The sequence below is a fragment of the Pseudomonas putida genome, from assembly GCF_028682455.1.
GTDB classification, from domain to species: Bacteria; Pseudomonadota; Gammaproteobacteria; order Pseudomonadales; family Pseudomonadaceae; genus Aquipseudomonas; species Aquipseudomonas putida_AA.
The window spans coordinates 734,606-784,851 of sequence record NZ_JANHLD010000004.1; the positions used below are offsets into that span (position 1 = coordinate 734,606).

54 protein-coding genes and 3 tRNA genes (1 of these 57 cut by a window edge) are annotated in these 50,246 nt (G+C 60.4%); 19 read left to right on the top strand and 38 right to left on the bottom strand.

Features of this window, described 5'->3' with window-relative positions; genetic code table 11:
• On the top strand, window positions 1-1,157 hold the end of the coding sequence (locus NPS58_RS26625; RefSeq protein ID WP_274118205.1) for a cytochrome c3 family protein. It extends 1,189 nt beyond the left edge of the window; only the last 1,157 of its 2,346 coding nucleotides appear in the window; the start codon falls outside the window, past its left edge; the stop codon is at window positions 1,155-1,157.
• 2 nt (window positions 1,158-1,159) lie between these two features.
• On the opposite strand, the gene NPS58_RS26630 is transcribed toward NPS58_RS26625, so the two are convergent.
• The 19 genes from NPS58_RS26630 to NPS58_RS26720 all read right to left on the bottom strand — a co-directional run bounded on the left by NPS58_RS26630 (window position 1,160) and on the right by NPS58_RS26720 (window position 15,659).
• Window positions 1,160-1,846, bottom strand: coding sequence for a peptidoglycan DD-metalloendopeptidase family protein (locus NPS58_RS26630; protein ID WP_274118206.1), 687 nt, complete (start codon window positions 1,844-1,846; stop codon window positions 1,160-1,162).
• A 183-nt stretch (window positions 1,847-2,029) separates the two neighbouring features.
• Window positions 2,030-2,105, bottom strand: a tRNA-Lys gene (locus NPS58_RS26635).
• Window positions 2,106-2,166: 61 nt separating this feature from the next.
• On the bottom strand, window positions 2,167-2,841 hold the full coding sequence (queC, locus tag NPS58_RS26640) for a 7-cyano-7-deazaguanine synthase QueC (RefSeq protein ID WP_274118207.1): 675 nt from the start codon (window positions 2,839-2,841) through the stop codon (window positions 2,167-2,169).
• Window positions 2,842-2,855: 14 nt separating this feature from the next.
• A complete protein-coding gene (gene queE, locus NPS58_RS26645; protein WP_274118208.1) occupies window positions 2,856-3,503 on the bottom strand; it encodes a 7-carboxy-7-deazaguanine synthase QueE in 648 nt (215 codons plus the stop codon).
• A 159-nt stretch (window positions 3,504-3,662) separates the two neighbouring features.
• Entirely contained in the window at window positions 3,663-4,478 is an 816-nt protein-coding gene (gene ybgF, locus NPS58_RS26650; RefSeq protein WP_274118209.1) for a tol-pal system protein YbgF, read from the bottom strand.
• A 6-nt stretch (window positions 4,479-4,484) separates the two neighbouring features.
• Window positions 4,485-4,982, bottom strand: coding sequence for a peptidoglycan-associated lipoprotein Pal (gene pal / locus NPS58_RS26655; protein WP_028943075.1), 498 nt, complete (start codon window positions 4,980-4,982; stop codon window positions 4,485-4,487).
• 52 nt (window positions 4,983-5,034) lie between these two features.
• Window positions 5,035-6,279, bottom strand: coding sequence for a Tol-Pal system beta propeller repeat protein TolB (gene tolB, locus NPS58_RS26660; RefSeq protein WP_051270484.1), 1,245 nt, complete (start codon window positions 6,277-6,279; stop codon window positions 5,035-5,037).
• A 53-nt stretch (window positions 6,280-6,332) separates the two neighbouring features.
• Window positions 6,333-7,409 carry a cell envelope integrity protein TolA gene (tolA, locus tag NPS58_RS26665; protein WP_274118210.1) on the bottom strand — a complete coding sequence of 359 codons (1,077 nt, stop codon included), beginning with the start codon at window positions 7,407-7,409 and terminating at the stop codon, window positions 6,333-6,335.
• A complete protein-coding gene (tolR, locus tag NPS58_RS26670) occupies window positions 7,409-7,861 on the bottom strand; it encodes a protein TolR (protein ID WP_065761580.1) in 453 nt (150 codons plus the stop codon). The genes tolA and tolR overlap by 1 nt, the downstream gene beginning before the upstream one ends.
• 14 nt (window positions 7,862-7,875) lie before the next feature.
• Window positions 7,876-8,571, bottom strand: a complete 696-nt coding sequence (gene tolQ, locus NPS58_RS26675; RefSeq protein WP_010223192.1) for a protein TolQ — start codon at window positions 8,569-8,571, stop codon at window positions 7,876-7,878.
• Window positions 8,572-8,573: 2 nt separating this feature from the next.
• Window positions 8,574-9,029, bottom strand: coding sequence for a tol-pal system-associated acyl-CoA thioesterase (gene ybgC / locus NPS58_RS26680; RefSeq protein WP_051270482.1), 456 nt, complete (start codon window positions 9,027-9,029; stop codon window positions 8,574-8,576).
• Between the two features lie 126 nt (window positions 9,030-9,155).
• Window positions 9,156-10,211, bottom strand: a complete 1,056-nt coding sequence (ruvB, locus tag NPS58_RS26685; protein ID WP_274118211.1) for a Holliday junction branch migration DNA helicase RuvB — start codon at window positions 10,209-10,211, stop codon at window positions 9,156-9,158.
• The gene (gene ruvA, locus NPS58_RS26690) at window positions 10,212-10,820 is read right to left on the bottom strand and encodes a Holliday junction branch migration protein RuvA (protein ID WP_028943070.1); all 609 of its coding nucleotides are present in this window, start codon (window positions 10,818-10,820) and stop codon (window positions 10,212-10,214) included. It abuts the gene before it with no gap.
• Between the two features lie 108 nt (window positions 10,821-10,928).
• Window positions 10,929-11,453 carry a crossover junction endodeoxyribonuclease RuvC gene (ruvC, locus tag NPS58_RS26695; protein ID WP_274118212.1) on the bottom strand — a complete coding sequence of 175 codons (525 nt, stop codon included), beginning with the start codon at window positions 11,451-11,453 and terminating at the stop codon, window positions 10,929-10,931.
• Between the two features lie 117 nt (window positions 11,454-11,570).
• Window positions 11,571-12,317 carry a YebC/PmpR family DNA-binding transcriptional regulator gene (locus NPS58_RS26700; RefSeq protein WP_274118213.1) on the bottom strand — a complete coding sequence of 249 codons (747 nt, stop codon included), beginning with the start codon at window positions 12,315-12,317 and terminating at the stop codon, window positions 11,571-11,573.
• A gap of 122 nt (window positions 12,318-12,439) precedes the next feature.
• Complete coding sequence (gene aspS, locus NPS58_RS26705) at window positions 12,440-14,215, bottom strand: aspartate--tRNA ligase (RefSeq protein WP_028943067.1); 1,776 nt, start codon at window positions 14,213-14,215, stop codon at window positions 12,440-12,442.
• A gap of 94 nt (window positions 14,216-14,309) precedes the next feature.
• Window positions 14,310-14,531 (bottom strand): FmdB family zinc ribbon protein, encoded by a 222-nt coding sequence (locus NPS58_RS26710; protein ID WP_274118214.1) that lies wholly within the window; start codon window positions 14,529-14,531, stop codon window positions 14,310-14,312.
• 92 nt (window positions 14,532-14,623) lie between these two features.
• Complete coding sequence (locus NPS58_RS26715) at window positions 14,624-14,950, bottom strand: ribbon-helix-helix domain-containing protein (protein WP_274118215.1); 327 nt, start codon at window positions 14,948-14,950, stop codon at window positions 14,624-14,626.
• Between the two features lie 235 nt (window positions 14,951-15,185).
• Window positions 15,186-15,659: a Dps family protein gene (locus tag NPS58_RS26720; protein WP_274118216.1), complete on the bottom strand. Its 474-nt coding sequence runs from the start codon at window positions 15,657-15,659 to the stop codon at window positions 15,186-15,188.
• Between the two features lie 312 nt (window positions 15,660-15,971).
• Between NPS58_RS26720 and NPS58_RS26725 the strand changes: the two genes are divergently transcribed.
• The gene (locus NPS58_RS26725) at window positions 15,972-16,559 is read left to right on the top strand and encodes a cold-shock protein (protein WP_274118217.1); all 588 of its coding nucleotides are present in this window, start codon (window positions 15,972-15,974) and stop codon (window positions 16,557-16,559) included.
• A gap of 81 nt (window positions 16,560-16,640) precedes the next feature.
• On the opposite strand, the gene NPS58_RS26730 is transcribed toward NPS58_RS26725, so the two are convergent.
• Complete coding sequence (locus NPS58_RS26730; RefSeq protein ID WP_028943062.1) at window positions 16,641-16,847, bottom strand: SlyX family protein; 207 nt, start codon at window positions 16,845-16,847, stop codon at window positions 16,641-16,643.
• 3 nt (window positions 16,848-16,850) lie between these two features.
• On the bottom strand, window positions 16,851-17,276 hold the full coding sequence (locus NPS58_RS26735; RefSeq protein ID WP_274118218.1) for an HIT family protein: 426 nt from the start codon (window positions 17,274-17,276) through the stop codon (window positions 16,851-16,853).
• An 818-nt stretch (window positions 17,277-18,094) separates the two neighbouring features.
• On the opposite strand from NPS58_RS26735, the gene NPS58_RS26740 reads away from it, so the two are divergent.
• The 3 genes from NPS58_RS26740 to NPS58_RS26750 all read left to right on the top strand — a co-directional run bounded on the left by NPS58_RS26740 (window position 18,095) and on the right by NPS58_RS26750 (window position 22,222).
• Window positions 18,095-19,366, top strand: coding sequence for an OprD family porin (locus NPS58_RS26740; RefSeq protein ID WP_274118219.1), 1,272 nt, complete (start codon window positions 18,095-18,097; stop codon window positions 19,364-19,366).
• 168 nt (window positions 19,367-19,534) lie between these two features.
• A complete protein-coding gene (locus NPS58_RS26745; protein WP_274118220.1) occupies window positions 19,535-21,250 on the top strand; it encodes a proline--tRNA ligase in 1,716 nt (571 codons plus the stop codon).
• 18 nt (window positions 21,251-21,268) lie between these two features.
• Complete coding sequence (locus tag NPS58_RS26750; RefSeq protein WP_274118221.1) at window positions 21,269-22,222, top strand: hypothetical protein; 954 nt, start codon at window positions 21,269-21,271, stop codon at window positions 22,220-22,222.
• A gap of 45 nt (window positions 22,223-22,267) precedes the next feature.
• Here NPS58_RS26750 and dinB read toward each other — a convergent pair whose 3' ends face one another.
• Window positions 22,268-23,332 (bottom strand): DNA polymerase IV, encoded by a 1,065-nt coding sequence (dinB, locus tag NPS58_RS26755; protein ID WP_274118222.1) that lies wholly within the window; start codon window positions 23,330-23,332, stop codon window positions 22,268-22,270.
• A 222-nt stretch (window positions 23,333-23,554) separates the two neighbouring features.
• Between dinB and NPS58_RS26760 the strand changes: the two genes are divergently transcribed.
• The 4 genes from NPS58_RS26760 (at window position 23,555) to NPS58_RS26775 (ending at window position 27,982) form a co-directional block, all read left to right on the top strand.
• Window positions 23,555-23,631: transfer RNA gene (locus tag NPS58_RS26760), tRNA-Met, on the top strand.
• Between the two features lie 133 nt (window positions 23,632-23,764).
• Window positions 23,765-23,841 (top strand) — tRNA-Met (locus NPS58_RS26765).
• Between the two features lie 203 nt (window positions 23,842-24,044).
• Window positions 24,045-26,687 carry a bifunctional lysylphosphatidylglycerol flippase/synthetase MprF gene (mprF, locus tag NPS58_RS26770; RefSeq protein WP_274118223.1) on the top strand — a complete coding sequence of 881 codons (2,643 nt, stop codon included), beginning with the start codon at window positions 24,045-24,047 and terminating at the stop codon, window positions 26,685-26,687.
• Window positions 26,687-27,982: a virulence factor family protein gene (locus NPS58_RS26775; RefSeq protein WP_274118224.1), complete on the top strand. Its 1,296-nt coding sequence runs from the start codon at window positions 26,687-26,689 to the stop codon at window positions 27,980-27,982. The genes mprF and NPS58_RS26775 overlap by 1 nt, the downstream gene beginning before the upstream one ends.
• Before the next feature lie 85 nt (window positions 27,983-28,067).
• On the opposite strand, the gene NPS58_RS26780 is transcribed toward NPS58_RS26775, so the two are convergent.
• Entirely contained in the window at window positions 28,068-29,966 is a 1,899-nt protein-coding gene (locus tag NPS58_RS26780; RefSeq protein ID WP_274118225.1) for a potassium transporter Kup, read from the bottom strand.
• Window positions 29,967-30,168: 202 nt separating this feature from the next.
• On the opposite strand from NPS58_RS26780, the gene rimO reads away from it, so the two are divergent.
• The 5 genes from rimO (at window position 30,169) to tsaA (ending at window position 34,113) form a co-directional block, all read left to right on the top strand.
• Entirely contained in the window at window positions 30,169-31,506 is a 1,338-nt protein-coding gene (gene rimO / locus NPS58_RS26785) for a 30S ribosomal protein S12 methylthiotransferase RimO (RefSeq protein ID WP_274118226.1), read from the top strand.
• A gap of 89 nt (window positions 31,507-31,595) precedes the next feature.
• Window positions 31,596-32,066: a GNAT family N-acetyltransferase gene (locus NPS58_RS26790; RefSeq protein WP_274118227.1), complete on the top strand. Its 471-nt coding sequence runs from the start codon at window positions 31,596-31,598 to the stop codon at window positions 32,064-32,066.
• 130 nt (window positions 32,067-32,196) lie between these two features.
• On the top strand, window positions 32,197-32,907 hold the full coding sequence (locus NPS58_RS26795; RefSeq protein ID WP_274118228.1) for an rRNA pseudouridine synthase: 711 nt from the start codon (window positions 32,197-32,199) through the stop codon (window positions 32,905-32,907).
• Between the two features lie 47 nt (window positions 32,908-32,954).
• The gene (locus NPS58_RS26800) at window positions 32,955-33,416 is read left to right on the top strand and encodes a DUF1456 family protein (RefSeq protein ID WP_274118229.1); all 462 of its coding nucleotides are present in this window, start codon (window positions 32,955-32,957) and stop codon (window positions 33,414-33,416) included.
• A 7-nt stretch (window positions 33,417-33,423) separates the two neighbouring features.
• Window positions 33,424-34,113 (top strand): tRNA (N6-threonylcarbamoyladenosine(37)-N6)-methyltransferase TrmO, encoded by a 690-nt coding sequence (tsaA, locus tag NPS58_RS26805; RefSeq protein ID WP_274118230.1) that lies wholly within the window; start codon window positions 33,424-33,426, stop codon window positions 34,111-34,113.
• 55 nt (window positions 34,114-34,168) lie between these two features.
• Here tsaA and fpr read toward each other — a convergent pair whose 3' ends face one another.
• On the bottom strand, window positions 34,169-34,948 hold the full coding sequence (fpr, locus tag NPS58_RS26810; RefSeq protein WP_028943048.1) for a ferredoxin-NADP reductase: 780 nt from the start codon (window positions 34,946-34,948) through the stop codon (window positions 34,169-34,171).
• Between the two features lie 119 nt (window positions 34,949-35,067).
• On the opposite strand from fpr, the gene NPS58_RS26815 reads away from it, so the two are divergent.
• Entirely contained in the window at window positions 35,068-35,994 is a 927-nt protein-coding gene (locus NPS58_RS26815) for a LysR family transcriptional regulator (protein WP_028943047.1), read from the top strand.
• Here the strand turns inward: NPS58_RS26815 and NPS58_RS26820 are convergent.
• The 4 genes from NPS58_RS26820 to NPS58_RS26835 all read right to left on the bottom strand — a co-directional run bounded on the left by NPS58_RS26820 (window position 35,991) and on the right by NPS58_RS26835 (window position 38,297).
• Complete coding sequence (locus NPS58_RS26820) at window positions 35,991-36,356, bottom strand: diacylglycerol kinase (RefSeq protein ID WP_274118231.1); 366 nt, start codon at window positions 36,354-36,356, stop codon at window positions 35,991-35,993. The two genes, NPS58_RS26815 and NPS58_RS26820, sit on opposite strands and share 4 nt — an antisense overlap.
• Window positions 36,357-36,432: 76 nt before the next feature.
• On the bottom strand, window positions 36,433-37,083 hold the full coding sequence (gene erdR / locus NPS58_RS26825; RefSeq protein WP_028943045.1) for a response regulator transcription factor ErdR: 651 nt from the start codon (window positions 37,081-37,083) through the stop codon (window positions 36,433-36,435).
• A 264-nt stretch (window positions 37,084-37,347) separates the two neighbouring features.
• Window positions 37,348-38,058: a tRNA-uridine aminocarboxypropyltransferase gene (locus tag NPS58_RS26830; protein WP_274118232.1), complete on the bottom strand. Its 711-nt coding sequence runs from the start codon at window positions 38,056-38,058 to the stop codon at window positions 37,348-37,350.
• 74 nt (window positions 38,059-38,132) lie between these two features.
• Complete coding sequence (locus NPS58_RS26835) at window positions 38,133-38,297, bottom strand: hypothetical protein (protein WP_274118233.1); 165 nt, start codon at window positions 38,295-38,297, stop codon at window positions 38,133-38,135.
• On the opposite strand from NPS58_RS26835, the gene NPS58_RS26840 reads away from it, so the two are divergent.
• On the top strand, window positions 38,296-38,712 hold the full coding sequence (locus tag NPS58_RS26840) for a quorum-sensing-regulated virulence factor family protein (protein WP_028943043.1): 417 nt from the start codon (window positions 38,296-38,298) through the stop codon (window positions 38,710-38,712). The two genes, NPS58_RS26835 and NPS58_RS26840, sit on opposite strands and share 2 nt — an antisense overlap.
• A gap of 2 nt (window positions 38,713-38,714) precedes the next feature.
• Here NPS58_RS26840 and NPS58_RS26845 read toward each other — a convergent pair whose 3' ends face one another.
• Complete coding sequence (locus NPS58_RS26845; RefSeq protein ID WP_274118234.1) at window positions 38,715-38,915, bottom strand: hypothetical protein; 201 nt, start codon at window positions 38,913-38,915, stop codon at window positions 38,715-38,717.
• Window positions 38,916-39,313: 398 nt separating this feature from the next.
• Here NPS58_RS26845 and NPS58_RS26850 point away from each other — a divergent pair, with 398 nt between their 5' ends.
• Entirely contained in the window at window positions 39,314-40,432 is a 1,119-nt protein-coding gene (locus NPS58_RS26850) for an LOG family protein (RefSeq protein ID WP_274118235.1), read from the top strand.
• Window positions 40,433-40,445: 13 nt separating this feature from the next.
• Here the strand turns inward: NPS58_RS26850 and recX are convergent, their stop codons facing one another.
• From recX to NPS58_RS26890, 8 genes are all read right to left on the bottom strand, one after another.
• Window positions 40,446-40,913 (bottom strand): recombination regulator RecX, encoded by a 468-nt coding sequence (gene recX / locus NPS58_RS26855; protein WP_274118236.1) that lies wholly within the window; start codon window positions 40,911-40,913, stop codon window positions 40,446-40,448.
• A gap of 9 nt (window positions 40,914-40,922) precedes the next feature.
• A complete protein-coding gene (gene recA / locus NPS58_RS26860; protein ID WP_274118237.1) occupies window positions 40,923-41,993 on the bottom strand; it encodes a recombinase RecA in 1,071 nt (356 codons plus the stop codon).
• A 103-nt stretch (window positions 41,994-42,096) separates the two neighbouring features.
• Window positions 42,097-42,579 carry a CinA family protein gene (locus NPS58_RS26865; protein ID WP_274118238.1) on the bottom strand — a complete coding sequence of 161 codons (483 nt, stop codon included), beginning with the start codon at window positions 42,577-42,579 and terminating at the stop codon, window positions 42,097-42,099.
• A 59-nt stretch (window positions 42,580-42,638) separates the two neighbouring features.
• The gene (locus tag NPS58_RS26870) at window positions 42,639-43,139 is read right to left on the bottom strand and encodes a lysis system i-spanin subunit Rz (RefSeq protein WP_274118239.1); all 501 of its coding nucleotides are present in this window, start codon (window positions 43,137-43,139) and stop codon (window positions 42,639-42,641) included.
• Window positions 43,136-43,681 carry a glycoside hydrolase family 19 protein gene (locus tag NPS58_RS26875; protein ID WP_425313136.1) on the bottom strand — a complete coding sequence of 182 codons (546 nt, stop codon included), beginning with the start codon at window positions 43,679-43,681 and terminating at the stop codon, window positions 43,136-43,138. Before NPS58_RS26875 ends, NPS58_RS26870 begins: the two co-directional genes overlap by 4 nt.
• A complete protein-coding gene (locus tag NPS58_RS26880; protein ID WP_274118241.1) occupies window positions 43,678-44,067 on the bottom strand; it encodes a hypothetical protein in 390 nt (129 codons plus the stop codon). Before NPS58_RS26880 ends, NPS58_RS26875 begins: the two co-directional genes overlap by 4 nt.
• 2 nt (window positions 44,068-44,069) lie before the next feature.
• Window positions 44,070-44,429, bottom strand: a complete 360-nt coding sequence (locus NPS58_RS26885; RefSeq protein ID WP_274118242.1) for a phage holin family protein — start codon at window positions 44,427-44,429, stop codon at window positions 44,070-44,072.
• 469 nt (window positions 44,430-44,898) lie between these two features.
• Window positions 44,899-45,642 (bottom strand): LexA family transcriptional regulator, encoded by a 744-nt coding sequence (locus tag NPS58_RS26890; RefSeq protein ID WP_274118243.1) that lies wholly within the window; start codon window positions 45,640-45,642, stop codon window positions 44,899-44,901.
• A 159-nt stretch (window positions 45,643-45,801) separates the two neighbouring features.
• Between NPS58_RS26890 and mutS the strand changes: the two genes are divergently transcribed.
• Together mutS and fdxA are read left to right on the top strand one after the other, a co-directional pair.
• Window positions 45,802-48,369, top strand: a complete 2,568-nt coding sequence (gene mutS, locus NPS58_RS26895; RefSeq protein ID WP_274118244.1) for a DNA mismatch repair protein MutS — start codon at window positions 45,802-45,804, stop codon at window positions 48,367-48,369.
• 140 nt (window positions 48,370-48,509) lie between these two features.
• Complete coding sequence (fdxA, locus tag NPS58_RS26900; RefSeq protein WP_003252355.1) at window positions 48,510-48,833, top strand: ferredoxin FdxA; 324 nt, start codon at window positions 48,510-48,512, stop codon at window positions 48,831-48,833.
• Window positions 48,834-49,385: 552 nt separating this feature from the next.
• Here fdxA and NPS58_RS26905 read toward each other — a convergent pair.
• On the bottom strand, window positions 49,386-50,246 hold an 861-nt coding region (locus tag NPS58_RS26905), incomplete at its 5' end, for a reverse transcriptase domain-containing protein (RefSeq protein WP_274118245.1).

A 50,246-nucleotide genomic window follows, 5' to 3' on the forward strand; every position in this document is an offset into this window, starting at 1 on the left:
GATCGCAGTGTGTGGATTGCCACATGCCGGGCAAGTTCTACATGGTCAATGACTTTCGCCATGACCACGGCTTCAGCATTCCGGCACCGGCACAGGCCTTGAAGCTGGGTACCCCCGACGCGTGCCTGAGCTGCCACCAGTCCACCAAGGGGCAACAAGTCGCCGATCAGTTCCGCCTTTGGTATGGCAAGGACGGTGGCAGCACCTATGCCTCCAGCCTGGACCAGGTGCGCGCAGGCAAGCCAGGCGCGGTACAAGCCCTGCTCGAACAACTGCAAGGCAACGCACTGCCAGCCATTCGCCGCGCCACCTTGCTGGCGGAGCTTGCCAACTACCCCAGCGTACAAACCTTCAACGCCGCCACCCGCGACCTCAAGCACAAGGACGCGCAAGTGCGCCTGAGCGCACTTGAAGCCGTTGCCGCACTCCTGCCGCCGGAACAGCGCCAGGGCGTGCTGGCGCCCCTGCTGCGCGACCCGGTGCTGGCCGTGCGCATCGCTGCCGCCTATGCCCTGTTACCGGCCCGCGCCGCGGGCCTGGGCAGCGACCAGGCGGCCTTCGACAAGGCGATCGACGAATACGAGCAGGTGCAGTTGAACCTGCTCGAGCGCGCCGAAGCCAATCTCAACCTGGCGCTGTTGTACCAGGCCAATGGCCGTGACGCCGAGGTGGAAAAATACTTGCGGATATCAATGCAGCGCGATGGTGATTTCTTGCCAGCGCGCGTAGCGCTGGTGCAGTGGCTGGACAGCCATGGTCGCAGCAGTGAAGCCCGCACCGTGCTGGATGAGGCGCTGGCACAGCATCCTGAAGCAGCCCTGCTGCACCAGGCCAATGGCCTGGCGCTGATTCGCCAGGGCCAACGCGAAGCCGCGCTCAAGTCATTGCACAAAGCCGTACAGCTGGAGCCGGACAACGCCGGCTACGCCTATGTGCTGGCCATTGCCCTGCATGACCAGGGGCAAGCAGCAAAAGCCCGCGAACAGCTCTGGCACAGCCTGCAACAACAACCCTACAACCGCGACCTGCGCCTGGCCCTGATCCACTACCTGCAGGAAAACCAGCAACCCGCCGAGGCCAACAAGCTGCTCGAAGCATTGCGTGAGATCAACCCGCACGACCCGTTGCTGCAACCAAGGCCGGCCAACCGTGGCTGACCTCAGCCCGCGGCGGGCAACACGCTCAGCGGGTCGAGGGGCTTGCCGTTCTGGCGGATCTCGAAGTACAGCTGCACGCGGTCAGTGTCCAGGGAGCCTGCCTCGGCAATCTTCTGGCCCTTGCTGACCGTCTGCCCTTCCTTGACCAGCAACTTGCTGTTGTGGCCATAGACGCTGGCATGGGAGGGGCCGTGCTGAAGGATGATCAGGTTGCCGTAGCCGCGGATGTTCACCGCGAACGCCACCTTGCCGCCCAGGCTGGCATACACCGGCTGGCCCTGGGTGGCAGCGATGCGGATGCCCTTGTTGAGTTTGTCTGCCGAGGAATATCGACCGATCACCGCCCCCTCCAACGGCCATGCCCAGCCACGCAGGGTAACCTTGGTGGCCGGGGCCGCTGGCTTGCCCTTGCTGGCGGTAGAGGTGGCTGTGCGGTTGGTGGTTTTCGAGCCGCCAAAGCGAATGGTCTGACCGACGTTTACCGCATAAGGCGAACTGATGCCGTTGTAACGCGCCAGCTCCTTGAAATTCCAGCCATGGCGCGTGGCAATCGAATACAAGGTGTCGCCACGCTTGACCTTGTATGCGCCGCTTACCACTTTATTGGCCGATGAGGCCGGGCCGGGAGAATTGGAACTGCACGCCGATATCGCCAGCACAAAGGCGATCAGAATTAACCTGAAAAACACACCACTTCCTTTCCCGCAGGCGCCATGTTGAAGGCCGCTACTATAAAGCAGTCCGGTGCTTCGCACGGCATTGCCGGTAACGGAGTACCAAGCCTTCCAATATGCGATCAGGCTGTTCGATTTTCGTCTGGAAACGAAAAAGCCCGCGTCCTTTTCAGGACGCGGGCTTTTTCTTACAGCGTATGGTGGGTCGTGTAGGATTCGAACCTACGACCAATTGGTTAAAAGCCAACTGCTCTACCAACTGAGCTAACGACCCGTTGGATGGCGCGTATAATACTGATTTCTAACAGGAAATCAACACCCCATCGCAAAATAATTTAAAAATATCGTGTTGGATCTTCTACACCCGCCGCCTTGAAGCCGTCGGCACGCAGGCGGCAGCTGTCACATTTGCCACATGCACGGCCTTCATCGTCGGCCTGATAGCAGGAAACGGTAAGACTGTAGTCCACACCACGGGCGATGCCAGCCTGGACGATCTGCGCCTTGCTCAGGTTCTGCAGTGGCGCCTGGATACGGAAGCCCTGCCCTTCGACACCGGCCTTGGTGGCCAGGTTGGCCATGCGTTCGAAAGCTTCGACGAACTCGGGACGGCAGTCGGGGTAGCCGGAATAGTCCACGGCGTTGACGCCGATGAAGATATCCCGTGCTTCCAGCACTTCAGCCCAGCCCAATGCCAGGGACAGGAACACGGTATTGCGTGCAGGCACGTAAGTGACCGGGATGCCTTCACTCGGCGACTCAGGTACATCGATGCTGCTGTCGGTCAAGGCCGAACCACCGATACCGTCCAGGTTCAGGCCGATGACCTTGTGCTCGACAACACCCAGGTCGCGGGCAACCCGCGCAGCGGCATCGAGTTCGGCACGATGGCGCTGGCCATAGTCGAAGCTCATGGTGTAACAGCTGTATCCCTCGGCCTTGGCCATGGCGACGACGGTGGCCGAATCCAGGCCACCGGACAACAGGATTACCGCACGTTTCTCAGTCATTGCATTCACTCCTTTCAGCGTCCGGGCTCGTCATTCCAGAGCAGTTTGTGCAACTGCATCTGCAAACGAACCGGCAAGTTGTCTGCCACGATCCAGTCGGCAAGGTCGGTGGCCCGCAGTTCGTGATGGCTTGGCGAAAACAGCACCTCACCCGCGCGCTTGTCCAACCCGTACTGGATCAGCTTCGACACCGCCCAGTCATAGTCTTCCCTCGAGCAGAGGACGAACTTGACCTGATCGTTGGCGGTCAGCAGTTCGATGTTCTCGTAGCGATTGCGGGCAACTTCCTTGGAGCCTGGGGTCTTGAGGTCGAGCACACGGCTTACCCGCGGGTCGACCTTGGAAATATCCAGGGCGCCGCTGGTCTCCAGCGACACTTCGTACCCGGCGTCGCAGAGCTGTTGCAGCAAAGGAATGGCATTGGGCTGGGCCAACGGTTCACCACCGGTGACACAGACGTAGCGCGGCTTGAAGCCGGCGACTTGCTCGATGATCGAGTCAAGCGTGCGCACAGTGCCGCCACTGAAAGCGTATTCGCTGTCGCAATACTGGCAGCGCAGCGGGCAGCCGGTGAGGCGGACAAATACCGTGGGCAGGCCAGCGGTACGCGTTTCACCCTGCAAAGAGTAAAAAACTTCGGTAATACGTAATGTGTCTTGCATAGTCGCCACGGGCGTAACAGCTAAACAGGCTGTCCGCCTCCGTCAGGCACCGCTGAAAACCCGTCATCGCGTAGTTCACAGCAGCGTAGATCAATAAAAGGGCAGAGATTCTAACGAAAAAACCCGCGACTAGCGCGGGTTTCTTTGTAAACGACCGGTTTAGAGCTTTTGCAGGTCGCGCTGGGCCAGTTGTGCGGCAGAGGTACCCGGGTATTGGGTAACCACCTGCTGCAAGATGCCCTTGACGCGGTCAGTATGACCCAGGCGGCGCTCTACGTCGGCCAGCTTGTACAGTGAATCCGGCACCTTGTTGTGCTTGGGATACAGCTGGCTGACCTTGGCGAAGGCTTGCCCGGCGGCTTGCAGGTCGCCCTTGGCCAGGTTGACTTCACCGAGCCAGTACTGGGCATTGCCGGCGTACTGGCTGTTCGGGTACTTGCGCAGGAAGGCGTTGAACGCCTGGCTGGCCTTGTCGAAGTCCTTGGCTTTGATCAGGTCGAAAGCAGCGTCGTAATAGAGCTTCTCTTTGGCCGGATCACCAGGTTCGCTACTGGCTGCAGGTTGTTGCGCGGCGGCAGCACCTGCAGCGGCACCGGCGGCTGCGCCACCGGTTGCGGAGTTCTCGGGAGCTGCGGCAGGAGCACCGCCAGTTCCAATACGCCGATCCAGGTCCTGGTATCGCTCCAGGCTTTCCTGTTTCATGCGCGCAACATCGTTTTGCAGCTCTTCGATGATGCCTTGTTGACGCGACAGCTGATCCTGCATCTGCTGCAGTTGCATGAACAGCTGACCCTGCGCCGAGGCAGGGGCCGTAACCCCTCCCCCGGCGTAGGCGCCGTTCGTACCATAACCCGCAGGTGGATAGCTGCTTGCGCCGCTATAGCCTGCGTTGTCATCAACAACAGGAACCTCAGCCAATGCCACGAGTGGCAGGCTGAGCGCCAGGACGGTTACAGCACGACGGCACATTCGCATATCGAATTACTTACGCAGTTCGACGCGACGGTTCTGAGCCCAGGACTGCTCGTCGTTGCCGGTGGCAACTGGACGCTCTTCGCCGTAGGAAACCAGTTCCAGTTGGGCAGGAGAAACGCCTTGCAGTACCAGGTAGCGCTGAACGGCTTTCGCACGACGCTCGCCCAGAGCCATGTTGTATTCGCGAGTACCACGCTCGTCGGTGTTACCTTCCAGCACGACGCGAGCGCCGTTGCCTTTCAGGTCCTTGGCATGAACGTCCAGAGCGCGCATGGCTTCTGGCTTCAGGTCCGAGCTGTCGTATTCGAAGTAGAAGGTGGTGATTGCGCGCAGAGCAGCTTCTTCGCTCAGGCTGCCGTCGACAGCGCCAGTGTTGGCACCGTAGCCAGCGTTAGGATCAACAGCGCCTTGACCAGCGTCGTCGCCGCCTTTGGAAGAGCAACCTACGGCCACGGCCATGGCCAGAGCCAGCGCAGCAAACTTACCAAACTTCAGCATTTCCATCGTGAAACTCCTAATGAACCCCAATGTGTTAAGTAAAACGTAAAGCGCCGCGTCAGTTCAGGTAAGGGGACCAGGACGGTTCTCTGACTTCGCCTTGAGCGGTAGGAAGCGGGAGCCTCACGCGTCCGTTGAGAGAGACGAGCATCAAGACTCCCCGGCCCTGCTGGCGGGTGGCGTAGATTAGCATGGTGCCGTTAGGCGCAACAGTGGGGGACTCATCAAGACTTGTTTCAGAGAGAATCTTTACACTGCCACGTTGCAAATCTTGCGCAGCCACTTTGAAGTTGGTGAAACCTTGTTGGCGATGAATCATCACCAAGGTCTTTTCATCCGCCGACAGTTTAGGGTTGGCGTTGTAGTTACCAACGAAAGTTACACGTTCAGCACCGCCACCCGAAACATTGGTTTTATAGATCTGCGGCTTGCCGCCACGGTCGGAGGTGAAGTAGATGGTCGAACCATCCTTGCCCCAGAACGGTTCGGTGTTGATGCCAGGACCTGCAGTGACGCGCGACAGCTGACGCGAGCCCATGTTCATCACGTAGATGTCCGGGTTGCCGTCCTTGGACAGTACGAACGCCAGGCGCGAACCATCCGGCGACCAGGCCGGTGCACCGTTGAGGCCTTCGAAGTTGGTGATCTGCTCGCGACGACCCGTATCGATGTGCTGAACGAAGATGCGTGGACGCTTCTGCTCGAACGACACATAGGCAATGCGCTTGCCATCGGGTGCAAAGCGGGGCGACAGGATCGGCTCACGCGATTGCAGCAGGGTCACTGCGCGCGCACCATCGTAGTCCGAACGCTGCAGGGTGTAGCGGGTGTTGTTGGTGGAGAATCGCTCGGCGGTCACGTACAGCATGCGGGTAGAGAACGCACCCTTGATGCCGGTGAGTTTCTCGAACGACTGGTCGGCGATGTAGTGCGACATGTCGCGCAGCTGATCGACGCTGCCCGAGACGCTGCCGGTCAGCACTTGCTGCTCGGTTGCTACGTTGAACAGGGCGTACTGCACCTGCAGGCGACCGCCCGCTGGCACGATGCTGCCGACCATCACGTACTGGGCACCCAGGGCTTTCCAGTCGCGGAAGATCACTTCGCTGGCCTGGCTTGGCTGGCTGATCATGTTCTGGCGCGGGATGGGCGAGTAATAACCGGAGTTGCGCAGGTCATTACCGATGATGTCAGCCATGTCTTCCGGCAGTACGCTACCGCCCTGCAGACCGAACGGCACGACCGCGATAGGCGTTGCCCGGTCACTGCCACTGGTGACCAGAATGTTCTTTTCCTCTGCCATGGCGATCCCTGCTGCGCAGCAGAGAACGACCAGCAGTCCTCGAAGAAGTTTAATCACAAGGCTAGATCCTCAGGTGTGAATGTCATCTTGAATGAACGATAGGGATTGAATTCGCTCGGTTTCAAACCCTGCATTTCGGTCAGACGGCCAATGTTCTTGACCGCGGCAACAGCCGAGCTGTCAAACGGACCATCGCCACTGGAGCGGGCTACGCTCACCGAGGTAATGGTGCCATCGGGCAACATGCCGATCTGCAGAACCACCGTCATGTTCTTGCGCGCAGAAGGTGGACGTGCCCAGCCCTCGGCCGCACGTGCACGGATCAGGTCGTCGAAATCGCCGGCTACCTGGTCGCCCTGCTCGTCAGCCAGGGCCTGCTGCCGTTCGGTGGTGTCCGACAGAAGCTCGGCCAGGGCCTGGGCTTTCTTGTCTTCCGCCGCCTTGCGGGCTGCATCCTGTGCCTTCTTCTTGGCCGCATCAGCTGCGGCTTTCTTCTTGGCGTCCTCGGCGGCTTTTTTCTTCGCCTCTTCAGCCGCTGTTTTTTTCTTCGCATCCTCGGCCGCCTTCTTCTTGGCGTCCTCGGCAGCTTTCTTCTTGGCTTCTTCAGCCGCTTGTTTCTTGGCCTCTTCGTCAGCCTTTTTCTTGGCTTCTTCCTCGGCCTTCTTCTTGGCGATATCGGCCTGTTGCTTTTCAGCGGCCTTCTTCGCTTCTTCGGCTTTCTTGGCCTCGGCGGTTTTCTTCGCCTCGTCGGCCTTCTTCGCTTCCTCGGCTTTCTTCGCTTCGGCAGCCTCACGGGCCTCTTCGGCCTTTTGAGCAGCCTCTTCCTTCTTTTGTTCCGCAGCCTTCACAGCCTGCTGCTCGACCTTCTTTTGCTCCATCTGCTCTTCTTCGGTTTGACGCGAAGCAGTCTTCTTGGCTTCCCCGGCAATCTTCTGATTGGTCTGGGTGGTGGCCTGACTCTTGGACTTGAGCTGGTACAGGGTTGCCTGGACGATAGGCTTGGCCGGCGGCAGTTCAGGGGTCATGGCAAAGCTGACGAACAGCATGCCGAACACCAGGACGTGCAGCGCAATGGCCCAGACACTGGGCCAGAAATAGCTTTCCGAGGCGGATGGCTCTCGCTGTTGCATCAGGGCGCCTCGGTAATCAGGCCAACGTTACCGACACCTGCCTTCTGCAACCCGCCCATGGCACCCATGACCGCGCCGTAGTCAACCGACTTGTCGCCACGGATGAATACCTGGGTCTGCTTACCCTGGTCACGTCCGGCGGCAATGATCTTGGTCACGGCGTCGGTCATTTGCGGCAAGGTCATGGCCTTGTCCATCTGCTTGTCGGTGTCGACTTCACTGCCAAGGTTCCAGTAGTAGGTCTTGTCAGCCTTGATCGAAATGGTCAGGACCTGGACGTTGTTGTCCTGCGGCAAGGCTTCGCTGGAAACCTTGGGCAGGTCGACCTTCACGCCCTGGTTGAGCATCGGTGCGGTCACCATGAAAATGACCAGCAGTACCAACATCACGTCGATGTATGGCACCACGTTCATCTCGGCGACCGGCTTGCGTTTGTGGCGAACTCGGGCCATGGGCTTTTACCTGATCACTCTTCGCTGGTGTGCACTTTACGGTGCAGGATGGCCTGGAACTCGTCGGCGAACGTGTAGTAACGGCCGATCAAGACTTCACTGCGGGCAGCGAAACGGTTGTAGGCGATAACCGCTGGAATCGCGGCGAACAGGCCGATGGCGGTGGCGATCAGCGCCTCGGCGATGCCCGGGGCTACAGTGGCCAGGGTGGCCTGCTGAGCGCTGGCCAGGCCGCGGAAGGAGTTCATGATACCCCACACGGTACCGAACAGACCGATGTACGGGCTGGTGGAACCCACAGTGGCCAGGAACGGCAGACTTTGCTCAAGCTTTTCTTCTTCGCGGGAGATGGCAACGCGCATGGCGCGGCCGACACCTTCCATCACCGCATCAGGATCGACGCCGGGCTGCTGACGCAGGCGGGAAAATTCCTTGAAGCCGGCACGGAAGACCTGCTCGACGCCCGAATCAGGGTCCGGATTGCTGCCGGCCTGACGGTACAGCTTGGACAGGTCGATACCCGACCAGAAGCGCTCTTCGAAGCTGTCCAGGGCTCGACGACCGGCGCGCAGCATGGTGCTGCGCTGGAAAATCATGATCCATGACGTTACCGATGCGGCAACCAGAATCAGCATGACCAGCTGTACCACGATGCTGGCATTGCTGACCAGGCTCCACATGGAGGTATGGTCGACGACGTTAGCTTCCACGCTTAATCTCCTGCATTTGAATGAGTACCCGGATCGCCCGCCTCGGCAAATGCCGTACGTAGCGCGGGGGGAATGGCCCGGGGTTTGAAAGTATCGGCGCGCACACAGGCCACCAGGAACTGCCCTTCGCAGAGCAGCGTTGCATCTTTTTCACGCCAGACCTGCTGTACGAAACGCAGACTGGCCCGGTTCAACTCAAGCACTTGCGCGGTAACCCGCAATTCATCGTCCAGCCGCGCAGGCGCGTGATAGCGCGCCTCGCTGGAGTGGACCACGAACAGCAGGTTCTCCTGCGCCAGTGCCGACTGGGCAAAACCCAGTGCGCGTAACCGCTCGGTGCGGGCACGCTCCATGAATTTCAGGTAGTTGACGTAATACACCACGCCGCCCGCATCGGTATCTTCGTAGTAGACCCGACAACGGTGTGCGAACGGCTCAAGCCCATTTTGCGCGCGCATACTCTAGTGCTAACTCCTCAGCTTGCCAATCCGCCCCGGCAACTGTTTTTTAATCGATTATGTCGTATTGCCAGCGTGGTCCTTCCATGCCAGCCGATAGGACCACAAAATCACTGGATAAATCTGTCATTCATCGGTCTGGGCAGAAAAACCTTCGCTGCTGCTCGGCTCGCCCAGTCGATTGGGGATGTTCAAACCGAAATGCAGGTAGGCGTGGCGGGTAACCACTCGCCCTCGTGGCGTGCGCATGATGTAGCCCTGCTGGATCAGGTAGGGCTCGAGCACGTCCTCGATGGTGTGGCGCTCCTCGCTGATCGCAGCTGCCAGGCTGTCGACGCCTACCGGACCACCGTCGAACTTCTCGATCATGGTAAGCAGCAGGCGCCTGTCCTGGTGGTCGAAGCCGCGCTCGTCGACATCCAGCAGGTTGAGCGCCATGTCGGCGATAGGCTTGGTGATATGACCCTTGCCGCGTACTTCGGCAAAGTCACGTACCCGGCGCAGCAGGCGGTTGGCGATTCGCGGCGTACCCCGTGCACGCCGGGCGATCTCAAAGGCCCCATCATCCTCGATCGGCAAGCCGAGAATGCCGCCGGAGCGACTGACGATGGTGGCCAGGTCTTCGGTGTTGTAGAACTCGAGGCGCTGGACGATACCGAAACGGTCGCGCAACGGGTTGGTCAGCATGCCCGCCCGGGTGGTGGCGCCGACCAGGGTAAAGGGCGGCAGGTCGAGCTTGATCGAGCGGGCTGCGGGGCCTTCGCCGATCATGATGTCGAGCTGGAAGTCTTCCATGGCTGGGTACAATACTTCCTCGACGATCGGCGACAGCCGATGGATTTCGTCGATGAACAACACATCGTGGGGCTCAAGGTTGGTCAACAAGGCGGCCAGGTCGCCAGGACGCTCGAGAATCGGCCCGGATGTACTCTTGATCGAGACGCCCATTTCCTGGGCAATGATGTTGGCCAGGGTGGTCTTGCCAAGCCCCGGAGGGCCGAAGATCAAGGTGTGATCCAGCGATTCGCTGCGCCCACGGGCGGCCTGGATGAACAAGGCCATCTGCTCGCGCACCACCGGCTGGCCGATGTACTCGGCCAGACGCAGGGGACGGATCGCCCGGTCCTGGACCTCTTCGCGGTCACGCCCGGTGGCGGCTATCAGTCGGTCGGCTTCAATCACTTAGATCATTCCCTTCAGGCTGCGACGGATCAGCTCTTCGCTGCTCAAGCCCTTGGCGTCGACGGCGGCAACCGCCTTGCTGGCCTCCTGGGGCTTGTAGCCCAGCGAGATCAGGGCGCTCACGGCATCGGCCTCGGCACTGGATACGGTGGCAATCGGCGAGGGACCGTTCGGTACCAGGGCGAACATAGCCGGCGAGGTTTCCCAGGCCTTGAATCGGTCCTTGAGCTCGACCAGCAGGCGTTCTGCGGTTTTCTTGCCGACACCAGGCACCTTGACCAGGGCCGAGGCGTCCTGCGCCTGGACACAGCGCACCAGCTCATCGACATCCAGACCCGACATCAGCGCCAGGGCCAGCTTGGGGCCGACGCCGTTGAGCCGGATAAGCTCGCGGAACAGCTCTCGCTCGCGCTTTTCATGGAAGCCGTAGAGTAGGTGAGCATCCTCGCGCACCACCAGATGGGTATGCAAGGTCACGGCCTCACCTACCTTGGGCAGACGGTACAGGGTAGTCATGGGCACTTCGAGTTCATAGCCCAGGCCGTTGACATCGACAATCAGGTGCGGCGGCTGCTTTTCAGCCAGTGTGCCGCGCAAACGTCCAATCACGTTGCGATCCTTCCTCATGGGCGCCGGCAAACAACCGGTCAACCCTAACAGCAAATGCAATGGCCGAAGGCATTGCCCGGTCAAAATTTGTTTCAACTCATGATGCTATCAGAGCCGCAAGCGTCCGCTACGGCTGCGAGCGGTGCCCAGGCCGTGGGGCAACAGGCTGGAACGCGTGTGCGCATGGCACAGGGCGATGGCCAGGGCATCGGAGGCATCTATTTGCGGCTTCTGGGTCAACTTGAGCAGGTGCATGACCATCATCTGCACCTGTTCCTTGTTGGCCCCGCCGGTACCGGCAACCGCCTGCTTGACCTGGGTCGCACTGTATTCGGCAATCTCCAGACCTTCTTCGATGGCCGCAACGATAGCCGCGCCGCGGGCCTGGCCCAGCTTGAGCGCCGAATCGGCGTTGCGTGCCATGAACACCCGCTCAATGCCCATGGTCACCGGCCCATACTGCCGAATGATTTCACGCACACCGCGAAACACAATCTGCAAGCGCTCCGGCAACTCGCCGCTGCCGGTTCGAATACACCCGGATGCCACATATTCGCAGCCCCGCGCCCCCTGGCGCACCACACCGTAGCCGGTGATGCGCGAGCCGGGGTCGATGCCAAGAATCAGAGTCATATCGCCTGCGTATTCATTGACGCCCGTGGGCGTCGTTCCAAAGACAGAAGCCGGACCCGCTTGCAGTCGCATCGCAACTGCAGGCGGGTCCGGCTTCCAACCAGCCAGGTCTGTACCTTAGCTGAGTTTTTCCATCACTTCGTCCGGAATCTCGGCGTTGGAGTAGACGTTCTGCACGTCGTCCAGGTCCTCGAGCATGTCGATCAGCTTGAGCACCTTCTGTGCGCCGTCCAGGTCCAGTTCGGCGCTGGTGGTCGGCTGCATCACGATCTCCGCGTCCGCCGCCTTGAAGCCGGCCTCTTCCAGCGCGTTGCGCACGGCATAGAAGCTGGCGAACGAGGTGAAGACATCGAACGAGCCGTCATCATTGCTGACCACATCATCGGCATCGGCTTCCATGGCCGCTTCCATCAGCGCGTCTTCATCGGTGCCGGCGGCAAAGGAGATCTGCCCCTTGCGCTCGAACAGGTAAGCCACCGAGCCATCCGTTCCCAGGTTGCCACCGCACTTGCTGAATGCATGACGCACCGCAGCAGCCGTACGGTTCCGGTTATCGGTCATGGCCTCGACCATGATCGCTACACCGCCTGGGCCGTAGCCCTCGTAGCTGAGCTCTTCGACGTTGTCGGCTTCGGTAGCGCCAGCACCACGGGCAACGGCCCGATCGATGATGTCGCGACTCATGTTGGCACCCAGGGCCTTGTCCAGGGCCAGGCGCAGCCGCGGGTTGGAGTTCGGATCGCCACCGCCCTGCTTGGCGGCGACGGTCAACTCACGAATCCACTTGGTGAAGATCTTGCCCCGCTTGGCGTCCTGACGCTCCTTGCGGTGCTTGATGTTTGCCCATTTGGAATGACCAGCCATAACGCACTCCGAATCCTTTGAAACAATACTACGCACCTGCCCGGCATGACACCGGGCAGGAACCATGAAATCTGTACCGCTGAACGCAAAGGCGCATCCATGTGGATGCGCCCGGGGTCTGCTTACTCAGCCTTGGGCTGTTCGCGCAGACGGATGTGCAACTCGCGCAGGGCCTTGGCATCGACCAGGCCTGGGGCCTGGGTCATGACACAGGCAGCACTCTGGGTTTTCGGGAAGGCGATGACTTCACGAATCGACTGCGCGCCGGTCATCAGCATGACCAGGCGATCCAGGCCAAAGGCCAGACCACCGTGAGGCGGCGCACCGAACTTCAGAGCGTCGAGCAGGAAGCCGAACTTCTCTTCCTGTTCAGCCGCTTCGATACCCAGCAGACGGAACACCGCCTGTTGCATTTCCTTGCGGTGGATACGGATCGAACCGCCACCGAGCTCGGTACCGTTGAGGACCATGTCGTAGGCGCGCGACAGGGCGGTGGCCGGGTTGGCCTCCAGCTCTTCGGGGCTGCACTTGGGCGCGGTGAACGGGTGGTGCAGCGCGGTGAAGCTGCCGTCGTCGTTCTCTTCGAACATCGGGAAGTCGACAACCCACATCGGCGCCCACTCGCAGGTGTGCAGGTTGAAGTCGTTGCCGACCTTGATCCGCAGGGCGCCCAGCGCCTCGCTGACGATCTTGGCCTTGTCGGCGCCGAAGAAAACGATGTCACCATCGACCGCACCAACGCGATCGAGGATCACATTGAGGTTGGCTTCAGGGATGTTCTTGACGATCGGCGACTGCAGGCCTTCGACGCCCTTGGCGCGCTCGTTGACCTTGATGTAGGCAAGGCCCTTGGCACCGTAGATTCCGACGAACTTGGTGTACTCGTCGATGCGGCTACGCGGCATGCTGGCGGCGCCAGGTACACGCAGGGCGGCTACGCGGCACTTCGGATCGTTGGCCGGACCACTGAAGACCTTGAATTCGACGTCCTTGAGCTGATCGGCAACATCGACCAGTTCCAGCGGAATGCGCAGGTCTGGCTTGTCGGAACCGTAGCGGCGCATGGCTTCTTCGAAAGTCATGTGCGGGAATTCGCCGAACTCCAGGTCCAAGACTTCCTTGAACAGCTTGCGGATCATGTTTTCGGTCAGGCCCATGATCTCGGATTCATCGAGGAAGCTGGTCTCGATGTCGATCTGGGTGAATTCCGGCTGGCGGTCGGCACGCAGGTCTTCGTCACGGAAGCACTTGGCGATCTGGTAGTAGCGGTCGAAACCGGCGACCATCAGCAGCTGCTTGAACAGCTGTGGCGACTGCGGCAAGGCAAAGAAGCTGCCGGCGTGGGTACGGCTTGGCACCAGGTAGTCACGCGCACCTTCAGGAGTGGCACGGGTGAGGATCGGCGTCTCGACGTCCAGGAAGCCGTTTTCATCGAGGTAGCGACGGATGCTGGAAGTGATCCGCGAGCGCAGGCGCAGCTTCTCGGCCATTTCTGGACGACGCAGGTCGATGAACCGATAGCGCAGGCGGGTTTCTTCGCCGACGTCGGAGTACTCGTTGAGCGGGAACGGCGGGGTTTCCGCTTCGTTCAGCACGGTCAGCTCGTAGCCAAGTACTTCGATGGCGCCGGAAGCCATGTTGGCGTTGACAGCGCCAGCCGGACGCGGACGCACCTTACCGGTGATCTGCACCACGTACTCGCTGCGCACGCGGTCGGCAGCGGCAAAGCTGTCTGCGCGATCCGGGTCGAAGACGACCTGGGCCATGCCTTCGCGATCACGGATATCGAGGAAAATCACCCCGCCGTGGTCGCGGCGACGATGGACCCATCCGCAAAGGGTAATTTCCTGACCTTCCAGGCTCTCGTTCAGTTGGCCGCAATAATGGCTGCGCATCATGATGGTGGTTTCGCTTCTCGTCATTCGTATGTTCAGTGGAGGCCTTGGCGCCACAAAGGGCTAATAGTGCAAGACCCTGCCGGTGCAATTCAACTCAGTCGGCCTTGTCGCCGCCTGCGAGGTTCTTCTTGGCACCGGTCTTGAAGTCGGTTTCGTACCAACCTGTACCGCCCAGGCGAAAACCTGGCGCAGAAATCAGCTTCTTGAGCTCGGGCTTCTGGCACGCCGGGCAATCGGTCAACGGCGCGGCGCTGAGCTTCTGGAGGACTTCCATCTGGTGGTCACAGGAAGCACATTGATAGTCGTACATGGGCATAGGCGTGTCTCGTTAACCACAGCGCAGGCTGGTTCAGGCAGTAAAGCGCGGGATTATATATGGTTAAGGAGTGCTGTGCAGCCCGGCACTGACTAGCGTGTCACTTGCGTCCCCAGCAGATAGGCCACGCAGACCACCCGGATCAGGCCACTGAAGTTTTTCACCCCACCGTGGCGCAGGTGTACCTCTCGGTCCACGTACGACAGCACGGCGTTGACCGAGCATCGATTGGCTGTGGCGATACGTTCGAGGATCCGCCAATAGACCTGCTCGAGGCGCAGGCACGTGGAAAACCCGTTCAGGCGCACCGAACGGGAGAGCGGCTGCGCCAGGCTCATGTTGAAATCGGCCTCGAACGGATCGACACCTTCCTCGCCAATCCCACCCACACACTTCCTGTCATCCATCCATCCAGGCATCGCCAGCACCACGCGCGTTTATCGAACAGGGAAACAATCCCGGGCCACTCGTCCGCTCGGGAACATGCCTTAATAAAGCGCCGCCGTACTGTTTGATTCCAGCAGACCAACTCACTCTCGCCGTAGGATTACTCGGCAAAACGCCGGGAATAATGAAACGAAAGAAACGCTTCCCCCTCAATGAAAAACGCCCGGGCCTGTTTCCAGGCACGAGCGCTTTAAAGTGATGCGGCCATTACTTTTCTTCGAGCAACGAGCGCAACATCCAGGCAGTTTTCTCGTGTACTTGCATGCGCTGGGTGAGCAAGTCGGCAGTGGGCTCGTCGCTGACCTTGTCCAGCAGCGGGAAGATGCTGCGAGCCGTACGGGTCACGGCCTCCTGCCCTTCCACCAGTTGCTTGATCATTTCATTGGCAGCCGGTACTCCTTCTTCTTCCTTGATGGACGACAGGCGCGCGTAGATCGAATAAGCGCCGGGCGCCGGGAACCCCAGGGCGCGAATGCGCTCGGCAATGGAGTCCACAGCCAGGGCCAACTCGTTGTATTGCTCCTCGAACATCAAATGCAATGTACGAAAGGCAGGCCCGGTCACGTTCCAGTGGAAGTTATGGGTCTTCAGATAAAGTACATAAGTATCCGACAACAGTCGCGACAAGCCGTCGACGATAGACTTGCGATCTTCTTCGCTTATACCAATATCAATTGCCATATCATTCCCCTTTCCATGATGCTTGATCATCAAGCAGGTACACCCCACTGTATCAAGAGTTGCCACCCCCTGCAGCCTCCGACCTGCGACACAGTGCAGCAGGCTGCCGCAAGGCCAAGCGACACGCGGCTTGCCGATCATTTGAGAAGCCTGGGGCTTTGCTGTTAAATAGGCAGCGTGCCGTCCCTGAGGATTGTTAGTGCAGGGGCGCATAGGCTGGCCTTCTTCTCACGTTTTTGCGCTTCTTAACCCAATGCGCGCCGTGACGTCAGCTCTTCCTGTGATCTGCCTTATCAATGTGAGCCAACCAACATGTTCAAGATCGTCCACTTGTTGACGGGCGCTGCAGCCTTGCTGCTGTCCTTCATACCCAGCCTCAGGGCCGATGCCGTTTCACTCGTGCAGCAACCGGAGGCCGTCTACCTGGCACTTTTCGGCCTGCTCAACCTGCTGCTTGCCCCCGTGGTACCGCAGCACTACAAAGGTGCTCGCCTGCACTTGCAACGCCTGGCCAGCGGCCTGCTGGTCGCTGCCGTGGTCCTGCAGACCCTCACCCTGCTGGCCCGCCCGGAACTGGGCAACCTGCCAGCACTTGGCTGCACCCTGCTTGCGGTAATGCTGCACCTGGCTGCCGCCTTCATCAGGACTGGCTCTACCCGCACCTCTCATACCCAGTACGACATGAGCAACCGCGATACCGGCACGGTGAAGTGGTTCAACACGTCCAAGGGCTTCGGTTTCATCTCCCGCGACTCGGGCGACGACATCTTCGTCCACTTTCGCGCCATTCGTGGCGAAGGCCACCGCGTCCTGGTCGAAGGCCAGCGCGTCGAGTTCTCGGTCATGAACCGCGACAAGGGCCTGCAAGCTGAAGATGTAATCGCCGCCCCACGGCGCTGATCCACCGCAAACAAAAAACCGCGGCGCCTGAGCGACCGCGGTTTTTTTGTACCTGCCTCCACCATCAAGGGGGGTTGCCTCTTAATAATGAGGCGGGGGCGCTTCTTCCTCACTGCTCTGGTACTGCCCGACCATTTCCTCGTATCGCTTGAGCAACGCCGCCATCTGCAATTGCAGGCGCTCCACCACTCGCTGCTGATCGACCAGCACATCATTGAGGGCCTGCAGCGTGTCGTCCTGAAATGCCAGGCGGCTTTCCAATTCGGTAATCCGCGTTTCAAGCGTCATGATTCACTCCTCGGCAAATGTGAAGTCATCATCCAGAACCGTTTTGAGACGCTGGCGAATGTCCGCGACCTGCTCGGCAGTGTAGGCAACCGCCGGTTTGTTTCCCCAGACCGGGGCAGGCCAGGCCGGATCATTGCGTCGACGCACAATAACGTGCATGTGCAATTGACTGACGACATTGCCCAGTGTGGCGACATTCATCTTGTCGGCGGCAAAACTGTCCTTGAGGGTTTCAGCCAGGGCCGTGGTTTCGCCCCAGAGTTGCTGCTGGTCTTTGTCATCAAGTTGAAACAATTCACTGATATCGGCGCGACGCGGCACCAGAATAAACCAGGGATAGTTGGCGTCTTTGCTCAACAAGAGCCGACTAAGAGGGAAGTCGCCCAGAACGAAGGTGTCTTCCTGCAGACGCGGATCCATAACAAACACTGAAAATCTCCTACAACTGTTTAATACCTCGCCCACGCGCACCTGACCTGTGCTGCAGACCGCTTGCTGCAGGATACCTCCGATCGCTCGCCAGAGCATTGCCGACCTGCTATTGAATAGCGGATTGCACTGCTTTGGTTCACATGCCCCGGTCGACTTTCCTGCCCCCAAGGGAGGTGGTAACGAGCACCCGGGTTACGAAACGCTACTTTTCGCACCAAAATAGAGCCTATCGACACCATCGAGCCCACAAAGCATCCGCAAACTACTCAGCACACCTCAATGCCCGGTAACGCTTTGACTCTCAGGGCAACTTTCTCGCTTATTCCCAGCTGGCCAACCCAAGCTAACCAAAGGTTCTTAGCCCCCGGTTTTACGGGGGTTCGCTCGCTTCAGCCCCGGTCCAAGTGAAAATTTCGTGAACTGCCCCACGTTTTGAGCACGGTTATTGCTTTCTCATCCGCCACAGTCGGCACGACACCTGCATTGCTGCGGTGGAGCGCGACAAATAACAACAGCTGCATGGGTGAACCAGGGAGTTCGGGGAATCGGGGATAGCGTGTACTGACCTACCTCCTCTACCGTCTTGAACAGCGCTGGAGTTGTACGCCCCGTAAATTCGGGACGTGATTTGCGACAGGGACATAACAGTTAGCGACATGACCGTAAAGTTACCGAAAGTATCTTTTCCCCCATATCGCAAACAACAGTCTGCGTGATATACATTTCCGCCGACACAAAAAGAAAGAGCCGCGCCGCATAAAAAAACCAATCGGCGACGGCAGTACTCTTCCTAAAAACCAAAGGAGCAAATCACGATGCGCGTGATGAAGTGGAGCATTATCGCCCTGGCTGTTGCAGCCGGCACCTCGCAGATGGCTGTGGCCTCTTCTCAGGATGAGTCCAAAGGTTTTATCGAAGACAGCAAGCTCAATGTCAAAACCCGCATGCTGTATTTCAGCCGTGACTTTCGCAACGTACCTAACGGCTCGCAAAGCCGCGTAGAAGAAACCGGCCTGGGCTTCCTCGGCACCTACGAGTCAGGCTTCACCCAGGGCGTCGTCGGCTTTGGTGTCGATGCCATCGGCATGCTGGGCCTGAAGCTGGACAGCGGCAAGGGTCGCGCGGGTACCGGCCTGTTCCCTGAGGGTTCCGACGGTCGTTCGCAAGATGACTACTCCGAGGGTGGCGGCGCGGTCAAACTGCGCATCTCCGACACCGTGCTGAAAGTCGGCAACCAATTCACCGCCCTGCCGGTTCTGGCCACTGACGACAGCCGCTTGCTGCCAGAAGTTGCCGAAGGCGCGCTCATCACCATGGATGAGATCAAAGGCCTGACCCTGCACGCGGGTCACTTCACCGGCCTGAACGCTCAAGCCCAGACCTTCCGCGACAGCCTGCACCTGACCAAGGCTGACGTGTTCGGCGGCACCTACGCCTTCACCGACAACCTGAGCACCAGCCTCTACTACTCGAAAGTTGAAGACTACTGGCGCAAGTACTACGCCAACATCAACTGGGCCCTGCCTATCAGCGATGATTCCGGCCTGGTCTTCGACGTCAACTTCTACGACACCAAGAGCGACGGCGCTGGCCTGGTTCGCACCTTCGACGGTGAAACCGAACTGGACAACCAGGCGTACAGCCTCTCGGCCGCCTACAACATCGGCGCTCACACCTTCACCATCGCCCACCAGCAAATTACCGGTGACGGTGACTACGCCTACGGCGTGGACGGTGGCGGCACCATCTTCCTGGCCAACTCCGTGGCCCGTTCCGACTTCAACGCCGAAGACGAAAAATCCTGGCAGGCTCGCTACGACCTGAACATGGCCAGCTATGGCGTACCAGGCCTGAGCTTCATGGCTCGCTACGTCACCGGTGAAGGCGCCAACGTCGAAGGCACCACCAACGGCAAGGAATGGGAACGCGACATCGAAGCCAAGTATGTCCTGCAAGATGGCCCAGCCAAGGACCTGAGCTTCCGCGTCCGCCAGGCCACCTACCGCTCCGCCGACGGCGTCTACTACGGTTCGCCGTCCATCGACGAGCTGCGCCTGATCGTCGAGTACCCACTGAGCATCCTGTAAGCCCTGGGCTTTCGGTAATCTCGGTACAAAAAGCCCGGCACTGCCGGGCTTTTTCTTGTGTCGATTCGGGCTGACAACACCTTCGTGCTCCGGCATCCTGTACGCCACCGAATCGCCCCCGTACAATGCGGGGTCATTTAAAGTTCAAGCAACCGACAACGGCCTACCATGCGTACCAGTCAATATTTGCTCGCTACCCAGAAAGAAACCCCGTCCGATGCAGTGGTCATCAGCCACCAGCTGATGCTGCGCGCCGGCATGATCCGCAAACTCGCCTCCGGCCTTTATACCTGGCTGCCGATGGGCCTTCGGGTAATGCGCAAGGTCGAAACGGTGGTGCGCGAGGAAATGAACGCCGCCGGTGCCCTGGAAGTGTTGATGCCCAGCATCCAGCCTGCCGAGCTGTGGCAGGAATCCGGTCGCTGGGAGCAGTACGGCCCTGAGCTGCTGCGCCTCAAGGACCGTCATGGTCGCGATTTCTGCGTGGGCCCTACCCACGAAGAGGTGATCACCGACCTGGCCCGTAATGAGCTCAACAGCTATAAACAGCTGCCGCTGAACATGTACCAGATCCAGACCAAATTCCGTGACGAGATCCGCCCACGCTTCGGCTTGATGCGTGGCCGCGAATTCATCATGAAGGACGCCTACTCCTTCCATGCCGACCAGGCTTCCCTGCAGGAAACCTATGACCGCATGCACCAGGCCTACAGCAACGTCTTTACCCGCCTGGGCCTGGACTTCCGCCCAGTGCAGGCTGATACCGGCTCCATCGGTGGCAGCTACTCCCACGAATTCCACGTATTGGCCGAGTCCGGTGAAGACGATGTGATCTTCAGCGACAGCTCCGACTACGCCGCCAACATCGAGAAAGCCGAAGCCATTCCTCGGGAAACCGTGCGCCCTGCGCCGACCGAAGAACTGCGCCTGGTCGATACCCCGGACGCCAAGACCATCGCACAACTGGTGGAAAACTACCGCCTGCCGGTCGAAAAAACCGTTAAGACCCTGATCGTGCGTGCCGCCGAAGAAGGCAAGCTGATTGCCCTGATCGTTCGCGGCGACCACGAACTGAACGAAATCAAGGCCGCCAACCTGCCACAGGTTGCCAGCCCGCTGGTCATGGCCACCGACGAAGAACTGCGCGTGGCCATTGGCGCAGGCGCTGGCTCCCTCGGCCCGCTGAACCTGCCGTTGCCTTGCATCATCGACCGCTCGGTAGCACTGATGAGCGACTTCGGCATCGGCGCCAACATCGACGACAAGCACTACTTTGGCGTGAACTGGGAGCGTGACCTCCCCGTCCCTGAAGTGGCCGACCTGCGCAATGTCGTCGAAGGCGATCCGAGCCCGGACGGCAAGGGCACCCTGGTGATCAAGCGCGGCATCGAGGTGGGGCATATCTTCCAGCTGGGCACCAAGTACAGCGAAGCGCTCAAGTGCCAGGTACTGGGCGAGAACGGCAAGCCGGTAACCCTGAGCATGGGTTGCTACGGTATTGGCGTATCCCGCGTGGTGGCTGCCGCCATCGAGCAGAACTACGACGAGAACGGCATAATCTGGAGCGACACCCTGGCCCCGTTCCAGATCGCCCTGGTACCGCTGCGCTACGAGACCGAACAGGTTCGCGAAGCCACCGACAAGCTCTATGCCGAGCTGACCGCCGCAGGTTTCGAAGTACTGCTGGACGATCGCGACAAGAAAACCAGCCCTGGGATCAAGTTCGCCGACATGGAACTGATCGGCATTCCACACCGGATCGTGATCAGCGATCGCGGCCTGGCCGAAGGCAACCTGGAATACAAGCACCGCAAGGAGCGTGACGCGCAACCGCTGCCACTGGCCGAGGTGCTGTCCTTCCTGCAAGCCCGCATCCGCCGCTAAGCTAACGCAAGAGTAATCATGTTCAAGCGAAGTACCTTTACCCTGGGAGGCGCCGCACTGTGCGGCGCCCTGTTGCTCAGCGGCTGCGCCAACCAGATGTCCCAGCGCAGCGAGCATGAGGAACGCATCGAGCGCAAGCTGCTCGAACACAGCCTGCAGATCGATGTCGGGGACCCCAAGGTACTCGAGCTACCGCAACGGCGTGTGCGCATCAACGAACAGAAGAACTTCGAAGTTACCGAGTTCGAAGTGACGCGTCGCTATGATCGCTACACGCCTTACCAGCCCTGGCGGGAAGTCTACGAAATCCCCCTGGGCGCGGTAGCCGTGGTCGCTGGCGTCGGCGCCAACGTGGTCAACATTTTCGCCCTGGGCAACCTGCCCGAAAGCGTGACGCATGACTGGCTGAGCTATGGCGTCGATGGGCTCAACCCGCTCATGAACACTCAGTCCAACGGCCGCGCCCAGCAGAACCTTGCCGGGATCACCGAGGTGCAGAAGGACAAACGCCAGGAATACACCAGCCTGCCGTGGAGCGATCGTCCGGTCGAGGTCAAGGCCGGCAAGGTCGGCCACACGCTGGCCACAGACCGCAACGGCGTACTGCACCTGAACCTGCTCGACAGCCCGTTCACCGAGCAGAATTTGACCCATATCGGCACCTTGCACCTGCAAGTTGCCGACGAAGACAACAACGTGCGCGGTGACGCCAGCCTGCTGATCAGCAGCGCCTTGCGCGGCAAACTGGTTGAAGCTCACGACCTGATCTTCGACGACCTGGAAGACGACGAAGTCAGCCAGTGGGTGCACCGGGTCAAGCGACTGTCGGAGCTGGGTCTGGAAGAGGAAGCCAGCGAACTGGAGCAGAGCCTGATCGAGCTGACTCGCAACGATCCTGAGCTGCAACAGGAGTTTCTGCAGTCCCTGACCAAGGATGCCGGCCGCCTGGTCGCCGACCCTGGCGTACACTGAGCAACCTCACCCTTGAAAAACGCCAGCTTGCTGGCGTTTTTTCATTCAGTCGCGCGCAAACAGTTCCAATTGCTCATGGCCCCCACGCAAATCCTGCAAGCGCACACCGATCCCCAACAGCCGCACCGGCTTGCTGCCCCGGGCAAACGCCTGGCTCAGCAGTAGCTGGTAACTGCCAAGATCCCGCCCTGCTCCGGCTTGCTCAAGGGTGGTCTGGGTAAAATCGTGAAACTTCACTTTAACGAAGGGCTTGCCCGGCCGGTAACTGTCGTCGATACGCGCCATGCGTCCCGCCAGGGTTTCCAGCAGCTCAGGCAGCTTCTCCAGGCAACTGGCCAGGTCCGGCAAGTCGGTGTCATAGGTGTTTTCAACGCTCACCGACTGCCGGCGACTGTCGTTGTGCACTGGACGATCGTCGACTCCTCGCGCCAGCCCCCACAGACGCTCACCAAAACTGCCAAATTCTCGGGCCAGGGCCAAGCGCGTCCAACCGCGCAGGTCGAGGCAACTGATGATGCCCAGGCGGCCGAGCTTGTCTGCCGTCACCTTGCCCACGCCATGCAACTTGCCGACCGGCAACGCTGCGACGAAATCTTCCACTTGATCAGGTGTAACGACAAACAAGCCGTTGGGCTTTCGCCAGTCGCTGGCGATCTTGGCCAGGAACTTGTTTGGAGCCACACCGGCCGACACCGTGATGTGCAGTTGCTGGGCCACCCGTCGACGGATATCGGCAGCAATGCGCGTTGCACTGCCCGCGAACCAGGAGCTGTCCGACACATCCAAGTAGGCTTCATCCAGCGACAGCGGCTCGATCAAGTCGGTGTAGTCGCGAAAAATCGATTGGATCTCGCGGGATGCTTCTTTATAGGCATCCATGCGTGGCTTGACGATCAACAGGTCGGGGCACAGGTTGAGGGCATGTCGGGACGACATCGCGGACCGCACGCCGTAGGCACGCGCCTCATAATTGCAGGTAGCAATCACCCCGCGCCGTTCCACCGAGCCGCCCACGGCCAGCGGACGCCCCGCCAGGCGCGGGTCGTCACGCATCTCGATGGCGGCATAAAAGCAATCGCAATCAATGTGGATGATCTTGCGCTGGGACATCGTCAACCGTAGGCAAAGGTAGTTGGGCGGGTAGGCAGTATCTCATTGCGCCACGCCCCGCGCATCACAGGCACTGGATAAACATACACATTTTTACCCTGCAAGCCACGGTACAACTGCCCTGCGGCACCAATAGAGAGCGCTAAGCATTTGAAGAAAAAAGGATTTCTTAAAATGAGCGCTTGACACCCCAGCGCATAACTGTAGAATTCATCTCACAGGCGCGGGATGGAGCAGCCTGGTAGCTCGTCGGGCTCATAACCCGAAGGTCGTCGGTTCAAATCCGGCTCCCGCAACCAGATTCAAAGAAAGGCCACTCTAACGAGTGGCCTTTTTCTTTGCCTGAAGAAAGTGCCCAGGCATAAAATTATTGTAAATCAATAATTAAGCGTTGACAGCTTTGCCAAACGCTGTAGAATCCGCCACATCAGACGCGGGATGGAGCAGTCTGGTAGCTCGTCGGGCTCATAACCCGAAGGTCGTCGGTTCAAATCCGGCTCCCGCAACCAAACAACAGAAAAGGCCACTTTGCAAAAAGTGGCCTTTTTTGCATCTGCGATTCAGCCCCTCGCCTGCGCCTGCGCAACATAAATATTCTTTAACTATCCTCAATGCAGGCAGCGGCCCGATCATAGCGGCCACTACTTTCCATAGGGATTGGTACCTTGGCTGGATACGTTCATCCTGGCGCTCACCACCCACGAGGTGATTGATGCGCACCCAGACGCCTGAAACAGAAGCCCCCATCACCACTGCATTACCCAATGCCGTCCAGCACCTGCGCTGGCTTGACCGCTTGAGTCGCTATCGGCAACCCATCGGCCTGGCCGTCACCTTGCTGCTGTTCACCATTGCCCTGATCGCCTGCCGCCACTTGCTCAGCGAACTGGACATCTACGCCCTGCATGATTCGCTGCTCAGCGTGCCACCCTCTGCCCTGGCCGGAGCGGTGCTGGCGACGGTAGTCGGCTTCATTATCCTGCTGGGTTACGAGTGGTCGGCCAGCCGCTACGCCGCTGTCGAGCTGCCCGCTCGTACGTTGATCATGGGAGGCTTCAGCGCCTTTGCCATTGGTAACGCCATTGGCCTGTCGCTGCTCTCCGGCGGCTCGGTGCGATACCGGCTGTACGCCCGCCAAGGTGTTGGTGCTGCCGAAGTGGCGCGCATGACCCTGTTCGCCAGCTTGTCACTGGGCTGTGCGCTGCCGCCGCTGGCAGCCCTGGCGACACTGAGCAACCTGCCCGCCGCAGCCGCTGCGCTGCACTTGCCGCAAGCCTTGCTGGCCAGCATTGCACTGGCCGTATTGGGCCTGGCCGCGTTGCTGATTTATGGCCTGTACCGTCGACGCCTGCCGGAACAACCACGGGTAGACAGCCTGCTGGTAAGGATCGGTCGGCGCACCTTGACCCTGCCGGGCGCCCGCCTGACCTTGTTGCAACTGCTGATCACCGCCCTGGATGTTGCCGCTGCGGCGACCGTGCTGTACCTGCTGCTTCCGCAAGCGCCGCCCTTCGGCGCCTTCTTGCTGGTGTACCTGCTGGCCCTGGCTGCGGGCGTGCTTAGCCATGTTCCCGGTGGCGTCGGGGTGTTCGAGGCGATTCTTCTGGCCGCCTTTGCCGATCAGCTTGGTGCTGCACCGCTGGCTGCGGCCTTGCTTTTGTACCGCTTGATCTACGTGGTCATGCCATTGCTGCTGGCCTGCGTGATACTGCTGGTCAACGAAGCTCAGCGTTTCATCGTTACTCGCCAGGCCATCAAGGCCGCTTCCGGGCTTGCCGCCCCTGTGCTGGCGGTACTGGTGTTCCTTTCCGGCGTGGTCTTGCTGTTTTCTGGCGCCACACCGGAAATCGACGGCCGCCTAGAGCATCTGGGCTTTCTTATCCCCCACCGCCTCATTGATGCCTCGCACTTTGGCGCCAGCCTGATTGGCGTACTGTGCCTGCTGCTGGCACAGGGCCTGCGTCGACGCCTGTCTGCCGCCTGGATACTGACCACCATCCTGCTTCTGGTAGGCGCCCTGCTCTCGCTGCTCAAGGGTTTCGACTGGGAAGAAGCTACCATCCTTACCTTCACGGCCTGCCTGCTGGCCTTGTTTCGCCGTTCGTTCTATCGCCCCAGCCGCCTGCTGGAACTGCCCTTCTCGCCGGTCTACCTGGCAGCCAGCGCATGCGTCATTGGCGCCTCGATCTGGCTGCTGTTGTTCGCTTACCAGGACGTGCCCTACAGCCATCAGCTGTGGTGGCAGTTCACCCTGGATGCCGACGCGCCCCGCGGGCTACGCTCGGCATTGGGTAGCGCGGTGCTGCTGGTGGTGGTTGCGCTGACCTGGCTGCTGCGCACCGCACGCCCGGTGATCCACTTGCCCAATGCTGATGAACTGCAACGGGCCAGCCGCATTCTCCAGGCCTCGGATCAGCCCGATGGTGGCCTGGCCCTGACCGGCGACAAGGCGCTGCTGTTCCACCCCGATGACGATGCCTTCCTGATGTATGCCCGTCGCGGCCGCAGCCTGGTCGCCCTGTACGACCCGATCGGCCCGCCCCACAAGCGCGCCGAAATGATCTGGCAGTTTCGCGACCTGTGCGACGTGCACCATGCCCGCCCGGTGTTCTACCAGGTGCGCGCCGAGAACCTGCCGTTCTATATGGACATCGGCCTGACCGCGATCAAGCTGGGGGAAGAAGCCCGGGTCGACCTCAACCGCTTCGACCTGGAAGCCAAGGGCAAGGAGATGAAAGACTTGCGCTATACCTGGAATCGCGGCGGGCGCGACGGTCTGAGCCTGGAAGTGCATGAGCCGGGGCAGGCGCCGCTCGAAGCGCTCAAGGCCATCTCCGATGCCTGGCTAACCGGCAAGAACGTGCGCGAGAAAGGCTTCTCCCTCGGTCGCTTCAGCCCCGAGTACCTGCAGCACTTTCGCATCGCCCTGATCCGCTTCGAAGGCCAGCCCGTGGCCTTTGCCAACCTTTTGGAAACCCACAGCCGGGAACTGGCCAGCCTCGACCTGATGCGCGCTCACCACCAGGCACCGAAGCTGACCATGGAATTCATGATGATCGGCCTGATCCAACACTATAAGACCCAGGGCTATGCCCGTTTCAGCCTGGGCATGGTGCCTCTGTCGGGCCTGCAACCGCGCCGCGGCGCCCCACTCACCCAACGCCTGGGCTCGATGGTGTTCCAGCGTGGCGAACAGCTCTACAACTTCCAGGGCCTGCGCCGCTTCAAGGACAAATTCCAGCCCGACTGGGAACCCCGCTACATGGCCGTGCCTGCCGGACTCGATCCACTGGTGGCACTGGCTGACACTGCCGCGCTGATCGCAGGCGGCCTGACCGGATTGGTGAAACGCTGATGATTCGACGCTACTGGCTGTACCTTCTGGCACTCCTGGCCCTGGGCCTGCTCGCCGCCGCCCTGGTGTTCTGGCTGTGGACACGCCCGGCGCCCGAGCCCAGCCTTGAGCACCTGACCCTCGGTGATGGCAGCAGCCTGACCCGGGTCAACCCCGGCTCACGGGCCAAGGCCCGTGTCGCCATTGCCGTCCCCCAGGACTTGGCCCTGACCGACAAACAATTGCTGAACCTGAGCCAGAGTGGCGAGGCGCAGATGGTCCAGGTCATCCTGCCGCCCGCCGATTGCGCCTTGCAGCAAACTGCCCTGCAGCAAGCCTTGCAACAGCTGCAAGGCCCGGCCACCCTGGTGGCGGGTATCGGCCCGGGTGCTGCACAGGCCTGGAGCTGGCTGGCAAACCAGAATGACGACAAAGCCCAGGCCATTTCGGTGGATTTCAACGTCGAGCGTCCCGGTTGTGCCACCCCCCTGCCCAAGTCGGCCGCCCATGGCCATTGGAGCGTGGCCTGGAACGACAACCCGGATGACGCCAGCGCCGCGTTTGTGCGCGACCAGCCCAACGCCGAAACCAGTATCAGCGACTACGACATTCATCTGCCCCAGGTTCTCAAGGCACAGCTGACCCAGGCGCTGGTGGGTGAAGACGGCAACGCGATGAGCATCCCTGTGGTGGAAGTCCCGGCCGGCCAGACCACCGACACGGTTACCCTGTTTTTGTCGGGCGACGGCGGCTGGCGTGACCTGGACCGCGACGTAGCAGGCGAAATGGCCAAGCTGGGTTACCCGGTGGTGGGCATCGACACCCTGCGCTATTACTGGCAACACAAGACCCCCGAACAGAGTGCAATCGACCTGTCGGAGTTGATGCAGCACTACCGCCAGAAGTGGGGCACCAAGCGCTTTGTGCTGACCGGCTACTCCTTCGGCGCCGATGTGTTGCCAGCCATCTACAACCGCTTGCCGGCCGAAGACCAGAAGCGCATCGACGCGGTAATCCTGCTGGCCTTTGCCCGCAGTGGCAGCTTCGAGATTGAAGTCGAGGGCTGGCTGGGCAATGCCGGCAAAGAGGCGCCAACCGGGCCGGAGATGGCCAAGCTGCCGGCTTCGAAAGTGGTGTGTATCTACGGCGAGGAAGAGGCCGATGAAAGCGGCTGCACCGATCACACGGCGGTGGGCGAGCGCCTGAAACTGCCGGGCGGGCATCACTTCGACGAAAACTACCCCGCCCTGGCCAAGCGCTTGATCGGCGACATCGAGAATCGCCAGGGCAAGACCAGCGTCGCCACACAGAACTGACCCAATGCAGCAACGGGCTTGCCCGGCGATGAGGCCCTTGTGGCCAGCACATCATCGCAGGACAAGCCCGCCTTCACAGCGACCGTCAAATCTCGACCTGGGTCCCCAACTCGATCACCCGGTTCAATGGCAGGTTGAAGAAACGCAGGTTGCCGTTGGCATTCTTCAACAGGAACGCAAACAGCATCGCCCGCCAATGTGCCATGCCCACCAGGCGCGAGGGGATGACCGTCTCGCGACTCAGGAAGAAGGTGGTTCGCATCGGACTGAAGTCCAGCCCCTCCAGATGACAAAGCTTCAACGCCGCCGGCACGTCCGGCTCGTCCATGAAGCCAAAGTGCAACAGCACCCGGTAGAACCCTTCGCCATACGTCTCCACCTCGAACCGCTGCTGCGCCGGTACCCGCGGCATGTCTTCGCTGACCACCGTCAGCAGCACCACCTGGTTGTGCAGGACCTGGTTGTGCAGCATGTTATGCAGCAAGGCATGAGGGACGGCGTCTGGCCGCGCTGTGAGAAATACGGCAGTGCCCTCGACCCGATGCGGCGGCTGCACACGAATACTGCCGATGAACAGCGGCAGGGGCAGGCTGCCTTCATCCAAGCGTTCGACAAGGATCTGCTTGCCGCGCTTCCAGGTGGTCATCAGTATGAAGAGCACCAGCCCCGCCAACACCGGAAACGCCCCGCCCTGCACAATTTTCGGAACGTTCGCCGCAAAGAACAGGCCATCGACGAACAGGAAGCCGAGCAGCACGGGCACCGCCAGTACCGGTGGCCACTTCCACAGCAAGAGCATTACCGTGGAGACCAGAATCGTCGTCATCAGCATGGTGCCGGTCACGGCCACCCCGTAGGCCGAGGCGAGCGCCCCGGACGATTCGAAGCCCAGCACGAGCAAGACCACGCCGACCATCAACGCCCAGTTCACCGCCCCGATGTAGATCTGCCCTTGCTCGTCGCTGGAGGTGTGCTGGATCTGCATGCGCGGCACGTAGCCGAGCTGGATTGCCTGGCGCGTCAGGGAGAAGGCACCGGAAATTACCGCCTGGGAAGCGATTACCGTGGCCAGGGTGGAGAGACCGACCAGCGGTATCAACGCCCAGCCCGGAGCCAATAGATAGAAGGGATTGCGCGCCGCTTCGGCGTTCTGCAGCAGCAAGGCACCCTGACCGAAGTAGTTGAGCACCAGCGCAGGCAGTACCAGGAGAAACCAGGCGCGGGCAATCGGCTTGCGGCCAAAGTGGCCCATGTCGGCGTACAGCGCCTCGGCACCGGTCAAGGCCAGAACGACAGCCCCGAGGATCGTCACGCCCATGCCCGGATGGACAATAAAGAAGCGTACAGCCCACATCGGGTTAAGCGCCTTGAGCACTTCGGGGCTCTGGGCAATGCCGTGCACCCCCAGCGCCCCCAGGACCACGAACCAGGTGACCATCACCGGCCCGAAAAAAATACCGATGCGGGCGGTACCGTGCTTCTGGATGAGGAACAAGCCCACCAGCACCACCAATGCCACCGGTACCACCCAGTGATCGATCCCCTCGAACGCCAGCTCCATCCCCTCCACTGCCGACAGCACCGAAATGGCCGGCGTGATCATACTGTCGCCATAGAACAGCGCCGCGCCGATCAGGCCGCACACCACCATGACCGCGCGCAGCTTGGGATAAGGCGCCGAAGCACGCCTGGCCAGGGCAGTGAGCGCCATGGTGCCGCCCTCGCCCTGGTTGTCGGCGCGCAGGATGAAGACCATGTACTTGATCGAGACCACCCAGACCAGCGACCAGAAGATCAGGGCCAGAATGCCCAGTACCCCGTCGTGGTTGACCGGAACGCCATAGTCACCGGAGAACACTTCCTTGAGGGTGTACAACGGGCTGGTCCCGATATCGCCGTAAACCACCCCCACCGCGGCCACCAACAGACTGATCGGCTTTGCCGCCGACTGTCCGGATTCGGCCTGACTGCTTGTCTGAACCATCCACCACTCCCGCAATCTAGTCTGTTGAGACAAACACAGGCGTATCGCCGCGAAGCATAGCTGAGCGTTCGTCGTATTTCTGCTGGTCAAGTGACTTTGCGCTCGCTAGAATTGCGCACTTTTTGATCAGAGGCGCCTCAAACGCCCGCCAAAGGTTGCCCGGCTCACCTGCCCGGCAAGCCCTTCAACACCGAGGTTAGTCATGTCCACCACCCCTACGCCCACCACGCCCAAGGTCGGCTTCGTTTCCCTGGGTTGCCCCAAGGCCCTGGTCGATTCCGAGCGCATCCTGACCCAGCTGCGCATGGAAGGCTATGAAGTCGTGCCCACCTATCAGGATGCCGATGTGGTGGTGGTCAACACCTGTGGCTTCATCGACAGCGCCAAGGCTGAGTCCCTGGAAGTGATCGGCGAAGCCATCAAGGAGAACGGCAAGGTCATCGTCACCGGCTGCATGGGTGTCGAAGAAGGCAACATCCGCGACGTACACCCAAGCGTGCTGGCCGTTACCGGCCCGCAGCAGTACGAGCAAGTGGTCACTGCCGTCCATGAAGTGGTACCGCCACGCAAGGACCACAACCCACTGATCGACCTGGTGCCGCCACAGGGCGTCAAGCTGACCCCGCGCCACTACGCGTACCTGAAGATTTCCGAAGGCTGCAACCACAGCTGCAGCTTCTGCATCATCCCGTCGATGCGCGGCAAGCTGGTCAGCCGTCCGGTTGGCGAAGTGCTCAGCGAAGCCGAGCGCCTGGTCAAGGCCGGGGTCAAGGAAATCCTGGTGATCTCCCAGGACACCAGCGCCTACGGTGTGGACGTCAAGTACAAGACCGACTTCTGGAACGGTCGCCCGGTCAAGACCCGCATGCTCGAGCTGTGCGAAGCCTTGAGCAGCCTAGGCGCCTGGGTGCGCCTGCACTATGTCTACCCGTACCCGAACGTCGACGACGTGATCCCGCTGATGGCGGCCGGCAAGATCCTGCCGTACCTGGACATCCCGTTCCAGCATGCCAGCCCCAAGGTTCTCAAATCGATGAAGCGCCCAGCCTTCGAAGACCGCACCTTGGCGCGCATCAAGAAATGGCGCGAACAGTGCCCGGACCTGATCATTCGCTCCACCTTCATTGTCGGTTTCCCGGGCGAGACCGAAGAAGACTTCCAATACCTGCTCGACTGGCTGACCGAAGCCCAGCTCGACCGCGTCGGCTGCTTCCAGTACTCGCCTGTGGAAGGCGCCCCGGCCAACGACCTGGGCCTGGACGAAGTACCGGATGACATCAAGCAGGACCGCTGGGACCGCTTCATGGCCCACCAGCAGGCCATCAGCAGCGCCCGCCTGCAACTGCGCATCGGCCGGGAAATCGAAGTGCTGATCGACGAAGTCGAAGAGCAGGGTTCGGTAGGCCGCAGCTTCTTCGATGCACCGGAAATCGACGGCAACGTGTTCATCGACGGTGACCACGGCTTCAAGCCAGGCGACAAGGTGCGCTGCAAAGTCGTCGATGCCGACGAGTACGACCTGTGGGCCGAACCTGTCTGAGGCCGCGCCGCTGAAAAATAGCCCCGCCGTCCCTGGCGGGGCTTTTTTTTGCAACTATCGTTCTGTCTGTTGCCCAAGGAGAGCGCGCGATGTACAGGCACAATGGCATCCATACCCCCAGGTTTGACGACTACCCGGAGCTGGCGCGGGTCTGGGAGGCGTCCGTGCGCGCTACCCATGACTTCATTCCCGACAGTTACATCTGCCTGTTGCGAGAACTGCTGCTGACCCAGTACCTGGACGCAGTGATGCTGATCTGTTGCCGCGATGCCCGCCAACGGATCACCGGCTTTGCCGGGGTTGCTGCGGGGCGTGTCGAAATGCTATTCGTCGACCCTGCGATGCGCGGTCAGGGCCTGGGCAAGCGCTTGCTGCGCTATGCCATCGACGAACTGAACGCCGTGCAACTCGATGTCAATGAACAAAATGTCCAGGCGGTAGGCTTCTACCTGCATCAGGGATTCGAGATTGTCGGACGCTCGGAAACGGACGGCATGGGTCAGCCCTACCCCTTGCTGCATCTGAGGCTAATTCAGACAAAGACTGCTCAGATTGGCTGACAGAAGGTGTCGTACTTTTCTGAATTGCCGCGAAATCGCAGATTAATGGCCCGATGGGCAAATGTAGCCGGCCCAGGCCTTGCCCAGGCGGTTACAATAGCCACCTTTCCCTGTGCCTACGGCTGTCGTCATGTCTGAACCCATTCGCCTTTCCAAACGCCTTATTGAACTGGTCGGCTGCTCCCGACGGGAGGCCGAGCTGTACATCGAAGGCGGCTGGGTCACCGTGGACGGCGCGGTGGTCGACGAGCCGCAATTCAAGGTGGCCGGGCAAAAGGTCGAACTACAGGCCGGCGCACGCGCCGAAGCCCTGGAGCCGGTCACCCTGCTGCTGCACCAGCCCGCCGAACTCGACATCGACAGCGCCTGCGAGAGCATCGACGCCGACAGCCTGTCTGAGGCCCACCGCGATGGCCGCCGCCCGCTCAAGGGCCACTTCGCCCGCCTGAGCTGCGCTGCGCCGTTGCAACAAGGCGCCAGCGGCCTGCAGGTGTTCACCCAGGATTGGCGCGTCACCCGCAAGCTCAACGCCGACCTGGCCAAGCTTGAACAGGAGTACGTCGTCGAGGTCAGCGGCCAGATGATCGCCCACGGCCTGGAGCGACTCAATCGCGGCTTCAACTGGAAAGGCAATGAACTGCCGAAGATCAAGGCCAGCTGGCAGAACGAGACGCGCCTGCGCATGGTGCTGAAAAACCCGCAACCCGGCCTGATCGCCCTGCTGTGCAGCAGTGTCGGCGTCACTCCGGTGAGCATGCGCCGGATTCGCCTGGGCGGCGTTTCCATGAGCAAGCTGCCCCTGGGCCAATGGCGCTACCTTGCAAGTAGCGAAAGATTCTAGCAACAAGGCGCCGCCACCCTGGCGGCGCCCCGAACAGGATTGTCACCATGATTCACAATGATGTACTGCGCAGCCTGCGCTACCTGCTCGACGTCAATGACGCCAAGCTGACCGATATCATCAAGCTGAGCGGCTACGAAGTCGCCATCGATGACATCGTTTCCTACCTCAAGAAAGAAGACGAAGAAGGCTTCGAGCGCTGCCCCGACGAAGTCATCGCGCATTTTCTCGATGGCCTGGTGATCTTCAAGCGCGGCAAGGACGACAGCCGCCCGGCGCTGCCGGTCGAGTTGCCGGTGACCAACAACATCATCATGAAAAAGCTGCGCGTGGCCTTCGAGCTGAAGGAAGACGACCTGCATGCGATCCTCAAGGCGGCCGACTTCCCGGTGTCCAAGCCGGAGCTGAGCGCCCTGTTCCGCAAGGTCGGCCACAACAACTACCGCCCCTGCGGCGACCAGTTGCTGCGCAACTTCCTCAAGGGCCTGACCCTGCGGGTTCGTGGCTAAGCCAACGATGAACTACAGCGTCGCACCGATCGGTTTCGTCCGCTCCTGCTTCAAGGAAAAATTCGCGATCCCGCGCCAGCCCCAACTGGCACCTGCGGCCCGCGGTGTATTGGAACTTCTGCCGCCTTTCAACAGCGGTGATGCGGTGGCCGGCCTCGAGCAGGTCAGTCATGTCTGGCTGTTGTTCCTGTTCCACCAGGCCCTGGAGGACAAGCCCCGGCTCAAGGTCCGCCCACCGCGCCTGGGCGGCAATACCTCCATGGGAGTGTTCGCCACCCGCGCGACGCACCGGCCCAACGGCATTGGCCAGTCGGTCGTGCGCCTTGAGCAGGTCGAAGCCGGGCGCCTGCTGCTGTCGGGCATTGACCTGCTCGACGGCACACCGGTCATCGACATCAAGCCTTATGTGCCTTATGCCGACGCGGTAAGCACTGCGACCAACCAGATGGCCAGTGCACCTCCCGCACCGATAGCGGTGACCTGGAGCGACAGCGCCCTGCCCCAGGCCCATGAGCATGCCCTTCGCCTTGGCGAGCCGCTGGTGGAACTGATCGAGCAATGCCTGGCCCAAGACCCGCGCCCGGCCTACCAGACCCCGCCGCCCGAGCGCGTATATGGCGTGAAGTTCTGGGATGTGCAGGTGCGCTGGCACTACCCGCAGCCCGACCAGATCACCGTCCTGGAAGTGGTCCTGTAGAAGCGGGCACAAAAAAAGCAGGCCTTGGCCTGCTTTTTTTGTGTTTCAGCGTCGGCTACTTCTCAACGAACGCACGTTCGATCAGGTAGTCACCCGGCTCACGCATACGTGCCGAAATTTTCAAACCGAAGCTGTCGAGCACTTCGCTGGTCTCATCGAGCATGCTCGGGCTACCGCAGATCATCGCACGGTCGTCCTGCGGGTTGATCGGCGGCAGGCCGATGTCGCTGAACAGCTTGCCGCTGCGCATCAGGTCGGTCAGGCGTCCCTGATTCTCGAAAGGCTCGCGGGTCACGGTTGGGTAATAGATCAGTTTTTCACGCAGCGCCTCGCCGAAGAACTCGTTCTGCGGTAGGTGCTCGGTGATGAACTCGCGGTAAGCGACTTCGTTGACGTAACGAACACCGTGAACCAAGATCACTTTTTCAAAGCGCTCGTAGGTTTCCGGATCCTGGATGACGCTCATGAAGGGCGCCAGGCCAGTGCCGGTGCTCAGCAGGTACAGGTGCTTGCCCGGGTTCAGGTCATCCAGTACCAGGGTACCGGTAGGCTTCTTGGAGATGATGATCTCATCGCCTTCCTTCAGGTGCTGCAGCTGCGAGGTCAGCGGGCCGTCCGGCACCTTGATGCTGAAGAACTCCAGATGCTCTTCCCAGTTCGGGCTCGCGATCGAGTAGGCACGCATGAGCGGGCGACCGTTGTCCTGCTGCAGCCCGATCATCACGAACTGACCGTTCTCGAAGCGCAGGCCCGGATCGCGGGTGCACTTGAAGCTGAACAGGGTGTCATTCCAGTGGTGAACACTGAGGACACGTTCGTGGTTCATGTTGCTCATGTACGGGCTCCTGAAATAAAACGCAGCGCTAACCTAGAGCGCGATTGCGCGATAGTTTAGTGCGAGCGACAATATCTGTTAAATGAATTATCAAGATATGTCTTATCGGTTATATAGATATGCGATTTACCCTTCGTCAGCTCCAGGTGTTCGTCGCCGTAGCCCAGTACCAGAGCGTCTCGCGCGCCGCGGGTATTCTGGCGCTATCGCAGTCGGCTGCCAGTACATCGATCACCGAACTTGAACGCCAGTCCAGTTGCCAGCTGTTCGACCGCGCCGGCAAACGCCTGAGCCTCAACGCTTTGGGGCACCAATTGCTGCCCCAGGCCGTGGCCTTGCTCGACCAGGCCAAGGAAATCGAAGACCTGCTCAACGGCAAGTCCGGCTTTGGCTCATTGGCGGTAGGCGCGACCCTGACTATCGGCAACTACCTGGCGACTTTGCTGATCGGCAGTTTCATGCAGGTCCACCCGGAAAGTCAGGTCAAGCTCCATGTGCAGAACACTGCGCATATCGTGCAACAGGTTGCCCACTACGAAATTGATCTGGGTCTAATCGAAGGCGACTGCAACCACCCGGACCTGGAAGTCCAACCCTGGGTCGAAGATGAACTGGTAGTGTTTTGCGCGCCGCAGCACCCGCTGGCCAGCCGTGGCCAAGCGAGCATGGAGGAGCTGACCCGCGAAGCCTGGATCCTGCGCGAGCAAGGCTCCGGTACCCGCCTGACCTTTGACCAGGCCATGCGTCATCACCGCTCCAACCTGAACATCCGCCTGGAGCTGGAACACACCGAAGCGATCAAGCGCGCGGTGGAGTCCGGGCTTGGCATTGGCTGCATCTCTCGACTGGCCCTGCGCGATGCCTTTCGGCGCGGCAGCCTGGTGGCGGTTGAAACACCGGACCTGGACCTGGCCCGGCAGTTCTATTTCATCTGGCATAAACAGAAGTACCAGACCTCTGCAATGCGCGAATTCCTCGAACTGTGCCGAAGCTTCACCGCCGGGGTACAGCGCAGCGACGAAATCGTCCTGCCGACCATTGCCTAGAGCAGGATCACCGCCCAGACCAGCCCCACCATGGTCAGGGCGACGAACTGCGCGGCGCTGCCCATGTCCTTGGCATTCTTGGACAAGGGGTGACGGTCGAGAGAAATCCGATCGATCGCCGCCTCCACTGCCGAGTTCAACAGTTCGACGATCAGCCCCAGCAGGCACACGGCGATCAGGATCGCGCGCTCAGCACGGCTGACATCCAGCCAGAAGGCCACTGGAATCAATACGACGTTGAGCAGTACCAACTGGCGGAACGCAGCTTCGCCGGTAAACGCTGCGCGCAAACCGTCAAACGAATAGCCGGCAGCGTTGAAGATACGTTTGAGGCCGGTCTGGCCCTTGAAAGGCGATGACATAGAGAGTTGGTTCGTCCACTGAAAAGCGCTGAAGCCTATGGGAAACAGAGTCAAAAAAACGTGAAGGCCATTGGCCTCAACTGGAGGAAACCGATTCCAATTGTTGCAACAACAAGGCCGCCTGGGTCCGGGTTCGCACACCCAGTTTGCGGAAGATCGCCGTAACGTGCGCCTTGATGGTGGCTTCCGAGACGCTCAGCTCATAGGCGATCTGTTTGTTCAACAGGCCTTCGCAGACCATGGTCAGCACCCGGAACTGCTGGGGCGTCAGGCTGGCCAGGCCTTCACTGGCGGCCTTGGCTTCGGCGGAGACATCCACTTTTTCAAATGCCTGCGGCGGCCACCAGACCTCGCCGTCGAGCACCTTGCGCACTGCATCCTGTATATCTTCCAGCGGGCTGGACTTGGGGATGAAGCCACTGGCGCCAAACTCGCGGGACTTGACCACGACCGAAGCTTCTTCCTGAGCCGAGACCATCACCACCGGGATCTGCGGGTACTGACCGCGCAACAGTACCAGCCCAGAAAAACCGTAGGCTCCCGGCATGTTGAGGTCCAGCAGCACCAGGTCCCAGTCGGACTTCTCGGTGAGGCGCGTTTCCAGTTCGGCGATGCTCGCCACCTCTACCAGGCGCACATCAGGCCCCAGGCCGAGGGTTACGGCCTGGCGCAGTGCGCTGCGAAACAGTGGGTGGTCATCGGCAATCAGGATTTCGTACGTGGCCATCGATCTAATGATCCTGTTCTGTGCAGGCGCAGGGAGGAAGAATAGGCGCCTGGCTGGCAACTCAAGGTGCTGACGGCACAACCGCGCACCCAAAAGGCCTATCAAGGTCGGAAAAACAGTGTTTCAAACCTTGTACAAGCCTGAATCGGCGCCAAGAATGCCCAGCCACGACCAGGTGGTCAAGTTGATTGCCCGGTCGTTGCAGACATGCCTTGGATGTCAGCCTGCCTATTATGACCCAATGCGCAACACCTGCCCCTTGTACTATAGGAAGGTATGCAAGCGCTGATGCACCGCATCTCCTTCATCGATAGCCCATTGGTACTTGGCACTGAGGTAATGGGTGCTGAACACATCCAGATAGGCATCCAGTGCGTCGGCGGCGCGCTGGTCACCGGCCAGCTCGAGGCACATGGCGGCCACCTCGGCGGTGCAGAAATGATCGTCACGCTTGGAGCGACGCAAACGGTAGCGCGAGATCTGCTCGGGCTGCAGGCTCAATACCGGGAATCGCTCCAGGTACGGGCTTTTTCGGAACATCTTGCGCGCTTCGGTCCAGGTTGCATCCAGCAAGATGAACAAGGGCCGCTTGCCAGGCTCGCGCACCACTTCATTGACCACCCGCTGCGGTGCAACAAATTCCCCGGGGAAGACGATATACGGCTGCCAATGCGGTTGATCGAGCAGCGCCAATAGTGCCTCGTCCACCGCAGTTCGCTGCCAGCCGAATGCCGAGGTATCGGCAATCAGGTCAGCGATCAACCAGCCTGTGTTGCTCGGCTTCAATGGCTCGGTGTCATGCATCAGCAGGCACATTGCCGAGTCGGACGGCACCCGCGGCCGCCAGGCACACAAACAATGGCTGAACACCACCCGACACTGCGGGCAGCGTGGCGCTCGTGAACCGCGCGCAACAAAGGGTTTGACACTGCGCGCCAGGCGTTCGGCACGCAGCCGCGATACGGCATGGCTCATGACAGCAGACTACATAGGCAGGAAAGAGATGGCACTGCACAGACTCAGCAAGACAGAAAAACCGGGCTAGTTTATCAGAGCCTGCCTACTGGCAGACGGTAATTGCCGTGCAGCCACAGTGCGGTCTCCCCTATAATCCACGTCCTGTCGCTACCCGCTGGCACCGCCACTACGCCGTGACGGAACACCGAGCGCAGTTGCCGGTCCAAACGCCAGTTACCGAACCAGGAGAAATTCATGCTGCGTTTCATCGCCCCGTCCTTGAGCCTGTTGCTCGCCCTGCCCCTGGCGGCCAATGCTGCCTCCAAGCAGGAGTACGAACTGAGCAAGATGCTGCAAAAAGTAGCTACGGAAAGCAGCGTGGGCACGCCGCGAGCGATCAATGAAGACATCCTCGACCAGGGTTATACCGTCGAGGGCAAGCAACTGATCAATCACCTGAGCGTACTTCCCAGCCACGCCGAGAAAATGAAGGCCGACCCGAACCGGGTACGCAGCCAACTGGGTGACAGCGTGTGCAAGAACACAGGTTTTCGCCAGTTGCTTGCCAAAGGTGCGGTGTTGACCTATCGCTTCACCGAATACAAGACCAATCGCCCGGTCAGCGAGCAGGCCTTCAATGCCGCCAGCTGCGGTATCAAGACCACCAAGTAGGCCTACGCCAACTGTTCACTGTCGCGCCGCTGTTTTTCATCGGCGCGCAGTTCTGCCACCAGGGCCTGGATGTAGCGTGAGTGCCGATCCCCTCCCCCCAGGCGACGCAGGCACTCCTCTTCAACACTCAGGTTGTTGGCCTGGGCCGCACGTTCGAGCAATTCGAACAGATGCGCATCCAGCTCCAGATTCAGCCGTTGCATGTGCCAGACCTCCCGCACCGCTACAGTCGCTGTGAACTCCAGTTAACCAGACCCTCGCCCGGGTTGGATCCCGGCTGACGAATGGTGCTGCGCGGCTTGTCATCCTTGCCTGCGTTCCTGGAGAACCTTCGGGCACAAACATCCCGCAGGGTCTAGATTGATAGCAAGTGCCCGCTACTTTCCAGGCACGCAAAAAGGGGGGGCGACTGCCGACGGGCCGCATTTGCTATATCGAATAAAAACGACTGAACACTCATCATTACTGCATTGAGACCTTGCAGGTCTACTGCAATGCTCGAGGCGCACACTCGAGCCACGGCAGCCAGCGACACACGCAGTGTCGCGGCCGGACACCCCATCCGTCCGGTCAGAGGTTTTGCTGCAGAAGGAGACGTTGAATGCCTTATCAACCGAACGAATTGCTATCGAGTCACTTCAAGAACAACGGGATTGACCTGAGCAAACTGGAAGAACAACTGACACTGGTTGCCTCCAATAGCGCCAACCTTCCGCTGTACCGCGACATGATGCTGACCGTCTTGCGCATGGCCCACGACGACAGCAACCGCTGGAACGCCAAGATCACATTGCAAGCCCTGCGCGAACTGGACCATGCGTTTCGTACCCTGGAACAGTACAAGGGGCGGCGCAAGGTCACGGTCTTCGGCTCAGCCCGTACCCCGGTCGAACACCCCATGTATGCATTGGCCAGGGAACTGGGCGCGACACTGGCCCGCTCCAACCTGATGGTCATCACCGGCGCCGGCGGCGGCATCATGGCTGCAGCCCACGAAGGCGCAGGTGTCGATCACAGCCTGGGGTTCAATATCACCCTGCCGTTCGAGCAGCATGCCAATGCCACGGTAGACGGTACGGACAAGCTGCTGCCCTTCCACTTCTTCTTCATTCGCAAGCTGTTCTTCGTCAAGGAAGCCGATGCGCTGGTGCTCTGCCCTGGTGGTTTCGGCACGCTGGATGAAGCATTGGAAGTGCTCACACTGATCCAGACCGGCAAGAGCCCGCTGGTACCTGTAGTGCTGCTGGACTCCCCAGGCGGCAACTTCTGGCAGGACGCCCTGAACTTCATTACCCGGCAACTGGAAGAGAATCGCTACATCCTGCCTAGCGACATGAAGCTGCTGCGCCTGGTGTACAGCGCCGAAGAGGCGGTGGAGGAAATAAACCAGTTCTACAGCAACTATCACTCAAGCCGCTGGTTGAAGAATCAGTTCGTGATCCGCATGCATCACCCATTGAGCGAAGCGGCGTTGTTCGATCTCCAGGAAGGATTTGCCGACCTGCGCCTCAGCGGCCACTATCACCAGCACGCCTATGCTGGCGAGCACCACGACGAACCCAGGTTCAGTCACCTGACCCGCCTGGCCTTTGCCTTCAACGGTCGTGATCAGGGGCGTCTGCGCGAACTGGTGGACTTCATCAACCTGCCGGAAAACTGGGCGAAGCCCCAGCCGATGCACACCACGCAACGCGCCCGCGAAGCCTTGAAGGTTACTTGAGCACCATCCGAAACTAGTCGTCCAACCCACGGCCGCTCAACAGGCGGCCGATCATGTCCATGGAGAAGCCACGGTAGACCAGAAAACGGGTTTGCTGTGCGCGGGCGCGCGGATCGGCGGGGCGTTGACCCGAAAACTTGCGCTGCCAGACATCCTGCAACTGCGCTGCCCAATCCACCCCGCACTCGCGCAGGGCCTGATCGATATCACCACGTTGCAAGCCACGCTGGCCCAGCTCTTCGCGTATGCGCGCCGGACCGTAGCCAGAGCGCGAACGGTAGCTGATGAAGCTTTCCAGGTAACGGGCTTCACTGAGCAGGCCTTCTTCCGTCAGACGGTCGAGTTCCTGGTCAATTAATTCGGGGGGAGCGCCGCGCTGACGCAATTTGCGCGTCAGCTCGACTCGACCATGCTCGCGGCGTGCGAGCAGGTCCATGGCTGTCCGCCTTACGGCGACGGGAGTGTCGAGTACGACGGACATGAGGGCAAATCAATAGCCGGCTTCGGCGTCAGCCAGATCGTCTTCAGGCTCGGCGCTTACCGCTGCTGCCTTGCCCGCGGCCTCGACAGCACCTGCATTGAGCAGTTTGTCGCGAATCTGCTTCTCGAGGGTGGCGGCGATTTCCGGGTTTTCCTGAAGGAACTTGGCCGAGTTGGCCTTGCCCTGGCCAATCTTGCTGCCCTGGTAGCTGTACCAGGCGCCGGATTTTTCCAGGAAGCCGTGCAGCACGCCCAGGTCGATGATCTCGCCGTTGCGGTAGATACCCTTGCCGTAGAGGATCTGGAACTCAGCCTGACGGAAAGGTGGCGCCACCTTGTTCTTGACGATCTTGACGCGGGTTTCGCTACCGACCACTTCGTCGCCTTCCTTCACCGCGCCGGTACGGCGGATGTCGAGACGAACCGAGGCGTAGAACTTCAGCGCGTTACCACCGGTGGTGGTTTCCGGGCTACCGAACATCACGCCGATCTTCATGCGGATCTGGTTGATGAAAATCACCAGGCAGTTGGCGTTCTTGATGTTACCGGTGATTTTACGCAGCGCCTGGGACATCAGGCGGGCCTGCAGGCCCACGTGCATGTCGCCCATTTCGCCTTCGATCTCGGCCTTGGGTACCAGGGCGGCGACGGAGTCGACAATGATCACATCAACGGCGTTGGAGCGCACCAGCATGTCGGTGATTTCCAGGGCCTGTTCGCCGGTGTCTGGCTGCGAGACCAGCAGGTCGTCGACATTGACGCCCAGCTTGCCGGCGTATTCGGGGTCGAGTGCGTGTTCGGCATCGACGAAGGCGCAGGTAGCGCCCATTTTCTGAGCCTGGGCGATGACCGACAGGGTCAGGGTGGTTTTACCGGACGACTCAGGGCCGTAGATCTCGACGATACGGCCTTTTGGCAGGCCACCAATGCCCAGGGCGATGTCCAGGCCCAGGGAGCCGGTGGAAATGGCCGGGATTGCCTGGCGCTCGTGGTCGCCCATGCGCATGACCGCGCCTTTACCGAATTGACGTTCGATTTGCCCCAGGGCCGCAGCCAAGGCGCGCTTCTTGTTGTCGTCCATTGAAGTCCTCACGTAATCGATAGGGCCTGACGGCCTGAACACCTGTATAAGTAGCCAGTATTATTCCACAGGGTTTTCTTTCCGCCTACCCCCGAATTGCGATTTACTCCGCGCCAAGGTGTAACAAGCCCTCTAGCGCGGCGATTACCGTTTGTCGGCGTACCTCGTCGCGGTCGCCCTCGAAGTGCCGGCGCTCGCTGCTTACGTGGCTGCCATCGGCCCAGGCCAGCCAAACGGTACCCACCGGTTTTGCCGACGAACCGCCATCCGGCCCGGCCACACCACTGACTGCCACGGCAAAACGCGCCCCACTGGCAGCCTGCGCGCCACGCACCATGGCCTCTACCACCTCCTGGCTGACCGCACCCACCTGGGCGAACAAGGCCTCGGGTACCGCCAACTGACGGGTTTTCTGCCGATTGGAGTAGGTCACATAACCGGCTTCGAACCAGGCCGAGCTGCCCGGAATCCGGGTGATAGCCTCGGCAATACCACCGCCGGTGCAGGATTCGGCCGTGGTGACGTGGGCGTTGAAACGGCGCAAGTGTTCACCCAGCCGGGCAGAAAGCGCTGTGATCGGATCCATGGCAAGCTCCTTGAAAGACTGCCGCCTACCCTACACCAGCTGCGGCCTGCCACACATCCTCAACGCACCAGGGCCCGCACGTAGGCCTGGCATGCCCGCAAGGCGATCAATCCCCGATCGCCCCGGTCGGTGATGGCGATAATTCGTCTAGCATGCGCCGGCTCAAGTCGGGCGCGTACGGCGTCATGATCCAGGCAGGCGGTGACGGCGGAGGCGGGCACATCGGTGCAGCCGGCAGCGTCACGCTCGACCAGGACCGACAACCGCAGATCAGCAGTAGCCAGGCGGTCACGCAAGCGCGCCTGATGTTCGCGTGCATCGAGTAGCTCCTGATAATGAAGTTGATCGCTGGCCTGCAACTGCTGCTCAAGCCCCTGGCGTTGCTGGCGCTCGGCAAGCAGTTGCACGACGGCGGACTCTGTCTGTGCCTGCCGCTGCTGCGTACAGGCATGTGCCTGCTGCTCCAACTGGCGCCCCAGGCGCCAGCCCTGGACCTGCCAGGTCAGCGCACACATCAGCAGCACCAGCGCCAGCACGCCCCCCAGTTGCACACGGCTCAACCCAACACCTCACGGGCCCGCGCCCAGAGTTTCAAACGCTCCTCCAGGCCGTTCAGACCGCCATTGATATGGCGGGTAATGCGGTTGAACTCGCCACGGTCAGCCAACTGATTCAACCCTCGCGAGTGCCAGAACCACGCGGCAGACTCCGAGGCCCATTGCGGCTGTTCAAGCAACTGCGGTTGTTCAAGCAGACGATCGTCCCCAAACAGCGCCACGCTGCAGGCCCGGTAGTTGTTGCGCCCGGTGATCTGGATCAGGCCTCGTCCACAGTACAACTGGCCATCCCCATCGGCTTCGGCAGTATTGCCAAGGCGCGATGCCAGGCTGCCGGTGTCGTAGCGCGATAGGTAGCGCTCGCTGCCCAGCTCTTTGACATAGCGCAGCTGGCCGGATTCGTGCCCCACCTGGGCGAGAAAGGCTGCGACTCGCCGCGGGGTGTTGATCGCCCAGCGGGTCATGGCCTGATTAATTGCCGGTAAAAAAACACCCGCATTGAGGCGGGCGTTCGGAAACACGGCTGCAAGTTGTTCCAATGTCATGTCCACACTCCATGTCCAGGTAGGGGGTCAACGTTGCTCCGCCTTGAGTGACGCAGGGCCTGAATGTTGTTCGCGTCCTCGACGAAGTCGATCCCCCAGAACTGCTTGCGCAGCAGTACTGCCAGTTGGACGGCCAACGTCACGGCGCGCAAGGGCGCATGAACATCACCGGCATCTACATGGATACGTGCCTCGATAGTCGCCTGGATGCATGAGCGACCATCGCCCGGGTCTAGTGCGGGCCTCAAGGCGGTAATGGAATGAAACAGCGCCGGCATGGCCGTGCTGCTGTCGGCGGTCACATAGGCATCGACGGTTGCAAGCTCCGGCATGGTTGCCTTGATGGTTGTAGTGATGGCCTGGTGCAAGGTCGTCAGTTCGCTCATGGTCATTCCCTCTTTTTATTGCCCCGTTGGTGAAGACCCGAGCGTTGCGTCTCCACGCCCAGGCGTCTCGCCGCCCAGCGCTCATAAAGGCCGATCGCCATGTCCGCACCGGCCATGGCTGTCAGGCAGCCAAAGGCGCTGGCGCTCCAGATCGACATGCCACTGGCATACAGCAGCATCACCGTGGAGACACCGCAGACCATGCAGGCTCCCGAGCGCAGGAGAAGACGCCGGAGCAGAGCCCAGCCTCGCGCGCCGTCCTTGTCTGCTCGCCACATTTCGCCGCTCAGGCCGCCCAGTAAAGCCAGGACGATCACCAGCCAGATCGGCATTTCCAGCAACGTCTGTTGCTCGCTTGTCACTGTCCTGTCTCCTTTGATAGATCCGCTCGGCACGTTGCCTGCGGCGTTCGTTGTCGAACCGATCACTCGGCATTCCAAAAAGCCCGGGGCTGCCCAGGCTCTTCAGTAATGCGTTGTCCAATTGCCAGCCACGTCTGGTGCACTGTGCAACTGCGCTTCGAATTGTTCCTCCGGCCGCGGCCGCCTGCCCGCCGGAAAACTGCTTGTGGTGCTTTACGCTGCACACCCGGGCCAGTTGCCAACCCTCTGAATCGTTGAGGCCGATCCATCGCTGCCTTTTCACTGCCGGTGTCGACCGGCTTGAGACAAAGATTATGCATTGATGCATATGCAGTCAATGCATTCATGGAAATATTTATGCATGATGATTTGCGCCTACGCATGGAGCCTTTGTCTGGCAAGGGCTTGCGGGTTTCCAGCAGGCGAAAAAAAACCCGCCGAGGCGGGTTTTCTGAATCAGGCGGGTGCTTCAGCGGGCGTACATGCCCCACCAGAAGACGTGACCGAGGATGCTGATCTGCTCTTCCTGCATCTGCTGGAAGCTGTAATCCTCATCCGGATGTTCGTCACGATTGAAGCTGCGCAGCCGGATACCGGTAGGCAGGCGGTAAAGCTGCTTCACCCGTAACTGGCCATTGTGATTGATGGCATAGAGATCACCATCGACTATATCGCCAATACCGCTCTTGCCGGCATTGACCCCTACCGTGGCGCCATCGCGCAGCACCGGCAACATGCTGTTGCCGCGCACGGTGACGCATTTGGCCTGGTCGAACTGCACGCCGTTATGACGCAGGCTGCGCTTGCCGAAGCGCAGGCTGGCCTTCTCGCTTTCCTCAATGACAAATCGTCCCGACCCTGCTGCCAACTCGACCTCGCGAAGAAACGGAATGGACACCTCGTCGTCCTCGATCGGGGTGTCGTCATCCCACAGGCTGATGTCGTGCAACTCGGCATGGCTGCGGGCAGGCGCTGCCTCGCGGCTCTCGCCCAGGCCGACACGACCACGCAGTTGATCGGTACTCACCCCGAAGTACTCGGCGATTTTTGACACATGCTTGTCGGAAGGATCGACGATCTTCTCGCTGAGAATGCGCGACAGGGTGGATTGCGGCACGCCGGTACGCCGGTGAAGCTCCGTGGGGGAGATACCGTGGCGGTCGAGCAGTGCTCTCAAGACGGATGCTACGTTGCGTTTTTGCATAATCCGCATAATGCAGAGCGTTGGTGCAAATTGCAATTGCTCCAATGCACGAAAGTGCATGGACAAATGGTCGCGACGTAGCCGATGGCCTCGGCATCCACGGCAAAATCCCTGTACCATTGCCCGCTTGCCTTTGGTCTAAACGACACTGCGAGCCAAGTTTCTGTAATGAGCGATCTTTCCGCACACACTCCGATGATGCAGCAGTACTGGAAGCTGAAAAACCAGCACCCGGACCAGCTGATGTTCTACCGCATGGGCGACTTCTACGAAATCTTCTATGAAGATGCGAAAAAAGCCGCAAAACTCCTGGATATCACCCTGACCGCCCGCGGGCAGTCGGCGGGCCAGTCGATTCCCATGTGCGGTATTCCCTTCCACGCAGCCGAAGGGTACCTGGCCAAGCTGGTCAAGCTGGGCGAGTCGGTGGTGATCTGCGAGCAGATCGGCGACCCGGCCACCAGCAAGGGCCCGGTGGAGCGCCAGGTGGTGCGGATTATCACGCCGGGCACCGTCAGCGACGAGGCGCTGCTCGATGAGCGCCGCGACAACCTTATCGCGGCCGTGTTGGGTGACGAGCGCCTGTTCGGCCTGGCGGTGCTGGATATCACCAGCGGCAACTTCACGGTGCTCGAAATCAAGGGCTGGGAAAACCTGCTGGCCGAGCTCGAACGCATCAATCCGGTGGAACTGCTGATTCCCGATGATTGGCCGCAAGGCCTGCCGGCCGAGAAGCGCCGAGGCGCTCGTCGTCGCGCGCCGTGGGACTTCGACCGCGATTCGGCACGCAAGAGCCTGTGCCAGCAGTTCGCGACCCAGGATCTCAAGGGTTTTGGCTGTGAAAAGCTGACCCTGGCCATTGGTGCTGCGGGCTGTCTGCTCGGCTATGCCAAGGAAACCCAGCGCACCGCCCTGCCCCATTTGCGCAGCCTCAAACATGAGCGCCTGGACGATACCGTGGTGCTCGACGGCGCCAGCCGTCGCAACCTGGAGCTGGACGTCAACCTCGCCGGTGGTCGCGACAACACCTTGCAGTCGGTCATCGACCGCTGCCAGACCGCCATGGGTAGCCGCCTGCTGACCCGCTGGCTGAACCGTCCGCTGCGAGACTTGAAGGTGCTTCAGGCCCGCCAGGGATCGATTCGCTGCCTGCTCGATGGCTACCGCTTCGAGAAACTGCAACCGCAACTCAAGGAAATCGGCGATATCGAGCGGATTCTCGCTCGTATCGGCTTGCGCAATGCACGTCCGCGGGACCTGGCTCGTCTGCGCGACGCCCTCGGTGCCTTGCCTGAACTGCAAAACGCCATGGCCGAGCTCGAGGCGCCGCATCTCGCCCGTCTGGCGGCCATTGCCGGCACTTACCCGGAACTGGCCGACCTGCTGGAAAAAGCCATCGTCGATAGTCCGCCTGCGGTGATCCGCGACGGCGGCGTCCTCAAGACCGGCTACGACAGCGAGTTGGACGAGCTGCTGGCAATGAGCGAGAACGCCGGCCAGTTCCTCATCGACCTGGAAGCACGGGAAAAAGCGCGTACCGGCCTGGCCAACCTCAAGGTCGGCTACAACCGTGTACATGGCTATTTCATCGAGCTGCCGAGCAAGCAGGCGGAGCAGGCACCTGCCGACTATATTCGTCGCCAGACCCTCAAAGGTGCCGAACGCTTCATCACTCCAGAGCTGAAAACCTTCGAAGACAAGGCGCTGTCGGCCAAGAGCCGCGCACTGGCTCGAGAAAAGATGCTCTATGACGCGCTGCTCGAGACCCTGATCAGTCACCTGGCGCCGCTGCAGGACACCGCCGCCGCCCTGGCCGAACTGGATGTGCTGAGCAACCTGGCCGAACGCGCGCTGAACCTGGACTTGAACTGCCCGAGCTTCGTCGACGAACCGTGCATGCGTATCAGCCAGGGCCGCCACCCCGTGGTCGAGCAAGTGCTGACCACGCCGTTTGTGGCCAATGACCTGGCACTGGACGACAACACCCGCATGCTGGTGATTACCGGTCCGAACATGGGCGGTAAATCCACCTACATGCGTCAAACCGCCCTGATCGTGCTGATGGCGCACATCGGCAGTTTCGTACCGGCGGCCAGCTGTGAGCTGTCGCTGGTTGATCGGATCTTTACCCGGATCGGCTCCAGCGACGACCTGGCCGGTGGACGCTCGACCTTCATGGTCGAGATGAGCGAAACCGCCAACATCCTGCATAACGCCACTGACCGCAGCCTGGTGCTAATGGACGAAGTGGGCCGTGGCACCAGCACCTTCGACGGCCTGTCGCTCGCCTGGGCAGCAGCAGAGCGACTGGCCCAGTTGCGCGCCTACACGTTGTTCGCCACGCATTACTTCGAGCTGACCGTACTGCCGGAAAACGAGCCGCTGGTGGCGAACGTGCACCTCAACGCCACCGAGCACAACGAGCGGATCGTGTTCCTGCACCACGTGCTGCCTGGGCCTGCCAGCCAGAGCTATGGCCTGGCCGTGGCCCAATTGGCCGGTGTGCCGACGCCAGTGATCCAGCGCGCCCGTGAGCATCTGGGGCGCCTGGAAACGGCTAGCCTGCCCCATGAAACACCAGCCTTGAGCAAAGGTGCGCCGGATGTTCCGCACCAGAGCGACCTGTTTGCCAGCCTGCCCCACCCGGCCATCGAGAAGCTCGGGAAGCTCGACCTGGACAATATGACGCCGCGCCAAGCTATCGAAATGCTCTATACACTGAAGACTCTGTTATAACGCGCACCCGCACAAGCTGATAGAATCCCGCGCGGTTTGGCGGTGCTGCAGGTTACTAGCCTGGCCTGTAGCCGAACGACCAAACCGCGCGACCCTGTCTGGAAGGGTATCGCTGCCGTCGCCTGAGGAGAGAATTAGAAATGACCTTCGTCGTCACCGACAACTGCATCAAGTGCAAGTACACCGACTGCGTAGAAGTCTGTCCGGTGGACTGCTTCTACGAAGGCCCGAACTTCCTGGTCATTCACCCGGATGAGTGCATCGACTGTGCGCTGTGCGAGCCTGAATGCCCCGCCCAAGCCATTTTCTCGGAAGATGAAGTGCCGAGCGGCATGGAAAATTTCATCGAGCTCAATGCCGAGCTCGCGGAAATCTGGCCGAACATCACCGAGCGTAAAGACGCTCTGCCAGATGCCGAAGAGTGGGATGGCAAGCCAGGCAAGATCGCCGATCTGGAGCGCTAAACGTTCGAGATCAAAAAAAGGCCCTTCGGGGCCTTTTTTCATGTTTGCGTGGGCAAAAAAAAGGGGCGGTTTGACCCGCCCACATTTTTTCCGTAGTCCCTTTGATCCCTTTCATCATCCTGATGGATCGCGTCCTGCGATGTCCTGACCCTCATCCTTGAAGGCCTGTGTCAGTCCGTAGACACAGTTGAAATACTAGCGCCTTCAGCATTACAAGCAATAGCGCCAACCCCTGCAGCAACGGCGGAAACTTGCTTGAAACAATTAAAAAATACCTTATAAAACAATAGATTAAATAAAAACCCACATTAAAAACGACAACCATTTACTTAAACTCGCAGCAATGGCTTACATGATGCGTAAGCTAAGTCTTACGCAAACAAGGACATTAACAACGGCTTGAGCGCACATTAGCCCTAAGCCGGATGTTTCGGTTGCAACAGCAGGAAAGGTTTCACACGTAAGCAGCTCGCCAGCGCAAATCGAGTAGGAGGCGGATTCACACCCGCCGTCCTCTCACACCACCGTGCGTACGGTTCCGTACACGGCGGTTCAGGTTACGCGGCTAAGCCGGTTAATCGTATCCAGTATCGAGACCAGCCCGAGCCGGTCCCACAGTTTCTTTGGCAGCGCGTAGTTCATATGTTGCGCTCCCGAATTCCACCATGGACCTCGGCCATTGAAGGCTGACTTGTTGGCACGCTCCTCGCTCAACCCCAGGCGCATCAAGTTTCTCAGCCTCGTGGGAGGCTGCTTCCATTGACGCCAGATGACGCAGCGGAGTTTGTGCCTGACCCAACCATCCAGTTCCTCAAGCGGCCGCTTGCTCTGGCTGAGCTTGAAGTAGCTAGCCCAGCCTCTCAGGACGGGGTTGATCCGCTCGATGACAGTCGCCATTTTGCGAGCCCGTACGCTGCGCAGCAGCATTCTGAGCCGGTCGCGTAAGCGGTCTAGGCTCATCCTTGCCACGCGCAGCCTTGGCTGCTGGTGCCAGCTTATCCCATAGCCTAGGTAGTCGCACTTCCACGCCCTTGCCACTTGGCTTTTCTTCCTGTTCACCGTCAGCTTCAGACGTTCTCTCAGGAAGCGCTCGACGCTGACCAACACCCGTTCGCCGGCCCGGGGACTGCGTACATAGATGTTCGCATCATCGGCATAACGTACGAAGCGATGGCCCCGTCGCTCCAGCTCGCGGTCGAGTTCGTCGAGCAGGATGTTCGACAGCAACGGCGAAAGCGGGCCGCCTTGCGGCGTCCCCTCCTGCCGTGGGCTGACGACACCGCCCGACATGATCCCGGCTTCAAGGTAGCGGCGGATAAGCCTGAGTACGCACTTGTCTTTGATCCGACGTTCGATGCAGGCCATGAGGATGTCGTGATTGACCCGATCGAAAAACTTCTCCAGATCGAGTTC

Bases quoted from the DNA above. Each gene is read 5' to 3' on its own strand.
- queC (WP_274118207.1), bottom strand. From the start codon at position 2,841: ATGACTGAGAAACGTGCGGTAATCCTGTTGTCCGGTGGCCTGGATTCG.
- queE (WP_274118208.1), bottom strand. From the start codon at position 3,503: ATGCAAGACACATTACGTATTACCGAAGTTTTTTACTCTTTGCAGGGT.
- ybgF (WP_274118209.1), bottom strand. From the start codon at position 4,478: ATGCGAATGTGCCGTCGTGCTGTAACCGTCCTGGCGCTCAGCCTGCCA.
- pal (WP_028943075.1), bottom strand. From the start codon at position 4,982: ATGGAAATGCTGAAGTTTGGTAAGTTTGCTGCGCTGGCTCTGGCCATG.
- tolB (WP_051270484.1), bottom strand. From the start codon at position 6,279: ATGGCAGAGGAAAAGAACATTCTGGTCACCAGTGGCAGTGACCGGGCA.
- tolA (WP_274118210.1), bottom strand. From the start codon at position 7,409: ATGCAACAGCGAGAGCCATCCGCCTCGGAAAGCTATTTCTGGCCCAGT.
- tolR (WP_065761580.1), bottom strand. From the start codon at position 7,861: ATGGCCCGAGTTCGCCACAAACGCAAGCCGGTCGCCGAGATGAACGTG.
- ybgC (WP_051270482.1), bottom strand. From the start codon at position 9,029: ATGCGCGCGCAAAATGGGCTTGAGCCGTTCGCACACCGTTGTCGGGTC.
- ruvC (WP_274118212.1), bottom strand. From the start codon at position 11,453: ATGACTCTGATTCTTGGCATCGACCCCGGCTCGCGCATCACCGGCTAC.
- NPS58_RS26700 (WP_274118213.1), bottom strand. From the start codon at position 12,317: ATGGCTGGTCATTCCAAATGGGCAAACATCAAGCACCGCAAGGAGCGT.
- aspS (WP_028943067.1), bottom strand. From the start codon at position 14,215: ATGATGCGCAGCCATTATTGCGGCCAACTGAACGAGAGCCTGGAAGGT.
- NPS58_RS26710 (WP_274118214.1), bottom strand. From the start codon at position 14,531: ATGCCCATGTACGACTATCAATGTGCTTCCTGTGACCACCAGATGGAA.
- NPS58_RS26715 (WP_274118215.1), bottom strand. From the start codon at position 14,950: ATGCCTGGATGGATGGATGACAGGAAGTGTGTGGGTGGGATTGGCGAG.
- NPS58_RS26720 (WP_274118216.1), bottom strand. From the start codon at position 15,659: ATGGCAATTGATATTGGTATAAGCGAAGAAGATCGCAAGTCTATCGTC.
- NPS58_RS26725 (WP_274118217.1), top strand. From the start codon at position 15,972: ATGTTCAAGATCGTCCACTTGTTGACGGGCGCTGCAGCCTTGCTGCTG.
- NPS58_RS26730 (WP_028943062.1), bottom strand. From the start codon at position 16,847: ATGACGCTTGAAACGCGGATTACCGAATTGGAAAGCCGCCTGGCATTT.
- NPS58_RS26740 (WP_274118219.1), top strand. From the start codon at position 18,095: ATGCGCGTGATGAAGTGGAGCATTATCGCCCTGGCTGTTGCAGCCGGC.
- NPS58_RS26745 (WP_274118220.1), top strand. From the start codon at position 19,535: ATGCGTACCAGTCAATATTTGCTCGCTACCCAGAAAGAAACCCCGTCC.
- NPS58_RS26750 (WP_274118221.1), top strand. From the start codon at position 21,269: ATGTTCAAGCGAAGTACCTTTACCCTGGGAGGCGCCGCACTGTGCGGC.
- dinB (WP_274118222.1), bottom strand. From the start codon at position 23,332: ATGTCCCAGCGCAAGATCATCCACATTGATTGCGATTGCTTTTATGCC.
- mprF (WP_274118223.1), top strand. From the start codon at position 24,045: ATGCGCACCCAGACGCCTGAAACAGAAGCCCCCATCACCACTGCATTA.
- NPS58_RS26775 (WP_274118224.1), top strand. From the start codon at position 26,687: ATGATTCGACGCTACTGGCTGTACCTTCTGGCACTCCTGGCCCTGGGC.
- NPS58_RS26780 (WP_274118225.1), bottom strand. From the start codon at position 29,966: ATGGTTCAGACAAGCAGTCAGGCCGAATCCGGACAGTCGGCGGCAAAG.
- rimO (WP_274118226.1), top strand. From the start codon at position 30,169: ATGTCCACCACCCCTACGCCCACCACGCCCAAGGTCGGCTTCGTTTCC.
- NPS58_RS26790 (WP_274118227.1), top strand. From the start codon at position 31,596: ATGTACAGGCACAATGGCATCCATACCCCCAGGTTTGACGACTACCCG.
- NPS58_RS26795 (WP_274118228.1), top strand. From the start codon at position 32,197: ATGTCTGAACCCATTCGCCTTTCCAAACGCCTTATTGAACTGGTCGGC.
- NPS58_RS26800 (WP_274118229.1), top strand. From the start codon at position 32,955: ATGATTCACAATGATGTACTGCGCAGCCTGCGCTACCTGCTCGACGTC.
- tsaA (WP_274118230.1), top strand. From the start codon at position 33,424: ATGAACTACAGCGTCGCACCGATCGGTTTCGTCCGCTCCTGCTTCAAG.
- fpr (WP_028943048.1), bottom strand. From the start codon at position 34,948: ATGAGCAACATGAACCACGAACGTGTCCTCAGTGTTCACCACTGGAAT.
- NPS58_RS26815 (WP_028943047.1), top strand. From the start codon at position 35,068: ATGCGATTTACCCTTCGTCAGCTCCAGGTGTTCGTCGCCGTAGCCCAG.
- NPS58_RS26820 (WP_274118231.1), bottom strand. From the start codon at position 36,356: ATGTCATCGCCTTTCAAGGGCCAGACCGGCCTCAAACGTATCTTCAAC.
- erdR (WP_028943045.1), bottom strand. From the start codon at position 37,083: ATGGCCACGTACGAAATCCTGATTGCCGATGACCACCCACTGTTTCGC.
- NPS58_RS26830 (WP_274118232.1), bottom strand. From the start codon at position 38,058: ATGAGCCATGCCGTATCGCGGCTGCGTGCCGAACGCCTGGCGCGCAGT.
- NPS58_RS26840 (WP_028943043.1), top strand. From the start codon at position 38,296: ATGCTGCGTTTCATCGCCCCGTCCTTGAGCCTGTTGCTCGCCCTGCCC.
- NPS58_RS26835 (WP_274118233.1), bottom strand. From the start codon at position 38,297: ATGAATTTCTCCTGGTTCGGTAACTGGCGTTTGGACCGGCAACTGCGC.
- NPS58_RS26845 (WP_274118234.1), bottom strand. From the start codon at position 38,915: ATGCAACGGCTGAATCTGGAGCTGGATGCGCATCTGTTCGAATTGCTC.
- NPS58_RS26850 (WP_274118235.1), top strand. From the start codon at position 39,314: ATGCCTTATCAACCGAACGAATTGCTATCGAGTCACTTCAAGAACAAC.
- recX (WP_274118236.1), bottom strand. From the start codon at position 40,913: ATGTCCGTCGTACTCGACACTCCCGTCGCCGTAAGGCGGACAGCCATG.
- recA (WP_274118237.1), bottom strand. From the start codon at position 41,993: ATGGACGACAACAAGAAGCGCGCCTTGGCTGCGGCCCTGGGGCAAATC.
- NPS58_RS26865 (WP_274118238.1), bottom strand. From the start codon at position 42,579: ATGGATCCGATCACAGCGCTTTCTGCCCGGCTGGGTGAACACTTGCGC.
- NPS58_RS26875 (WP_425313136.1), bottom strand. From the start codon at position 43,681: ATGACATTGGAACAACTTGCAGCCGTGTTTCCGAACGCCCGCCTCAAT.
- NPS58_RS26880 (WP_274118241.1), bottom strand. From the start codon at position 44,067: ATGAGCGAACTGACGACCTTGCACCAGGCCATCACTACAACCATCAAG.
- NPS58_RS26890 (WP_274118243.1), bottom strand. From the start codon at position 45,642: ATGCGGATTATGCAAAAACGCAACGTAGCATCCGTCTTGAGAGCACTG.
- mutS (WP_274118244.1), top strand. From the start codon at position 45,802: ATGAGCGATCTTTCCGCACACACTCCGATGATGCAGCAGTACTGGAAG.
- fdxA (WP_003252355.1), top strand. From the start codon at position 48,510: ATGACCTTCGTCGTCACCGACAACTGCATCAAGTGCAAGTACACCGAC.